The sequence below is a fragment of the Paraplanobispora siamensis genome, from assembly GCF_016863175.1.
Lineage (GTDB): Bacteria > Actinomycetota > Actinomycetes > Streptosporangiales > Streptosporangiaceae > Planobispora > Planobispora siamensis.
Genome location: NZ_BOOJ01000023.1, coordinates 56,377 through 111,570, shown reverse-complemented (window position 1 = coordinate 111,570; position 55,194 = coordinate 56,377). Strand labels below are relative to the sequence as shown.

Annotated in this window: 61 protein-coding genes and 1 pseudogene (2 of these 62 cut by a window edge); 24 read left to right on the top strand and 38 right to left on the bottom strand. The window is 72.4% G+C overall.

Annotation, left to right across the window (positions count from 1 at the left end):
• The 10 genes from Psi01_RS12660 to Psi01_RS12615 all read right to left on the bottom strand — a co-directional run.
• A protein-coding gene (locus Psi01_RS12660) for a hypothetical protein (RefSeq protein WP_204064165.1) crosses the window boundary here: on the bottom strand, positions 1-665 show its start. It extends 1,225 nt beyond the left edge of the window; the window shows 665 of its 1,890 coding nt (coding positions 1-665); its start codon is at positions 663-665; its stop codon lies beyond the left edge, outside the window.
• Between the two features lie 126 nt (positions 666-791).
• Entirely contained in the window at positions 792-1,052 is a 261-nt protein-coding gene (locus tag Psi01_RS12655) for a hypothetical protein (protein WP_204064164.1), read from the bottom strand.
• A complete protein-coding gene (locus Psi01_RS12650; RefSeq protein WP_204064163.1) occupies positions 1,049-1,516 on the bottom strand; it encodes a hypothetical protein in 468 nt (155 codons plus the stop codon). Before Psi01_RS12650 ends, Psi01_RS12655 begins: the two co-directional genes overlap by 4 nt.
• Positions 1,506-1,697 carry a hypothetical protein gene (locus Psi01_RS12645; RefSeq protein WP_204064162.1) on the bottom strand — a complete coding sequence of 64 codons (192 nt, stop codon included), beginning with the start codon at positions 1,695-1,697 and terminating at the stop codon, positions 1,506-1,508. Before Psi01_RS12645 ends, Psi01_RS12650 begins: the two co-directional genes overlap by 11 nt.
• Complete coding sequence (locus tag Psi01_RS12640; protein ID WP_204064161.1) at positions 1,694-2,725, bottom strand: hypothetical protein; 1,032 nt, start codon at positions 2,723-2,725, stop codon at positions 1,694-1,696. The genes Psi01_RS12645 and Psi01_RS12640 overlap by 4 nt, the downstream gene beginning before the upstream one ends.
• A gap of 159 nt (positions 2,726-2,884) precedes the next feature.
• Complete coding sequence (locus Psi01_RS12635; protein WP_204064160.1) at positions 2,885-3,127, bottom strand: hypothetical protein; 243 nt, start codon at positions 3,125-3,127, stop codon at positions 2,885-2,887.
• A gap of 88 nt (positions 3,128-3,215) precedes the next feature.
• Positions 3,216-3,617: an ATP-binding protein gene (locus tag Psi01_RS12630; protein WP_204064159.1), complete on the bottom strand. Its 402-nt coding sequence runs from the start codon at positions 3,615-3,617 to the stop codon at positions 3,216-3,218.
• Entirely contained in the window at positions 3,614-4,054 is a 441-nt protein-coding gene (locus tag Psi01_RS12625; protein ID WP_204064158.1) for an SsgA family sporulation/cell division regulator, read from the bottom strand. The genes Psi01_RS12630 and Psi01_RS12625 overlap by 4 nt, the downstream gene beginning before the upstream one ends.
• Positions 4,051-4,290: a hypothetical protein gene (locus Psi01_RS12620; RefSeq protein WP_204064157.1), complete on the bottom strand. Its 240-nt coding sequence runs from the start codon at positions 4,288-4,290 to the stop codon at positions 4,051-4,053. Before Psi01_RS12620 ends, Psi01_RS12625 begins: the two co-directional genes overlap by 4 nt.
• A 74-nt stretch (positions 4,291-4,364) precedes the next feature.
• Entirely contained in the window at positions 4,365-4,568 is a 204-nt protein-coding gene (locus tag Psi01_RS12615) for a helix-turn-helix domain-containing protein (protein WP_204064156.1), read from the bottom strand.
• 203 nt (positions 4,569-4,771) lie between these two features.
• On the opposite strand from Psi01_RS12615, the gene Psi01_RS12610 reads away from it, so the two are divergent.
• Together Psi01_RS12610 and Psi01_RS12605 are read left to right on the top strand one after the other, a co-directional pair.
• Entirely contained in the window at positions 4,772-5,335 is a 564-nt protein-coding gene (locus tag Psi01_RS12610) for a GntR family transcriptional regulator (protein WP_239127572.1), read from the top strand.
• 24 nt (positions 5,336-5,359) lie between these two features.
• Entirely contained in the window at positions 5,360-6,088 is a 729-nt protein-coding gene (locus Psi01_RS12605; protein ID WP_239127570.1) for a GntR family transcriptional regulator, read from the top strand.
• A 59-nt stretch (positions 6,089-6,147) separates the two neighbouring features.
• Here the strand turns inward: Psi01_RS12605 and Psi01_RS12600 are convergent, their stop codons facing one another.
• Positions 6,148-6,297 carry a hypothetical protein gene (locus Psi01_RS12600; protein ID WP_204064155.1) on the bottom strand — a complete coding sequence of 50 codons (150 nt, stop codon included), beginning with the start codon at positions 6,295-6,297 and terminating at the stop codon, positions 6,148-6,150.
• The gene (locus Psi01_RS12595) at positions 6,294-6,500 is read right to left on the bottom strand and encodes a hypothetical protein (protein WP_204064154.1); all 207 of its coding nucleotides are present in this window, start codon (positions 6,498-6,500) and stop codon (positions 6,294-6,296) included. Before Psi01_RS12595 ends, Psi01_RS12600 begins: the two co-directional genes overlap by 4 nt.
• 131 nt (positions 6,501-6,631) lie before the next feature.
• On the opposite strand from Psi01_RS12595, the gene Psi01_RS12590 reads away from it, so the two are divergent.
• Positions 6,632-7,027, top strand: a complete 396-nt coding sequence (locus Psi01_RS12590) for a GntR family transcriptional regulator (RefSeq protein ID WP_204064153.1) — start codon at positions 6,632-6,634, stop codon at positions 7,025-7,027.
• Between the two features lie 117 nt (positions 7,028-7,144).
• Here the strand turns inward: Psi01_RS12590 and Psi01_RS12585 are convergent, their stop codons facing one another.
• Positions 7,145-7,525: a hypothetical protein gene (locus Psi01_RS12585; RefSeq protein ID WP_204064152.1), complete on the bottom strand. Its 381-nt coding sequence runs from the start codon at positions 7,523-7,525 to the stop codon at positions 7,145-7,147.
• Positions 7,526-7,690: 165 nt separating this feature from the next.
• On the opposite strand from Psi01_RS12585, the gene Psi01_RS12580 reads away from it, so the two are divergent.
• Positions 7,691-8,101 (top strand): GntR family transcriptional regulator, encoded by a 411-nt coding sequence (locus Psi01_RS12580; protein ID WP_239127568.1) that lies wholly within the window; start codon positions 7,691-7,693, stop codon positions 8,099-8,101.
• 289 nt (positions 8,102-8,390) lie between these two features.
• Here the strand turns inward: Psi01_RS12580 and Psi01_RS12575 are convergent, their stop codons facing one another.
• Both Psi01_RS12575 and Psi01_RS12570 read right to left on the bottom strand, forming a co-directional pair.
• Positions 8,391-9,413 (bottom strand): hypothetical protein, encoded by a 1,023-nt coding sequence (locus tag Psi01_RS12575; protein WP_204064151.1) that lies wholly within the window; start codon positions 9,411-9,413, stop codon positions 8,391-8,393.
• Positions 9,414-9,469: 56 nt separating this feature from the next.
• Positions 9,470-10,381, bottom strand: a complete 912-nt coding sequence (locus Psi01_RS12570) for a DMT family transporter (protein WP_275424521.1) — start codon at positions 10,379-10,381, stop codon at positions 9,470-9,472.
• Between the two features lie 40 nt (positions 10,382-10,421).
• Between Psi01_RS12570 and Psi01_RS12565 the strand changes: the two genes are divergently transcribed.
• From Psi01_RS12565 to Psi01_RS12550, 4 genes are all read left to right on the top strand, one after another.
• Entirely contained in the window at positions 10,422-11,828 is a 1,407-nt protein-coding gene (locus Psi01_RS12565; protein WP_239127576.1) for an aminotransferase-like domain-containing protein, read from the top strand.
• Between the two features lie 170 nt (positions 11,829-11,998).
• Positions 11,999-12,571 (top strand): CGNR zinc finger domain-containing protein, encoded by a 573-nt coding sequence (locus Psi01_RS12560; protein ID WP_204064148.1) that lies wholly within the window; start codon positions 11,999-12,001, stop codon positions 12,569-12,571.
• 127 nt (positions 12,572-12,698) lie between these two features.
• A complete protein-coding gene (locus Psi01_RS12555) occupies positions 12,699-13,310 on the top strand; it encodes a GNAT family N-acetyltransferase (protein ID WP_204064147.1) in 612 nt (203 codons plus the stop codon).
• 70 nt (positions 13,311-13,380) lie between these two features.
• Positions 13,381-14,250: a 1,4-dihydroxy-2-naphthoate polyprenyltransferase gene (locus Psi01_RS12550; protein WP_204064146.1), complete on the top strand. Its 870-nt coding sequence runs from the start codon at positions 13,381-13,383 to the stop codon at positions 14,248-14,250.
• A 50-nt stretch (positions 14,251-14,300) separates the two neighbouring features.
• Here the strand turns inward: Psi01_RS12550 and Psi01_RS12545 are convergent, their stop codons facing one another.
• The 15 genes and pseudogenes from Psi01_RS12545 to rimP all read right to left on the bottom strand — a co-directional run bounded on the left by Psi01_RS12545 (position 14,301) and on the right by rimP (position 29,391).
• Positions 14,301-14,810 carry a GNAT family N-acetyltransferase gene (locus Psi01_RS12545; protein WP_204064145.1) on the bottom strand — a complete coding sequence of 170 codons (510 nt, stop codon included), beginning with the start codon at positions 14,808-14,810 and terminating at the stop codon, positions 14,301-14,303.
• Entirely contained in the window at positions 14,779-14,955 is a 177-nt protein-coding gene (locus Psi01_RS12540) for a hypothetical protein (protein ID WP_204064144.1), read from the bottom strand. The genes Psi01_RS12545 and Psi01_RS12540 overlap by 32 nt, the downstream gene beginning before the upstream one ends.
• Positions 14,956-15,019: 64 nt before the next feature.
• Entirely contained in the window at positions 15,020-15,757 is a 738-nt protein-coding gene (gene dapB, locus Psi01_RS12535; protein ID WP_204064143.1) for a 4-hydroxy-tetrahydrodipicolinate reductase, read from the bottom strand.
• 143 nt (positions 15,758-15,900) lie between these two features.
• A complete protein-coding gene (locus tag Psi01_RS12530; RefSeq protein WP_204064259.1) occupies positions 15,901-17,211 on the bottom strand; it encodes a M16 family metallopeptidase in 1,311 nt (436 codons plus the stop codon).
• Positions 17,211-19,556, bottom strand: coding sequence for a polyribonucleotide nucleotidyltransferase (locus Psi01_RS12525; protein WP_204064142.1), 2,346 nt, complete (start codon positions 19,554-19,556; stop codon positions 17,211-17,213). The genes Psi01_RS12530 and Psi01_RS12525 overlap by 1 nt, the downstream gene beginning before the upstream one ends.
• Before the next feature lie 323 nt (positions 19,557-19,879).
• Complete coding sequence (gene rpsO / locus Psi01_RS12520) at positions 19,880-20,149, bottom strand: 30S ribosomal protein S15 (RefSeq protein ID WP_204064141.1); 270 nt, start codon at positions 20,147-20,149, stop codon at positions 19,880-19,882.
• 198 nt (positions 20,150-20,347) lie between these two features.
• On the bottom strand, positions 20,348-21,301 hold the full coding sequence (locus Psi01_RS12515; protein ID WP_204064140.1) for a bifunctional riboflavin kinase/FAD synthetase: 954 nt from the start codon (positions 21,299-21,301) through the stop codon (positions 20,348-20,350).
• Positions 21,302-21,454: 153 nt separating this feature from the next.
• Positions 21,455-22,354: a tRNA pseudouridine(55) synthase TruB gene (gene truB, locus Psi01_RS12510; protein ID WP_204064258.1), complete on the bottom strand. Its 900-nt coding sequence runs from the start codon at positions 22,352-22,354 to the stop codon at positions 21,455-21,457.
• 33 nt (positions 22,355-22,387) lie between these two features.
• Positions 22,388-23,335: pseudogene (locus Psi01_RS12505) on the bottom strand (DHH family phosphoesterase); the annotation flags it as partial.
• 26 nt (positions 23,336-23,361) lie between these two features.
• Positions 23,362-23,844 carry a 30S ribosome-binding factor RbfA gene (rbfA, locus tag Psi01_RS12500; protein WP_204064139.1) on the bottom strand — a complete coding sequence of 161 codons (483 nt, stop codon included), beginning with the start codon at positions 23,842-23,844 and terminating at the stop codon, positions 23,362-23,364.
• Positions 23,845-23,911: 67 nt separating this feature from the next.
• On the bottom strand, positions 23,912-24,211 hold the full coding sequence (locus Psi01_RS12495; protein WP_203873188.1) for a DUF503 domain-containing protein: 300 nt from the start codon (positions 24,209-24,211) through the stop codon (positions 23,912-23,914).
• A gap of 75 nt (positions 24,212-24,286) precedes the next feature.
• Positions 24,287-27,424: a translation initiation factor IF-2 gene (gene infB / locus Psi01_RS12490; protein WP_204064138.1), complete on the bottom strand. Its 3,138-nt coding sequence runs from the start codon at positions 27,422-27,424 to the stop codon at positions 24,287-24,289.
• 143 nt (positions 27,425-27,567) lie between these two features.
• Positions 27,568-27,870: a YlxR family protein gene (locus Psi01_RS12485; RefSeq protein ID WP_204064137.1), complete on the bottom strand. Its 303-nt coding sequence runs from the start codon at positions 27,868-27,870 to the stop codon at positions 27,568-27,570.
• Positions 27,854-28,858 (bottom strand): transcription termination factor NusA, encoded by a 1,005-nt coding sequence (nusA, locus tag Psi01_RS12480; protein WP_239127564.1) that lies wholly within the window; start codon positions 28,856-28,858, stop codon positions 27,854-27,856. The genes Psi01_RS12485 and nusA overlap by 17 nt, the downstream gene beginning before the upstream one ends.
• Positions 28,859-28,869: 11 nt before the next feature.
• Positions 28,870-29,391 (bottom strand): ribosome maturation factor RimP, encoded by a 522-nt coding sequence (gene rimP / locus Psi01_RS12475; protein ID WP_204064136.1) that lies wholly within the window; start codon positions 29,389-29,391, stop codon positions 28,870-28,872.
• Between the two features lie 187 nt (positions 29,392-29,578).
• On the opposite strand from rimP, the gene Psi01_RS12470 reads away from it, so the two are divergent.
• From Psi01_RS12470 to Psi01_RS12450, 5 genes are all read left to right on the top strand, one after another.
• Entirely contained in the window at positions 29,579-30,082 is a 504-nt protein-coding gene (locus tag Psi01_RS12470) for a hypothetical protein (protein ID WP_204064135.1), read from the top strand.
• On the top strand, positions 30,079-30,546 hold the full coding sequence (locus tag Psi01_RS12465; protein ID WP_204064134.1) for a ferritin-like domain-containing protein: 468 nt from the start codon (positions 30,079-30,081) through the stop codon (positions 30,544-30,546). The genes Psi01_RS12470 and Psi01_RS12465 overlap by 4 nt, the downstream gene beginning before the upstream one ends.
• Before the next feature lie 43 nt (positions 30,547-30,589).
• Positions 30,590-31,288: a hypothetical protein gene (locus tag Psi01_RS12460; RefSeq protein ID WP_204064133.1), complete on the top strand. Its 699-nt coding sequence runs from the start codon at positions 30,590-30,592 to the stop codon at positions 31,286-31,288.
• A 107-nt stretch (positions 31,289-31,395) separates the two neighbouring features.
• Positions 31,396-31,587 (top strand): DUF4236 domain-containing protein, encoded by a 192-nt coding sequence (locus tag Psi01_RS12455; protein WP_203873194.1) that lies wholly within the window; start codon positions 31,396-31,398, stop codon positions 31,585-31,587.
• A 128-nt stretch (positions 31,588-31,715) separates the two neighbouring features.
• Complete coding sequence (locus Psi01_RS12450; protein WP_204064132.1) at positions 31,716-31,925, top strand: DUF4236 domain-containing protein; 210 nt, start codon at positions 31,716-31,718, stop codon at positions 31,923-31,925.
• A gap of 250 nt (positions 31,926-32,175) precedes the next feature.
• On the opposite strand, the gene Psi01_RS12445 is transcribed toward Psi01_RS12450, so the two are convergent.
• The 3 genes from Psi01_RS12445 to Psi01_RS12435 form a co-directional block, all read right to left on the bottom strand.
• Positions 32,176-33,774, bottom strand: coding sequence for a methyl-accepting chemotaxis protein (locus tag Psi01_RS12445; protein ID WP_204064131.1), 1,599 nt, complete (start codon positions 33,772-33,774; stop codon positions 32,176-32,178).
• 216 nt (positions 33,775-33,990) lie between these two features.
• Complete coding sequence (locus Psi01_RS12440) at positions 33,991-35,733, bottom strand: proline--tRNA ligase (protein ID WP_204064130.1); 1,743 nt, start codon at positions 35,731-35,733, stop codon at positions 33,991-33,993.
• A 91-nt stretch (positions 35,734-35,824) separates the two neighbouring features.
• Positions 35,825-36,442, bottom strand: a complete 618-nt coding sequence (locus Psi01_RS12435) for a hypothetical protein (RefSeq protein ID WP_204064129.1) — start codon at positions 36,440-36,442, stop codon at positions 35,825-35,827.
• Positions 36,443-36,561: 119 nt separating this feature from the next.
• Between Psi01_RS12435 and Psi01_RS12430 the strand changes: the two genes are divergently transcribed.
• Entirely contained in the window at positions 36,562-37,548 is a 987-nt protein-coding gene (locus Psi01_RS12430; RefSeq protein ID WP_307819231.1) for an acyl-CoA dehydrogenase family protein, read from the top strand.
• Positions 37,549-37,593: 45 nt separating this feature from the next.
• On the opposite strand, the gene Psi01_RS12425 is transcribed toward Psi01_RS12430, so the two are convergent.
• Both Psi01_RS12425 and Psi01_RS12420 read right to left on the bottom strand, forming a co-directional pair.
• The gene (locus Psi01_RS12425; protein WP_204064128.1) at positions 37,594-38,055 is read right to left on the bottom strand and encodes a sensor histidine kinase; all 462 of its coding nucleotides are present in this window, start codon (positions 38,053-38,055) and stop codon (positions 37,594-37,596) included.
• Between the two features lie 76 nt (positions 38,056-38,131).
• Complete coding sequence (locus tag Psi01_RS12420) at positions 38,132-38,590, bottom strand: hypothetical protein (RefSeq protein WP_239127562.1); 459 nt, start codon at positions 38,588-38,590, stop codon at positions 38,132-38,134.
• Positions 38,591-38,822: 232 nt separating this feature from the next.
• Between Psi01_RS12420 and Psi01_RS12415 the strand changes: the two genes are divergently transcribed.
• The 7 genes from Psi01_RS12415 to Psi01_RS12385 all read left to right on the top strand — a co-directional run bounded on the left by Psi01_RS12415 (position 38,823) and on the right by Psi01_RS12385 (position 48,532).
• A complete protein-coding gene (locus tag Psi01_RS12415) occupies positions 38,823-39,890 on the top strand; it encodes an LLM class flavin-dependent oxidoreductase (RefSeq protein WP_204064127.1) in 1,068 nt (355 codons plus the stop codon).
• A complete protein-coding gene (locus Psi01_RS12410; protein ID WP_204064126.1) occupies positions 39,887-40,990 on the top strand; it encodes a phenylacetate--CoA ligase family protein in 1,104 nt (367 codons plus the stop codon). The genes Psi01_RS12415 and Psi01_RS12410 overlap by 4 nt, the downstream gene beginning before the upstream one ends.
• A 56-nt stretch (positions 40,991-41,046) precedes the next feature.
• The gene (locus Psi01_RS12405) at positions 41,047-42,603 is read left to right on the top strand and encodes an AMP-binding protein (protein ID WP_239127560.1); all 1,557 of its coding nucleotides are present in this window, start codon (positions 41,047-41,049) and stop codon (positions 42,601-42,603) included.
• A gap of 127 nt (positions 42,604-42,730) precedes the next feature.
• A complete protein-coding gene (locus Psi01_RS12400; protein WP_204064124.1) occupies positions 42,731-43,984 on the top strand; it encodes a class I adenylate-forming enzyme family protein in 1,254 nt (417 codons plus the stop codon).
• A gap of 31 nt (positions 43,985-44,015) precedes the next feature.
• Positions 44,016-45,347, top strand: a complete 1,332-nt coding sequence (locus tag Psi01_RS12395) for an FAD-dependent oxidoreductase (protein ID WP_204064123.1) — start codon at positions 44,016-44,018, stop codon at positions 45,345-45,347.
• A 162-nt stretch (positions 45,348-45,509) separates the two neighbouring features.
• Positions 45,510-47,279: a tetratricopeptide repeat-containing diguanylate cyclase gene (locus Psi01_RS12390; RefSeq protein ID WP_204064122.1), complete on the top strand. Its 1,770-nt coding sequence runs from the start codon at positions 45,510-45,512 to the stop codon at positions 47,277-47,279.
• Between the two features lie 77 nt (positions 47,280-47,356).
• Complete coding sequence (locus Psi01_RS12385; RefSeq protein WP_204064121.1) at positions 47,357-48,532, top strand: DUF6986 family protein; 1,176 nt, start codon at positions 47,357-47,359, stop codon at positions 48,530-48,532.
• 21 nt (positions 48,533-48,553) lie between these two features.
• Here the strand turns inward: Psi01_RS12385 and Psi01_RS12380 are convergent, their stop codons facing one another.
• The 3 genes from Psi01_RS12380 to Psi01_RS12370 form a co-directional block, all read right to left on the bottom strand.
• Positions 48,554-49,228 carry a copper homeostasis protein CutC gene (locus Psi01_RS12380; protein WP_204064120.1) on the bottom strand — a complete coding sequence of 225 codons (675 nt, stop codon included), beginning with the start codon at positions 49,226-49,228 and terminating at the stop codon, positions 48,554-48,556.
• A 43-nt stretch (positions 49,229-49,271) separates the two neighbouring features.
• Positions 49,272-49,886 (bottom strand): GNAT family N-acetyltransferase, encoded by a 615-nt coding sequence (locus tag Psi01_RS12375; RefSeq protein ID WP_204064119.1) that lies wholly within the window; start codon positions 49,884-49,886, stop codon positions 49,272-49,274.
• Between the two features lie 214 nt (positions 49,887-50,100).
• The gene (locus Psi01_RS12370) at positions 50,101-50,847 is read right to left on the bottom strand and encodes a GntR family transcriptional regulator (protein ID WP_204064118.1); all 747 of its coding nucleotides are present in this window, start codon (positions 50,845-50,847) and stop codon (positions 50,101-50,103) included.
• Positions 50,848-50,982: 135 nt separating this feature from the next.
• On the opposite strand from Psi01_RS12370, the gene Psi01_RS12365 reads away from it, so the two are divergent.
• From Psi01_RS12365 to Psi01_RS12355, 3 genes are all read left to right on the top strand, one after another.
• Positions 50,983-51,315 carry a hypothetical protein gene (locus Psi01_RS12365; protein WP_204064117.1) on the top strand — a complete coding sequence of 111 codons (333 nt, stop codon included), beginning with the start codon at positions 50,983-50,985 and terminating at the stop codon, positions 51,313-51,315.
• A 212-nt stretch (positions 51,316-51,527) separates the two neighbouring features.
• Positions 51,528-53,525, top strand: coding sequence for a serine/threonine-protein kinase (locus tag Psi01_RS12360; protein WP_204064116.1), 1,998 nt, complete (start codon positions 51,528-51,530; stop codon positions 53,523-53,525).
• Positions 53,525-55,194, top strand: partial view of a serine/threonine-protein kinase gene (locus tag Psi01_RS12355; RefSeq protein ID WP_204064115.1) — the 5' portion only. Its footprint extends 367 nt past the window's final position; only the first 1,670 of its 2,037 coding nucleotides appear in the window; its start codon is at positions 53,525-53,527; its stop codon lies off the right edge, out of view. The genes Psi01_RS12360 and Psi01_RS12355 overlap by 1 nt, the downstream gene beginning before the upstream one ends.

The following is a 55,194-nucleotide window of genomic DNA, read 5'->3' as shown; positions in this document are numbered from 1 at the left end:
GGGTCCTTGCCCCGGGGCGCCTTGGGCGACCTGTTCTTCGGGCCCTTGGGGTCCTTCCTGCCCTTGTCCGGCCGGCTGCCCCCGCCGCCGGTACGGCCAGCAGAGCGCGAGGACTTCCCCGAAGGCCCGCCGGGGGAGCGCAGCAGGGACGGGCTCTTAGAGCCTCCCGAGCCACCCGCCCCCTTGCTCCCGCGCGAGCTCGACCCGCTGCCCGTCCCCGCAGCCGAGGACCTTCCCGACGCCTTCCCTTCCGCCTTGTCGGCAGCTGCCCGGGCCCGGTCCGCCAGCGCCTGCCGGTACCGGGCCCGATGCCACAGCCCCTGGGCGGCGGCCACGCCGAGGGCGGTCATCACGGCCATCGCCGCCGCCAGCACCTCGCGGGGGGTGGGGTTCTCCGGGTCGATCGGCGCGGGCACGGCGAACGCCCCCGGCTCCTCATCGGCGGAGCCGGGGGTCGGAACGCCCGGCACGGTCAGGTGCAGCGGCGGGCTCATCGGCGCCACCTCCGGCAGCCGCGGCCAGGCCCGAGGCGAGGCGGGCGCCTCACCCTCCTGCTCGCCGGCGGAGTCGTTACCGGAGGGCGGTCCGGGAGCGTCGAAGGAGCCCGGCAGGAACACCCGGGGGAACCGCAGCAGCTCGCCGTCCTTCTCGTCGTTGTCGCTCATCTCCGCCTCCTTCCTGGGGTTGACGCTCTGTGACCAATTCGGCGATACTCGCGCGTCGCGCGTACGCGCGACGCGCATTGGGCCCCGGACAGGCCAGGGCGCAGCGGATGAACATGAACATGCGCGTCACGGTGCGTGACGCGCGATCTCGGCCTTCTCCTTCTGCTCAGCCCACCGGGCGAGCAATTCCGCCAGCTCGTGCATCGCCCCCCGCTCGCCTCCGCGCTGCGCTCGGCGGGCCGCGGCCCGAGCCCGGTCCCAGCACAGCCGGGCCAGCTCCGCGTCACTCCCGACGGCGCGGGTCCGCTCGTTCCAGAGCTGCGCGACGTTCTGCATCCGCCGCTTCGCCTTCGCCTCGGGGGTCAGCTTGGCCGTCGCGCCGCTCACGCCGACCTCTCCCGGCGCTCCCGAAGCATCTCCAGGAAGGGCTTCTCGGGCGGGCCCGCCTGAGCCCTGGCAGGCGCCGGTTGGGCGTCCCGGGCGGCGGCGCTCAGGCCAGCCGGGAGCGCCCGCGCCTGGCGGGCCTCGGCGGCGGCCTGACGGCGGGCGGGAATCTCGTGGCGGCCACGCCGGTAGCGGGCCTCCAGGCGGAAGGTCAGCTTCGCCGCCTCCTCCAGGTGCGCCTGGATTTCCCCGAACGGGCCGCTCAGCCAGCGGTGTCGCCACCAGGCCTCGAACGAGCCGTAGCCCTCGGGCGGGTTCTCCTTCCACATGGCCTCGGCGTCGCGCCGGATGTGGGCCACGTAGTTGGCCTGCTCTGCCAGGCGCCGGCGGAGCTGGGTGGCGAACGCCTCCATCATGGCCGGGTCGTCCAGCATGTCGCCGGACCACGTCTCGTACTCAGCACCCATGCTTCTTCTCCTTCGGGCTGATGATGTCGTCGCCGTTGCAGTCCGCGGTGAGGTCGGGCAGCGGGAGCTTGACGGCCGGGGCGGATTCGGCAGACCCGCCGCACGCGCTGGCGGTGAACAGCACGGCGGCCAGGGCGAGCAGGAGGCCGGCCACGAGAGCGGCCCAGCGGGTGCGGGTCATCGGTACTCCTCGTCAACGGTGAGATTCCAGCCGCCGCCCTCGGCGAGACGGTCGCGGACGGCCTGCGCGGTGGACATGCGACAGCCGAGGGCGTCGCGGATCTTCTTCACGCCGGCCCCTTCGGGGAGATTTCCGGCGGCGATCATGGCGCGGATCTGAGCGGCCTTGGCTTCGATGTCGTCGACCTCGGAGGGGTTACCCGAGGGGTTACCCGCCAGGTGTCCGGCGGCGGCATTTCCCCAGTACCTTGCGGTGGTAAGGGGGTTACCGGGCAGGCCGACGTCGAGGCGCGTGAAGGCCGCCAGGATGATCGGCAGAGCGGTGACGATGGCGACTGCGACGATCGGGCCGAGGATGTGCAGCACCAGCCGGGAGAGGCTGAAGGTGTCGACGACGAACGGCAGGTACGGCCAGGCGTTCATGCCGAGAGTCAGGCCGAGGAACAGCCACTCGATCCGAACGAGCGTTCGGGATTCGATGGGCTGGCCGAGCGTCGACAGGTAGGCGCGAGCGCCCACCACCACGAGCAGGGCCAGGGACATGAACGGCTCGACCAGCCAGGCGAAGACCCAGCCAGGTGACCAGACCAGGGCGTCTTCGGCGGCGAAGGTCTGCACGCCGGCGGTAGACCAGCCGAGCGCCAGTGTCAGCGAGAGCATGGCGACCGCGACGAGCAGCCGCCGCATCCGGGTGGCTCGCCAGGCGCGCATGGTGGGGTCCTGGGCGAGGGCATGGAGCCGGGCCGCTTCGCCGGCCTTCTTGCGCCGCTTGCGCACCTTGGCCGTGTCGAGCAGGAGCGGAGTCTCGTCGTCCTGGAGTTGCGCGAGCAGGTGCGCCTCAGCGACCTCGGCGCGCAGCTGCTGGACCCGCTTGGTCTCGCCCTGGGCGGGGTCGTACAGCGGGGCCGGCTCGGGCGGAGCGGGCGGGGCGTGCGCGGCGACGTAGCGCTCCGTCTCGTCGAGCGCGCGGGCGATCTCCTGCGACGTCGGCTCGCGGGGCTCGCCGGGCGGCGGGCTGGCGGTCATCACGAGGCTTTCTCCTGATCTGTTCGGTAGGAGGTGTCTGGTCCTCCTCGGGCCGTCCCGCCCGGGTGGGGTCGGGCGGGACGACTCGAGGCCGACCAGGCGGCTGGTAGGTCCCGGGCCGGGCGGGTGGGATGGGTGTGGGTCGCCCGGCCCGTGACCGGCTCAGTGGGTGTGGACGGCACCGCGCTGGCAGCCGACGCAGTCGGCCCGGACCTCGTTCGGCGAGTCCGGGGTCCGGCGCAGCTCCTCGGGGATGGTGCCGTCGCACATGCAGCAGCGGGTGCCGGTTCCACGTCCGATGCATCCGGGGCAGGTGGCCATGTCGATCTCTCCTCTGTGTGCGGTTCGGCTGGCGAGCAGCTCGGCCAGGCGCTCGACGGACTGCTCGTGGACGGTGGGGCTCATCGGGCACCCCCGAAGCGCCGATGGACGATCACGACCAGGAGCACGACGGCGGCCACGTTGATCGCGAACGGGATCAAAAACTGGACGGTCACCGGACACCTCCGTTGCGGTCCAGCCGGACGCGGACGGTACGGCCGTTCCGCCCGTCGTGCTCCTGGTAGTCGTCGGCCAGCGCGGCGACGAGGATCAGGCCGCGGCCGAACTCCTCCTCCTCGGCCCCGCGTGGGGCCGAGCTCGCGGCGGCGCCCTCGTCGGTGACGGTCACCGTGACGGCGGCCTCGGTGACGTGGATCTGGATGGCGAACTCGCCGGACCGGGTGTGCAGGACGGCATTGGCGGCCAGCTCGCCGACGATGAGCGCCAGGTCGTCGCGGCGCGGGTGGCCGGTGGGCAGGAGGGCGGTCGCCCAGGTACGGGCGGCGGGGACCTGCGCGGGCAGGCCGGGGAACGTGTGGTGCGCGTCGGTCAAGGCGATCTCGGTGATGGTCATCGGGCCGCCTCCGACAGGATCGCGGCCAGCGCGGTGTCGAGCTGGGCGGTGAGGAGCTCCCGCTCGGCGCCCATGGGCACGAGCGCGTAGATCTGCTGCACGATCTCCTCGATGCGCTTCTGGCTGACGAGCAGTTCCCACCACTCGCCCCCGCCGGTGCCGTCGTCCTGCCACAGCCGCAGGACGAGGTAGTCCAGGGGCTCGCCCTGCCGGGCCTGGACGGTGCCGACGCCGACGATCTGGTCGGCGTCGGCGATGAGCGCGTCGGCGAGCAGGTCGCGGTCGAAGGAGTAGTCGAAGGTCTCGCGCAGCCCGGCGTTCATGAACGCGAGCTTGATCTCGCACGGCGAGGTGGTGCTGTAGGCGAGAACCGCCGGGAGGGGGGTGGTGGGCTCGGCCACGGGCCAGAGAGTGAGGCCTTCGGTGACGGTGCTCATGCGCTCACTCCCGTCCGGGCGGCGGCGACCAGGTCGAGGCCGGCGGAGAAGTACGCCTCGGCCTCGGCGAGCGGGAGCTCGTCGCGGACGACGGCGTAGGAGAAGACCATCGGGCCGTCGGGGGTGGCGCTGAGGAAGGTGTCGGCGAAGCCGTCGGCGGGGCGCCGGCAGTATCCGTCGGTGTGGTCGGTGCACCACGGTGCGCACCCGGCGGGGGCGGCGGTAGCGTGGAGCATGTTCTCCTCCTGGGGTTGCAGGGCGGGGATCGTGGGCCTGTCCGGTGCGTCATCACCGGGCGGGCCCAAAGCGTTCAAGAGGCACAGAAGGCGGCGGCGTAGTCCTCGACGACGACGGACATGCCGCCCTCGGCGTCCTGGACGATGCGGTCGATGAAGGCACGGGGCACCCGGTAGGTGCGGCCGATCCGCACGCCGGGCATCTCGCCCGACCTGACGGCCCGGTACACCGTGATCGGCGCGACGCGCAGCTTCTTCGCGGCCTCGGGGACGGTCATGAAGCGGTGAGGCTCCTCCGCCGTCTCTTGCACCTGTGTCTCGTGCTGCACGAGAGGACCTCCGTGTCTGGATCAGCTCAACGCTCTGTAGGATCTACTCGCACTGTACTGCCATATCCATAAGGCTGCAAGGTTCCTTGTACGATGAAGGGACGACACGCCGCACAGAGCCTTACTGCCGAGGCCAGTAAGGTGCTAAATGGATGAAGATTCCGAAGCGGGAGGTCACCATGTCCGACACCTGGACGAGCATCTCCGCGCCCTACGTCCGCCCCCGAGCCGCCGGACAGCAAGACGCCTGGGCCGAGGAAGCCGCCCAGCACGGCGGCACCGGCCGGCAGGCGCTCCGCGAGGTCGCCGAGATCCCGGCGCCGGCCGACGTCGCCGAGGCGCTCGACGTCCCGGCCGGGCAACCCGTCGTCGTCCGTCGCCGGACCATCCTGTTCGACGAGCAGCCCGTCGAGCTCGCCGACTCCTACTACCCGGCCGCCATCGCCCGCGGCACTGGCCTCGCCGAGTCAGGGAAGATCCGCGGCGGCGCCGTCACCCTGCTGGCCGACCTCGGCTACCAGTCCCGCCGCGTCATCGAGGACGTCTGCGCGCGGCCGGCCACCGAGAGCGAGCGTGAGCTGCTGCGCCTGGACGAGGGCGAGTGGGTGCTCGTGCTGACGCGCGTCTCAGCCACGGCCGAGGGCGTGCCGTTCGAGGCCGCGACGATGACGATGATCGCGCGAGGCCGTCACATGCGCTACGAGATGTCGGTCTGACGAACCCCCGAAGAAGGAGAAGCCTTGGCGAGAACACCGGACGATAGGCATCCGTACCTGAAGGTCGCCGCCGAGCTGCGCGCACAGATCATGTCCGGCACTCTCGCACCAGGAGCTCAGCTCCCGTCCACACGGCAGCTGGCGGAAACCTACGGGGTTCCGCCGGCGACCATTCAGAACGCCGTCGGCATGCTCAAGACGGAGGGCTACCTCGAGGGGCACGCCGGCAAGGGCGTATACGTACGACCCCGGCGCGCCAGAAGCGTGGACGTCTCGGCGTACTTCGCGCCGTCCCCGGGCGGCTACAGCTACCAGCTGCTCGAGGTGGACGCCGCGGCGGCAGCGCCGGTCGACGTCGCCCAGGCGCTCGAGCTCGAGGACGGCCAGACGGCGATCCTGCGCCGCCGGCTCCTGCTGCTCGACGGCGAGCCGGTCGAGCTGTCGTGGTCGTACTATCCGGCGTCGATCGCGGCCGGGAGCGCGCTCGCCGCGCCGGGGAAGATCCGGGGCGGGGCGCCGCGCGTGCTGGCCGAACTCGGGTACCCCGAGCGCAGGATGGTTGACCGGCTGTCGGTCCGGCCGCCGACCACGCTGGAGGCCGAAGAGCTGGAGATCCCGCAGGGGGTGTCGGTGATCAGGCAGTTCCGGGTGATCTACTCCGATGACGAGCGGCCGGTGGAGGCTTCCGTCCTCGTCAAGCCGGGCCACCTGTACGAGCTGGTGTACGAGCAGGACGTCCCCGCCAGCGAGTGACGGCCGAGACGCGAAGACGGCCCGCGCCCCCTCCGGTGCGGGCCGTCTGGCGTGTGGGCTCAGTGCACGTGCGGGGTCGCGGTCCCCGGGCAGCAGTAGCGACGCGGATCCGGGATGCGGATCTGCAGCGCCACCCACTGCCAGCCGTTCACCGTCAGCGTGCGCTGGACCGGCAGTCCGCAGGCGCTGCACGTCGGCTCGGCGGTCACGATGGACTCACCGGCTCGACCTCGGCCTGCTGCAGGAGGGCGGTCAGCTCGGTGACGCTGCCGGCGGCGAGAGTGCGCGGCTCGGGGGTGAAGCCGCCCCGGGTGGCGTAGTAGTCGCCGAGCCGCCCCTCGGCGGAGCGCGAGCGCCAGAACGTCCAGCCGGGGTAGTCACGGGCGAGGGCGGAGAGGTCACCATCCGTCATAGCGGGAGGCTACGCCCCTACTCGTCAGTAGACTATGTGATGGCTTAGGTGACGTCAGGTAACGACTTAGGTATCACCACGTGAGTCGAGTGGGATCGTGACCTGACGATCCCTACACCTAGCGTCGAACCATGATCGACGCAGAGTCGGAGCTGCCGGTGTATCAGCAGATCGCCGCCGCCATCCGGGAGCGCATCGAGGACGGCACCTACCGCCGGCGCCTGCCGACCGTCACGCACCTCGAGCAGGAGTACGGCGTCGCCCGCAACACCGTGCTGCAGGCCATGAGCCACCTGCGCGACCTCGGGATCGTCTACACCGTGCGCAACCGCGGCAGCTTCGTCCGGCAGGTCACCGTCACGACCGTCGCCCCGGAGTCCGGCATGCGGATCATCGCCCGGATGCCGACCGACGTCGAGCGCGCCGAGCTCGAGCTCGCCGACGACGTGCCCGTCCTGGTCGTCGAGCACCCGGGCGGCCGGGTGGAGGTCCTGCCGGCGGACGCGACCGAGGTGCACATCCCCTGATACATGCGAAGGACCCGCCGCTCAGGGGAAGACGGCGGGCCCTTCGATATGACATGTCCGGACGAGCGTCACCATTCTGGCAGAGCGGCCGCCCCGCGGCGGGCCGATCGCCGATCTTCAGTCGGCGGTGCCGCTACAGGAGGCGATGGCATACCCGCCGACCCCACTGTTCTCGCTGATTACGGTGCCGTCCACGCTGATCGAGCAGGTGACGTCACCGGAGGAGTCGTTGTTCTGCGCCGAGACGGCGACGAACCCGCCCGCCGGCACCTCGTAAGCCAGCTCGATGGGCAGGGTCGCGGCGGTGTCCTGTTCGGTGCCGGTGGCCGACTGCACGGTGAGACTGGCGGTGGGGGCCGAGCCGGTGACGCGATAGACGACGGTGCGCACGCCGTCGTCGACGGGCGGCGCGGACGACGGTACGGCGGGGCCGGCCACCGGGGAGGAGCACGCCGCGGCGGCCAGCAGGGCGGTCAGGGCGAGGGCAGCTCGGCGCATGGTGACTCCTGGCGATGAGGTCGGGACCGTCAGTGGACGCCTCGGGTGCTCACCCGGTTGCCCTGACACGGCGTGGTGCACACCTGTCTATGCACCTGTCCGCAGTAGACCGCGCCCCGGTAGGTGCCGGTAGGGGCGGACGTTGATCACCATACGGTGTCGGGCGTGCGCGAGATTGATCATCATTCCGAGACGCCGGTCTACCGCCAGGTCGCCGACGCGCTGCGCGAGGAGATCGACGCCGGGCGCCTCGCACCGCGCCGGCCGCTCCCCTCGGAGACCCACCTGCAGCAGGAGTTCGGCGTGGCCCGCGACACCGTACGGCGGGCGATCGCACTCCTGGCCGATCTGGGCCTGGTGCGCACCGTGCCGGGGCGCGGGACCTACGTACGGGCCCGCGCGGTCACGAGCGTGGCCCTGGAGCCCGGGATGCGGGTCATCACGCGGCCGGCGACCGAGGCCGAGCGCACCACGATGGAGATCGGCGAGGGCGTGTGGGTGCTCGTGGTCGAGTGGCCCGATGGGCAGACGGAGGTTCTGCCGGGGGACGAGGCGGAGATCCGGGTCGCGGAATGACGAACGGCCCCCGCTCTGGAGAGGCGAGGGCCGGTTCGTCTCCGGCCGCGGAGGCGAGGGCGACTCCCCGTCCGCGGCCGGAGTGGAACGATCCTAGGTGATCCCCATTTTGCGGTCTACCCCTTCGTCGGTTCCGGTCGGGTCACCTGTCTAGGTGATCGCTATGGCGTGCGTCAGGCGTCGTGCGTCAGGCATGCGTCATGATCGGGCGACAACATGCGACACGGTGAGACACCATGAGGCATCTTTTTCCAGTTCAGAGCCTCTGTCGATCTCCCTGCCAGGGCGCCTAGAACACCGGGATGATGTCCTCGGGGTCGAGGATGTCGACGTCCACGCCCTCGATGTCGAGCTCGGGGATCGCCGGGAACTCGATGCCCCAGCGTTCCACGATCGTGCGGATGCGGGCCATGGCGACCCGCCAGTTCTCGGCCTGCTCCTCATAGGAGAGCACGCCGAGGCCGCCTTCGCGGGCGTGGTCCATCAGGACGCGGTGGTTGTTCATGAAGTACGGCGGAAGCTCCCAGAAGCCGCCCGGCGGCTCCCAGAGGATCATGGACAGGAAGACGAACCCGGCGCGGAGCTGGCGGGTGATGAGCGAGCGGGTATCGTCGGTGAGGCCGGGCCACTCGTTCTCCAGGATGGTCATGCAGATCTGCAGGTGACGCGACTCGTCGCGGCCGATGCGCTGGAACATCTCGCCGAAGACCGGGTGCCGCGTGCCGGTGGCCATGCCGCGGAAGAGGGTCGAGGCCGCCATCTCGCCCATCATGAAACTGGTGAACAGCACCGGGAGGGTGTACTTGCCGACCGCGGTGTTGTAGCCCGTCCAGTAGCGGCCGCCGTTGTGGTACAGCCAGCCGATGTTGTTGTGCGCCGCCTTCTCCAGGTCGGTGCGCGGGGTCCAGTCGAGCGGCCCGCCCGGCCAGAGCCTGGCGATGGCGCGCTGGCAGCACTCCTCGTGGTTCATCTCGTCCCGGGTGATCGAGAAGAAGCACTTCCTGACCGGGTCCTCCTCGTGCTTCTCGAACGCCTGGATGGTGGCCCGGGCGAAGACCGCCGGGCCGGAGGCGTCGAAGTTGGCCAGCACGGAGAACCAGTACATGATCCCCAGACGCTGCTCGACGGTGAAGTCGGCGGGGTCGAGGCCGTCCCAGGGCAGGTCGGCGGGGTTCCAGAGCATGCGCTTGGACTTCTCGTAGATCGCCGCGAGCTTGGCGGTCTCGACCCGCCACTCCATCGGATAGATGTTGGGCTGCGGGATCTCCGGAGCCGGCCAGAAACCGCCGTCGGGAATCGTCAGGTCCGCCATGTCCCACCCCTTTGTGACACCGTTAGCTCACACACTGCCTCCGGATGTCACATCTTTCAAGAGCGTGCCCGCTGCGTCATGGCCACACATGCCAGTACGGCCAGCGCCGCCCCGATCGTCACCGGCCCGACGCTCTCGCCGAGCAGGAGCCAGGCCCACAGCAGTGTCAGCGGCGGCTGGGCCAGCTGGGTCTGCCCCGCGCGGGCGATGCCGCCCACGGCCAGCCCGGCGTACCAGGGGATGAAACCCAGGAACATGGAGATCAGGCTCACGTAGGCGAACCCGGCCATCGATGCCACACCGGGCCGCAGGTCGGTGCTCAGTGCCAGCACCGCGGTCACCGGGACGGTCAGCGGCAGGGCGACCACCAGCGCGTAGGAGATCACCCGCCAGCCCGGCGTCTCACGGGCCAGGCGCCCGCCCTCGGTGTAACCGGCCGCGGCCGACAGCAGCGCCCCGACCATGAGCAGATCGGCCCCGGTGACGTGCCCGCCGCCCCGGGTGAGGGTGAAGACCGTGACGGAGGCGGCCCCGAGCGCGCAGGCCACCCAGAACAGCGGCCTCGGTCGCTCCCCGGTCCGCAGCACCGCGCAGGCCGCGGTCGCGGCGGGCAGCAGCCCGACGACCACGGCGGCGTGCGAGGTGCTCGTCCCGGAGTCGAGCGCGAGCCCGCTGAAGACGGGGAACCCGAAGACCACCCCGGCCACGATGACGAGATAGGACCTCAGATGGGCCCGGGGCGGCAGGATCGGCGCCCCGGCCGCCACGAGGACCACCAGCGCCGCCACCGCGGCCACCACCGCCCGCCCGATCGCCACCAGGTAGGGGTCGAACCCCTCCATCGCGAAGGCCGTCGCCGGAAGCGACCCCGAGAACGCCAGCACCCCGAGACTCGCCAGCCCCGTCCCCCGCCACGCCGCACCCCCCGGTGCTTGGGAGGGGGCGGAAGCCGCTACTGCGGTCGGCATAGTAGCGCTACTGTTGTATCTCATGGATGACGATAGCAGTATCATCCGGTTGGCGGCCATCCTCCGGAAGGAGGCCGAGCGGCTCAGGCCCGGGGACAGGCTGACGTCGAGCCGGGAGCTGATGCGCTTGCACGGCGTCAGCCCGGTCACCGTGTCGCGGGCCATCGGGCGGCTGGCCGCCGAGGGGCGGGTGGTCACCCGGCCGGGGAGCGGCACCTACGTCGCCCACCGGCCCGCCGGGAGCGGCACCGTCAACGGCTCCGCCGACCTCTCCTGGCAGACGGTCGCGCTCGGCGACCGGGTGGTGGACGACACCGGGATCACCGGCCTGCTCACTCCCCCGCCCGACGGGGTCGTCCCGCTCACGGGCGGCTATCTCAACCCGGACCTGCGCCCGTCGAAGGCGCTCACCACGGCCGCCGCCAGGGCGATGCGCCGTCCCGACGCCTGGGCGCTCCCGCCGCTCACCGGCCTGCCCGAGCTGCGCAGGTGGTTCGCCGGGGAGGCGGGGGGCGAGGTCACCTCCTCCGACGTCCTGGTGGTCAGCGGCGGCCAGTCGGCCCTCACCCACGCCTTCCGCGCCCTGGCCGCCCCGGGCACGCCCGTGCTCGTCGAGACCCCCACCTACCCGGGCGCCCTGGCCGCCGCGCGGGCCGCCGGCCTGCGGGCGACCGCCGTACCGATGGATTCCGACGGAGTACGGCCCGACCACCTCGCCGAGGCCTTCGCCGTCACCGGGGCCCGGGTCTTCTTCTGCCAGCCGACCCTGCACAACCCCACCGGGGCGACGCTCACGCTGGAGCGCCGCGAGCAGGTGCTGGCGGTGGCGAGGGCGGCGGGGGCGTTCGTGATCGAGGACGACTACGCGCGTTACTTCACGACCGCGCCCGTCCCGCCGCCGCTCGTCGCGCTCGACGCCCACGGCACCGTCGTCCACGTCAACTCGCTAACCAAGATCCTGGCCCCGAGCATGCGGGTGGCGGGCGTGGTCGCCCGGGGACCGGCGGCGCACCGGCTGCGGGCGAGCCAGATCGTGGAGTCCTTCTTCGTCGCCCGGCCGCTGCAGGAGACGGCCCTGGAGTTCGTCAGCTCACCCGCCTGGCCCCGGCACCTGTCGGCCGTCACCGCGGAGCTGGCGAGCCGCAGGGACGCGCTCCTGGCGGCGCTGGCCGCCCACCTGCCCGCCGCCGAGCCCCACCTCGTCCCCCGCGGCGGCCTGCACCTGTGGGTGCGGCTCCCGCCCGGCCTCGACGAGGACGCCGTGGTGGAGACGGCCGCGAGGACGGGCGTGCTGGTGAGCCCGGGACGCATCTACTATCCGGCCGAGCCTCCGGGCCCCCGCATCCGGCTGACCCACTCGGCGGCCGTCCACCTGCCGGAGCTGGCCGAGGGGGTCAGGCGGCTGGCCCTGGCCGTCGGGCGCGTGACGGCCGCTCAGACTCCGTGACGGCCCGGGCCCGCGGGTGCCGTTCGCTCCTGCGGGCCTCCCGGAACGCCAGATAGGCCAGATACCACATGGCGATCTCCTTCCAGACACCACCTAAGAAGTTATGACGGTGTCTCAACGAGAGCAACCCCCTATTGCCGTACAGTGGTGGCGAAGAGGTGATCCGCCCCATGCCCAGCCCCGCCGACCTGGTGTGCGACTTCGTCAACACCTATGACGTCGAAAGCGACGCCGACGCCCTGCCCTCCCCCGCCGCGCTCGCCGCGTGGCTCGCCAAGCGCGGCCTGGCGGCCCCCGGCGACGCCGCGGGCGAGGAGGACCTGGAGGTCGCCGTCCACCTGCGCGAGACGCTGCGCGCGGCGCTGCGGCACCACCACGCCCCCGGCGAGTCCTCCGACGGCGCCTCCGACGACGGGGACGAGCGCGACCCCGCCCTCTCCCACGCCCTGGACCGGCTGCCCGTCGTGATCGTCCTGACCTCCGGCGATCCCGTGCTGGAACCGGTGGCGGACGGGGTGCTCGGCGCTCTGGCCAGGATCGCCGCCGCCGTGATGGCGGTCCACGCCCAGGGGATGTGGCCCCGGCTGAAGGTGTGCACCGAGAGCACCTGCCAGTGGGCGTTCGTCGACTCCTCCAAGAACCGCTCCCGGTCCTGGTGTTCGATGAAAGTGTGCGGCAACCGCACGAAGACACGGGCGTACCGGGCGCGCCGCCAGTCGGAGACCGGTTCGCGTCATCCGTGAGGCGGATTCCCCGATACGGTGTAACTGCCTGTCTCACGGGTCGACCCGCCTGACGCCCGCTCGTGCGGCACGAGACCCCCGAGGCAGCGCGTCATGGCGGCGTACGGCAGATAAGGAGCGGGCCGAGATGGCAGACGTAGGCGTGCGGGTGGCTCGGCACGATGATGTCGACGCGGTGACGGGCACCCAGATCCGCGCCTGGCGGTACGGCTACCGCGAGTTCCTGCCCGAGGGACCGCTGGAGCAGATGACCGGTCCGGCCGCCGAACAGATGTGGCGCCGGCAGTGGGACGAGGCGATCGTCAGCCCGCCGACCTCCCGGCACCGCGTGCTGGTCGCCGTGGAGCAGGTCGTCCTCGACACCGACGCGTTCCCCGCCCTCGGGCCCGGCGGGATCGAGGCGCTGGCGGCGATGCAGGGCGCCGAGCGCGTGGTCGGCCTGGCCTCCCACGCCCCGGCCGAGGATCCCGACCTCGACCCCACCACCACCTCCGAGCTGCTCACCTTCCTGGTGGACCCCGACTACGTCCGGCGCGGCCACGGCAGTCGCCTGCTCAACGCCACGGTCGACTACCTGCGCGAGGACGGCTACCGCACGATCGTGACCTGGGTGTTCGCCGACAACCACCCCGTGCTCGGGTTCCTGGAGTCGGCGGGCTGGGGCGAGGACGGCGCCGAGCGGGTCCTGAACATGGGCCGGCCGGTGCGGATGATCCGCCTGGCCACCGACATCAGCTAGCGTCCCCTCCCGGCTCCCGAGAGGCCGGGAGGGCCGCCCGGACATCTCCGAGAGGAAGATCCGCAGCACCATGGCCTCTGTCAGCCAGTGGATCGCCGGCGCCCGGCCGCGCACCCTTCCCGCCGCCGTCGTGCCCGTCGCGGTCGGCACCGGCGTCGCCGCCGGATACGACGGGGCGGTGTGGTGGCGGGCCCTGCTCGCCCTGTTCGTGGCGCTCGCCCTGCAGGTGGGCGTGAACTACGCCAACGACTACAGCGACGGCGTGCGCGGCACCGACGACGACAGGGTCGGCCCCATGCGGCTGGTCGGCTCGGGCGCCGCCTCCCCGCGCGCGGTCCTGACGGCCGCCGTGGCCTGCTTCCTGGCCGCCGCCGTGGCCGGTCTGGTCCTGGTCGTGGTGACCAGGGCCTGGTGGATGCTGCTGGTCGGCGCGGCGTCGATCGCCGCCGCCTGGTTCTACACCGGCGGCTCGCGCCCGTACGGTTACCGCGCGCTCGGCGAGGTCTCGGTCTTCGTCTTCTTCGGCCTGGTGGCCGTGGCCGGCACCACGTTCGTCCAGCTGGAGTGGCTGCCCTGGATCGCGGTGGCCGCGGCGGTCCCCGTCGGGCTCCTGGCCTGCGCGATGCTGGTGATCAACAATCTGCGCGACATCGTGACCGACGGCCCGGCGGGCAAGCGCACCATGGCCGTCGTGCTCGGCGACGCCCGCACCCGCACGCTCTACGCCCTGTGCCTGATCCTGCCGCTGGTCATCTCGCTGGTGCTCGCCGTCTGGCAGCCCTTCGCGGCGCTGGGCGTGCTCGCCGCACCGCTGGCGATCGGCCCGGTCAGGGCGGTCAGGCAGGGGGCCGTCGGCCCGGCGCTGATCGCGACGCTCCAGCAGACCGGCCGCCTCCAGCTCGTCTTCGGCCTGCTGTTCACCGTCGGCCTGGCGATCTGAGCGATCTGAGCCGCCCGCGTCCCGGCCGTGCCCTTCCCTGAGGGCCGCGGTCAGAGGACCCGGCGCATCGCCACGCGGGGGGCGAGCTCGATGCCCAGCTCCCTCTCATGGGCCACCAGCGCGTCCAGCTCCGGCCCCCATTCCGCCGGGTCCAGCACGGCGAAGCCGTGCCGTCCGTACCACGGCGCGTTCCAGGGGACGTCACGGAAGGTGGTGAGCGTGACGGCCGGCACCCCCAGGGAGGCCGCGTGCGCGCACAGCGCCCCCACCAGGCGCCCGCCGACGCCCCGCCGCCCGTGGTCGGGATGGACCGCGAGCTGGTCGAGGTGGACGTTCCCGTCGACCCAGCCGAACATCGCGAACCCGATCGGGGGCTCGCCCGCGACGAGCACCCGCGAGGGGTCGTCGGTCTCCTCGATCATCGTCGTGCCCGCCGGGAAGACGATCCCCACCTGGGCGAACACCCCGTCGGCGGCGCGCTCGACGGCCGCCAGCCCCGGCAGCTCCCCCGCCTTCGCCCAGCGGACCTCAGTCGAAGTCGAAGATGGAGTGCTTGTCATAGAAGTGGAGGATATAGCGGCAGCGCGTGCAGATCATCAGAGTTACCCGGTGGGAGGTGATCCCCCACCGGCTGTCGAGCCGCCCCTCCTCCTGCTGGAACTTCGTGTTGTCACAGAGCGGGCAGGCGAGCTCAGGTCGCGTCATATCCGTATGACGAGCGGCCGGGCGCCGGGAGTTCCGGCTCCGACGGGACCGGCGCGCACGGCCCTCAGAGGTCGAGCAGGTTCTCCAGCCCGACGGTCAGGCCCGGGATCTCGCGGACCCGGCGCACGCCCAGCAGGACGCCCGGGGTGAACGACGAGCGGTTCATGGTGTCGTGCCGGATGGTGAGGATCTCCCCGTCGCCGCCCAGGATCACCTCCTGGTGCGCGATCAGCCCGGCCAGCCGTACCGCGTGGACGTGCACGCCGTCCACGTCCGCCCCGCGCGCGCCGTCCAGCTCCTGGCTGGTCGCGTCGGGCATCGGGCCCATCCCGGCCTTGCGCCGGGCCTCGGCGACCAGCTCGGCGGTACGGCGGGCGGTGCCGGAGGGCGCGTCGGCCTTGTTCGGGTGGTGCAGCTCGACGATCTCGACGGAGTCGAAGTAGCGGGCGGCCTGCTGGGCGAAGTGCATCATCAGCACCGCGGCGATGCCGAAGTTGGGCGCGATCAGCGCGTTGACCCCGGGGTTGGCGTCCAGCCAGCCGCGCACCGTGGCCAGCCGGCCGGCGTCGAAGCCGGTGGTGCCGACCACCGGGTGGACGCCGTGCTCGATGCACCAGCGCATGTTGTCCATGACCACGTCGGGGTGGGTGAAGTCGACCACCACCTCGGCGCCCTTCAGCCCCTCGACCGGGTCGTCCTTGTCGACCGTCGCGACCAGCTCCAGGTCGTCGGCCGCCTCGACGGCCTTGCACACTTCGATACCGACGCGCCCGCGGGCGCCGAGAACTCCTACCCTGATCACGGCCCCAAGGCTATACCGTCCGCCCTCACGGCATCCCCCGGCGGGTGCACGATCCAGGCCGGCGGAGCCGGGGCCCCGGGACGCGTACGGCCCCGGCGCGGGTGCGCCGGGGCCGTGCCGCAGGAGGACAGCGGGAAGATCCGTCAGGTGGACAGCGCCCCGCTGAAGTCCTTGTCCTCGTAGGGGCCGATGACCGCCAGGGTCATCGGGCGGGTGAAGACGTCGCGGGCGATCCCCACGACCTCCTCCGGGGTGACCGCGTCGATCCGCGCCAGGACCTCCTCGACCGAGAGCAGCTCGTCGTAGACGAGCTCACCCTTGCCGATCCGGGACATCCGGGAGCCGGTGTCCTCCAGGCCGAGCACGAGGCCTCCGCGCATCTGGCCCTTGCCGCGGTCGATCTCCTCCTCGGTGATGCCGCCGTCGAGCACCCGGTGGAGCTCCTCCCGGCAGATCTCCAGCACATCGTCGATCTTGGAGGGCAGGCAGCCGGCGTAGATGCCGAACTGGCCGGTGTCGGCGTACTGGGAGGTGTAGCTGTACGTTGAGTAGGCCAGGCCGCGCTTCTCCCGGATCTCCTGGAACAGGCGCGAGGACATGCCGCCGCCGAGCGCCGCGTTGAGCACGCCCAGGGCGAAGCGGCGATCGTCGGTGCGGGTCAGTCCGGTCGTGCCGAGCACGAGGTTGGCCTGCTCGGTGGGCCGGTGCAGCACCCGGATGCCCGAGCGCGGCTCGACGCCCTCGCCGGACACCCTGGGCGGGATCGGCGCGGCGTCGCCGCCCAGGGCGCCGGCCCGCTCGTAGGCGGCGGCGACCAGGGAGACGACCTGCTCGTGGGTGACGTTGCCCGCCACCGACACCACGGTGTGCGTGGGCAGGTAGTAGCGCCGGTAGTACTCCACGATCCGGTCGCGGTCGATCGCGTTGATCGACTCGACCGTGCCGAGGATCGGCCTGCCGATGGGCGTGTCGCCGTACAGCTCCGCGGAGAACTGCTCGTGCACCATGTCCGACGGGTCGTCGTCGTGCATGGCGATCTCCTCGAGGATCACGCCGCGCTCGGCCTCGACGTCCTCGGCGGTGATGAGCGAGGAGGTCACCACGTCGGCGAGCACGTCGATCGCCACCTGCAGGTCCTCGTCGAGGACCCGCGCGTAGTAGCAGGTGTACTCCTTGGCGGTGAAGGCGTTGATCTCACCGCCGATGCCCTCGATCGCCGCGGAGATCTCCAGCGCGTCCCGTGTGGGGGTCCCCTTGAACAGCAGGTGCTCAAGGAAGTGGGAGGCCCCCATGTGCTCGGGGGCCTCGTCCCTGGAGCCGATGCCGACCCACATGCCGACCGCGACGGATCGCACGGTCGGCATGGACTCGGTCACCACCCGGAGCCCACCGGGGAGGACGGTGCGCTGCACGACCCCGGCGCCGTCCCGGCCGGGGTTCAGAGTGGTGGTGATCACGAGTTGCGGTCTTCTCCCCCGCGGTTGCCGCCGCTGCGGGTCCGCACGCGGGTGCGGCGGGGCTTGTCGTCGGCGGACTTGTCGGCGGCGGGCCGGTCCGCGGCCGGGGCGGCGGGAGCGGCGTCCGAGTCGCCCGACTCGGGCGTGCCGGCCTCGCCCTTGGCCTCGGCCTCCTTCTCGACGACCTCGACCGGGACCAGGGAGAGCTTGCCGCGAGAGTCGATCTCGGCGATCTCCACCTGGATCTTCTCGCCGACGTTCATGACGTCCTCGACGTTCTCGATGCGCTTGCCGCCGTGCAGCTTGCGGATCTGGGAGACGTGCAGCAGGCCGTCCTTGCCCGGCATGAGGGAGATGAACGCGCCGAAGGCGGCGATCTTGACGACCGTGCCCAGGTAGCGCTCGCCGACCTCCGGCATGTGCGGGTTGGCGATGGCGTTGATCGCCGAACGGGCCGCCTCGGCGGACGGGCCGTCGGTGGCGCCGATGTAGATGGTGCCGTCGTCCTCGATCGTGATCTCGGCGCCGGTGTCGTCCTGGATCTGGTTGATCATCTTGCCCTTCGGGCCGATGACCTCGCCGATCTTGTCGACCGGGACCTTGATCGTGATGATGCGCGGAGCCGTGGCGTTCATCTCCGCCGGGGAGTCGATGGCCTCCTGCATCACGTCGATGATGGCCAGGCGGGCGCCCTTGGCCTGCTTCAGCGCGGCGGCCAGGACCGAGGCGGGGATGCCGTCGAGCTTGGTGTCGAGCTGGAGCGCGGTGATGATCTCCTTGGTGCCGGCGACCTTGAAGTCCATGTCGCCCATGGCGTCCTCGGCACCGAGGATGTCGGTCAGCGTGACGTACTGGTCGCCCTCGTTGATCAGGCCCATCGCGATGCCCGCGACGATGCCCTTGAGCGGGACGCCCGCGTCGAGCAGCGCCATGGTCGAGGCGCAGACCGAGCCCATCGAGGTGGAGCCGTTGGAGCCCAGCGCCTCCGACACCTGGCGGATCGCGTAGGGGAACTCCTCGCGGGCCGGCAGGACCGGGATGAGCGCCCGCTCGGCGAGGGCGCCGTGGCCGATCTCGCGGCGCTTGGGCGAGCCCACGCGGCCGGTCTCACCGGTGGAGTACGGCGGGAAGTTGTAGTTGTGCATGTAGCGCTTGGTGCGCTCGGGGTTGAGCGTGTCGATCATCTGCTCCATGCGGAGCATGTTCAGCGTGGTGATGCCCAGGATCTGGGTCTCGCCGCGCTCGAACAGGGCCGAGCCGTGGACCCGGGGCACGACGTGGACCTCGGCGTTGAGCTGGCGGATGTCCTTGACGCCGCGGCCGTCGATGCGCACGCCCTCGTTGATCACGCGCTCGCGCATGAGCTTCTTGGTGAGCGTCCGGAAGGCGGCGCCGATCTCCTTCTCGCGGCCCTCGAAGTCGGGGGCGACCTTCTCGGCGGCCAGGGCCTTGACCCGGTCGAGCTCGGTCTCGCGCTCCTGCTTGCCGGCGATGGTCAGCGCCGCGGCGAGCTCGCTCTTCACCGCGCCGGTCACGGCCTCCAGGACGTCGTCCTGGTAGTCGAGGAACAGGGGGTACTCGGCGGTCTCCTTGGCGGCGACCTTGGCCACCTTGGCCTGCGCCTCGCAAAGCACCTTGATGAACGGCTTGGAGGCCTCCAGGCCCTGCGCCACGGTCTCCTCGGTCGGCGCGACGGCGCCGTCGGCGATGAGCTTGAGCGTGTCGCGGGTGGACTCGGCCTCGACCATCATGATCGCGACGTCGCCGTCCTCCAGGACGCGGCCGGCCACGACCATGTCGAAGGTGGCGTTCTCCAGCTCCGAGTGGGTCGGGAAGGCGATCCACTGGCCCTCGATCAGCGCGACGCGCACGCCGCCGATCGGACCGGAGAAGGGCAGCCCGGCCAGCTGGGTCGACAGGGACGCGGCGTTGATCGCGACCACGTCGTAGAGGTGGTCGGGGTGCAGGGCCATGACCGTGGCGACGACCTGGATCTCGTTGCGCAGGCCCTTGACGAACGACGGGCGCAGCGGCCGGTCGATCAGGCGGCAGGTGAGGATGGCGTCCTCGGAGGGACGGCCCTCACGCCGGAAGAACGAGCCGGGGATGCGGCCCGCGGCGTACATCCGCTCCTCGACGTCCACCGTGAGGGGGAAGAAGTCGAGGTTCTCCTTGGGAGCTTTGGACGCGGTGGTCGCGGACAGGACCATCGTCTCGTCGTCCAGGTAGACGACGGCGGAACCCGCCGCCTGACGCGCGAGCCGCCCGGTCTCGAACCGGATGGTACGCGTGCCGAAAGAGCCGTTGTCGATGACGGCTTCACTGCTGTGGACACCCTCCACGGGGGACCTCCTTGTGGTCGGTCACCCGCGTCCGCCCGGGCACGCGTGTCGTGCCAGGGTCGTCTTTGTTGCCGCTTCCCCGTAGGTGCAGCGCCGGTCTTCGATCGAAGCGCCCGGTTCCAGTGGTACGGCATGTGCCGTGATGACCGGGGGCCACTACCGAGGACCGGCCCTCCGACGCCGTGGGGCGCGTTTGCTTGCGGACGCGGGGGCACTTTCTCGGCTATTCAGTTTGCTCGCAGGGACACGTTCCCACGGCGCGACGCGCCGGAACATCCCCCACGAAAGTGGGGGAGCGGCGTGGACGCCACTCCCCCCTCATGCTATCGGCGCAGGCCGAGCCGCTCGATAAGCGAACGGTAACGCTGGATGTCCTTGCTCTGCAGGTACTTGAGCAGACGACGGCGACGGCCGACCAGCAGCAGCAGACCGCGCTGGCTGTGGAAGTCGTGCTTGTTGCGCTTCATGTGCTCGGTGAGCTCGCTGATGCGCTTGCTGAGCAGCGCGATCTGCACCTCGGGCGAGCCGGTGTCGGCCTCGCTCTTGGCGTACTCACTGATGATCTGCTTCTTGGTGGTGGTGTCGAGCGACACGTCTCTCCTTGAACATCTACGGGCACACGTGATTTCGGAAAGCCCGAGCGACCGTGCGTGCCTACAGTCGCCGTGGCGGATCAGCTGCCGGGGGCTACGACACCACCGGTTACAGAGCTGACACGCCAGACTACCATCGGCCCGACTCCCCCGCACACGCCGGAGCCCGCGCACCCCCCGGGCCCGCCGATCGCACGGTCAGGCGGTCAGGCGGCGGGCCTCGGCGACGTCGGCGTTCATCTGCTCGATCAGCGCCTCGATCGAGTCGAACTTGGTGTTGCCGCGCAGCCGGTGGCCGAAGTCGACGGCCACGTGCGCGCCGTACAGATCGAGGTCGTCGCGGTCGAGGGCGTAGGCCTCGACGGTGCGGTCCACGCCCTCGAAGGTCGGGTTGGTCCCCACGGAGATCGCGGCGGGCCAGCGCGCGCCGTCGTAGACGGCCGGCAGGTTGCCGGTCGGGATGCACTGGAGCCAGCCGGCGTAGACGCCGTCGGCGGGGATCGCGGTGAACTCCGGCGACTCGACGTTGGCGGTCGGGAAGCCGAGCTGACGGCCGCGCTGGTAGCCGCGGACCACCACGCCCTCCACCCGGTGCGGGCGGCCGAGGGCGGCGGTGACGCCCTCGATGTCGCCGGCGGCCAGGCGCTCGCGGATCAGCGTCGAGGAGATGGTCTCCCCGTTGCTCACCAGCGGCACGCCCTCGGCCTCGAAGTCGTACTTCTCGCCGAGGTTGCGCAGCGTCTCGACGTCGCCGGCGGCCTTGTGGCCGAAGCGGAAGTTCTCCCCCACCACGACCCCCGCCGCGTGCAGCCGGTCCACCAGCACGGTCTGCACGAACTCGTCGGGGGTCATCCGGGAGAACTCCAGCGTGAACGGCAGCACGCACACGGCGTCGACGCCCAGGGCGGCCAACAGCTCGGTGCGGTGCCTGGCGGTCGTCAGCCGGGGCGGATGCGTGCCCGGCCGGACCACCTCCTCCGGATGGGGGTCGAACGTCACCACCACCGACGGCACCCCGAGCCGGCCGGCCATCGCGACGGCCCTGGCCACCATCTGCTGATGTCCGGTGTGCACGCCGTCGAAGACGCCGATCGTGATGACGGACCTGCCCCAGTCCTCGGGCACGTCGTCCAATCCGTGCCAGCCTCGCACCGCAGCCTCTTCCCTTGTGACGGATCGACCCCTAAAGCCTGCCATGCTCCACCGGCCTTTCCCCAATCGGGGAGTCCCTTGACCGTCGGCGCCCCCTCCGGCCTGGCCGGGAACCGGTCGCCCGCCTCCCGCCGGGCCGCGGCCCGGGCGCCCTCAGCCCACGAACACGGCCAGGGATTTGGCAATCTTGCCCTGCTCCTCGACCAGGGCGATGAGCGTGCCGTCCGGGCCGAAGACCCCGATCGGGCCCTCGCCCAGCCCCGCGGCGGGCAGCCGCCCGCCGTGCGCCACCGTGGCGGCCTCCTGCTCGGTCACGTCGCGGCGCGGGAAGGCCGCGGCGACCGCCTCGGCCATGGGCAGGATGACGCACTCCCGGCCGAGATCCTCGATCGTGCGCGCCATCGACAGGTCGTAGGGGCCGACGCGGGTGCGGCGCAGGGCGGTCAGGTGGCCGCCGGTGCCCAGGGCCGCGCCGAGGTCGCGGGCCAGCGCCCGGATGTAGGTCCCGCTGGAGCAGGTCACCGAGACGTCCACGTCGACCAGGTCGCCCTCGCGGCGCACGGCGACGACCTCGAAACCGGAGACCGTGACCGGACGCGCCTGGAGCTCGACCTCCTCCCCGGCCCTGGCCCGCTTGTAGGCCCGCTCGCCATTGACCTTGATGGCGCTCACCTGCGGCGGGATCTGCATGATCCGGCCGGTCAGCGCCTCGACGCCCTTGCGGACGCCCTCCTCGGTGACCGCCGCCGCGGACGCCGTCGCGACGATCTCGCCCTCGGCGTCGTCGGTGTTGGTGGACTGCCCGAGCCGGATCGTGCCGTCGTAGCCCTTCTCGGTGAGGGCCAGGTGGCCCAGCAGCCGGGTCGCCTTCTCCACGCCGACCACCAGCACTCCGGTGGCCATCGGGTCCAGCGTCCCGGCGTGGCCGACCCGGCGGGTGCCGGCGATGCCGCGCAGCTTGCCCACGACGTCGTGCGAGGTCCACTCGGCGGGCTTGTCGACGATGATCAGCCCGCTCGGCGGCGGGGTTCGCTTGGCGCGAGCCGTACTCATGGGGGAATCCTTCTGCAGAAGCGCGCGCAGCCGCGCCATCGTCTCTTCGACGGGCAGGTGGGAGGTGAAACCGGCGGCCCTGGCGTGCCCGCCGCCGCCCAGCGCGGCGCACAGGCGCGCGACGTCCACCCCGCCCTTGGAGCGGGTGGAGACCTGCCAGGCCCCGTCGTCGTCCTCCTTGAGGATCACGGCGACCTCCGCCTCGTCGACGCGCCGGACCACGTCGATGATCCCCTCCACCGCGTCGTACGGCAGGCCGTGGGCGGCCCGGTCGTCGCGGGTGACGAACGTCCAGACCAGGCCCGCGCCCACCTCGGCCTCCAGCGTCACCCGCGCGAGGACGGCGCTGAGCGCCTTCAGGTAGCCGAACGGCGAGCGGTCCCACAGCCGCCGGGAGATCTCCTCGGGATCCAGGCCCGCACCCACCAGCCGGGCGGCCATGAGGTGCGCCGCAGGGGTGGTGGAGGAGTGCCTGAACGAGCCGGTGTCGGTCACCAGGCCGGTGTACAGGCAGGTGGCGACGGCCTCGTCGACCGGCAGGCCGAGCCTGCGCAGCAGTTCCTCGACCAGTGTGGTGGTGGAGGGCGCCGCGGGGTCGACGAGGTTGACCGTGCCGAAGCCGGGGTTGGACGGATGGTGGTCCACCACGATCAGCTCGCGGGCCTTGCCGGCGTTCTCGGCGAGCACGCCGAGCCGGTCGGCCATGGCCACGTCGAAGGTGATCATCAGGTCGGGCGCGGCCGGGTAGTCGGCGGGCTCGACCAGGAGGTCCTGGCCGGGCAGGAAGCCCAGCAGCCGGGGCACCTCGAAACGGCGGTCGCCGAAGGAGGCCGTCACGCGCCTGCCCGCCGCCCGCAACGCCATGCCGGCCGCGAGCATCGAGCCGAGCGCGTCGCCGTCCGGTGAGACGTGACAGGCGAGGGCGATCTCGTCGGCGGACGAGATCAGTTCGACGGCCCGGTCCCAGTCACGCCCGGGCACCGGACCGTCGTCGCGCAGGTGGGGCGTCACGTTGCCGAGTGTCCCGCGCGGTCTGACGAGTCGTCCGCGTTTTCGGCGGATTCGCCGTCCTCGTCGGGCCGCTTGTAGGGGTCGGCCTCCCCGGCGTACTGGGCGCTCTGCGCCTTCCTGGCGATCTCGGCGTCCTTGGCCCTGGCCTCGGCGAGCAGGTCGTCGAGGTGGCGGGCGTTGTCCGGGAGCGGGTCGTGGGTGAACGTCAGGCTCGGCGTGTGGCGCAGGCCGGTCTGACGGCCGACCTCGGAGCGGATGAGCCCCTTGGCGCTCTCCAGGGCCGCGGCGGAGTCGGCCCGCTCGGCCTCGGAGCCGAACACGGTGTAGAACACCGTCGCGTCGCTGAGGTCGGCGGTGATCCGGGCGTCGGTTATGGTGACGAAGCCCAGCCGCGGATCCTTGATGCGGCGCTCCAGCAGCTCGGCCACGATCTGCTGGATACGGTCAGCGATCTTGCGTGCGCGTGCGGCGTCCACCATCTTCGCTTCCCCCCTTCTCGCGGGCGGCCGGTCACGGAGCCGCTGCCCCGTCTCCGGCCGTCCGTAACTAGTCCTCGTCCTCGTTGTAGAGCCGCTGCCTGGCCGACAGCAGCTCGATCTCCGGGCGACCGGCGACCAGGCGCTCGCAGTCGTCCAGCACACCGGTGCAGTTGGCCGCGGTGGCGGAGACGACCGCGATGCCGATCTCGGTACGGCGGTGCAGGTCCAGATGGCCGGTCTCGGCGACCGCCACCCCCGGGAACCGGCGCTGCACCTCGGCGATGATGGGACGCACCGCGGAGCGCTTCTGCTTCAGCGAACGGACGTCGCCGAGCAGGATGTCCAGTGTCAAGGCACCTACGTACATGGCTGGTTCACCACACGTGCCTTCCCGCGCCCGCGCCGGTGCGGCGGACCGCACCGGCGCGGGCGGGGACGGGCGTCACACGCGCGGCTTCTCCCGCATCTCGAAGGTCTCGATGACGTCGTCGACCTTGATGTCGTTGTAGCCGACACCGATACCGCACTCGTAGCCCTCGCGGACCTCGGTCGCGTCGTCCTTGAAGCGACGCAGCGACGACACGGTGAGGTTGTCGGAGATGACGACACCGCCGCGGATGATGCGAGCCTTGCTGTTGCGGACGATGACACCCGAGCGGACCAGCGCACCGGCGATGTTGCCGATCTTCGGCACCTTGAAGACCTCGCGGACTTCGGCGGTGCCCATCTGGACCTCTTCGAACTCGGGCTTGAGCATGCCCTTCAGGGCCGCCTCGATCTCCTCGATCGCCTGGTAGATGACCGAGTAGTAGCGGATGTCGACGCCCTCGCGCTCGGCCAGGTCGCGCGCCCGGACCTCGGGACGCACGTTGAAACCGATGATGACGGCGTTGTCGTCGGCCATGGCCAGGTTGACGTCGTACTCGGTGATGGCGCCGACCGCGCGGTGGAGCACCCGCAGGCGCACCTCCTCACCGACGTCGATCTTGAGCAGCGCGTCCTCCAGAGCCTCGACGGAACCGGAGACGTCACCCTTGATGATGAGCTTGAGCTCGTCGGCCTGACCCTTCTCCATCTCGCTGAAGATCTCTTCGAGGGTGCGACGCCGGCCGGACTTGGCCATGTCGGCGATGCGCTTGCGGGCCGCCCGCTGCTGGGCGATCTGGCGCGCCATCCGGTCGTCGGTGACGACGATGAAGTTGTCACCGGCGCCGGGCACCGCGGTCAGACCGAGCACCAGGACCGGACGCGACGGGTCGGCCTCCTCGATGGAGTCGCCGTTCTCGTCCAGCATCGCCCGGACGCGGCCGAAGGCCTCGCCACAGACGATCGAGTCGCCGACGCGGAGCGTGCCGCGCTGGACCAGCACGGTCGCCACCGGGCCGCGGCCCTTGTCGAGGTGGGCCTCGATGGCGACGCCCTGGGCGTCCATCGTCGGGTTCGCCCGCAGGTCGAGCTCGGCGTCCGCGGTGAGCAGGACCGCCTCGAGCAGGCCCTCGATGCCGATGTCGTTCTTGGCGGAGATGTCGACGAACAGCGTGCTGCCGCCGTACTCCTCGGCGACGAGGCCGTACTCGGTGAGCTGGGCCCGGACCTTGTTCGGGTCCGCACCCTCCTTGTCGATCTTGTTGACCGCGACCACGATCGGCACGTCGGCCGCCTGGGCGTGGTTCAGCGCCTCGATGGTCTGCGGCTTCACACCGTCGTCGGCCGCGACCACCAGGATGGCGATGTCGGTGACCTTGGCACCGCGGGCACGCATGGCGGTGAACGCCTCGTGACCCGGGGTGTCGATGAAGGTGATCCGCCGCTGCTCGCCCTCGTGCTCGGTGGTGATCTGGTAGGCACCGATGTGCTGGGTGATGCCACCGGCCTCGCGGGCCACCACGTTGGTCTTGCGGATGGCGTCCAGCAGCCTGGTCTTACCGTGGTCGACGTGACCCATGACGGTCACCACCGGCGGACGCGCGACCAGGTCGGCCTCGTCGCCCTCGTCCTCACCGAACTCGATGTCGAAGGACTCGAGCAGCTCGCGGTCCTCCTCCTCCGGGCTGACGACCAGGAGGTTGTAGTCGAGCTCGGCGGCCAGCAGCTGCAGCGTCTCCTCGTTGACCGACTGCGTGGCGGTCACCATCTCGCCGAGGTGCAGCATGATCTGCACCAGCGACGCGGGGTTCGCACCGATCTTGTCGGCGAAGTCCGCCAGGGAGGCGCCGCGCGACAGGCGGATCGTCTGACCGCCGCCGCGGGGAGCCTGCACGCCGCCGATCGCCGGGGCCTGCATGTTGTCGAACTCCTGGCGCCTCTGGCGCTTGGACTTGCGACCGCGGGCCGGGCGTCCGCCCGGACGGCCGAAGGCACCCGCCGTGCCGCCACCGCGGCCACGGCCGCCGCCACCGGGACGACCGGCGAAACCGCCGCCGCCACCGCCACCGGGACCACCGGTTCCGGTGCCGGGACGACCGGCGCCGCCACCGCCGCCGGGACGGCCGGCGAAGCCGCCGCCACCGCCCGGACGGCCACCGCCGCCGGGACGACCGGCACCGCCGCCGGGACGGCCACCGCCGCCACCGGGACGACCGGCGCCGCCGCCGCCCGGACCCGCCGGACGGCCCTGGGGCATCATCATCGGGCTGGGACGCGGACCACCCGGACGCGGACCGGCGACACCGCCGCCACCGCCCGGACGCGGGCCACCGGCGCCGGGACCCGGACGCGGACCGGCCGCACCGGGCGGGCCGGGACGCGGACCGGCCGGACGCGGACCGGCGCCGTCACGCGGAGCGCGGTCCTCACGCGGGCCGCGGTCCTCGCGGGGACCCGGGCGCGGGCCGCGGTCGCCGGGACCGCCGTCACGGCCGCCGGGGCCACCCGGGCCGCCCGGACGCGGCGGACGGGCCTGACCCATGCCGCTGGCGTTCGAGGAGAACGGGTTGTTGCCCGGACGCGGGCCGCGCGGACCCGGACGCGGACCGGGCTTGGCACCGCCGGCACCGGGACGGGGAGCGGAAGGCGCTCCGCCGGGACCGCCCGTGGGACGGCCCTCCGGACGCCCGGCCTCGGGACGACCGCCCTGAGCCGGCCGAGGAGCCGGACCGGGCCGCGGGCCCGGCTTGGGGCCGGGGCCGGCCGGACGCGGAGCGTCGGGACGGGGAGCCTCGAAGCGCGGCGGCTGCACCGGGGACGGCTGCTGCGGCGGCACCGGAGGCTGCTGCTGGATCTGGGGCTGCTGGGCCTGCGGCGCGGGGGCCGCCGGCCGAGGAGCCGGACCGGGGCGCGGACCCGGCTTGGGAGCCGGTCCCGGCCGCGGGACTGAGGTGGGCGCCGGAGCGCCGTTGCCGGCCTGGCTGTCTGCCGGCCGGGGGGCCGCCTGCGGCGGCCTGGGCGTCCTGTTGCCGCCCCTGTCGGACGAGCCCTTGCTCGGCCCGCCCAAAGCTTCCGTGAGCCTGCGGACTACCGGTGCTTCGATAGTCGAGGACGCCGAACGCACGAACTCGCCCATCTCCTGGAGCTTGGCCATGACGACCTTGCTCTCAACACCGAACTCCTTGGCGAGCTCGTATACCCGGACCTTCGCCACTGCACTCCCTTACTCGGCCCGGGAGGCAGTGCCGCCGGACCGTCGTTACGTGAACGTACTCATCGCCGCATGCTCATCAGGCGCTCATAGCTATCTGACCAGCCCATCAACTCGGCGTCCTACATGACAGTTGGCAACCATCTTCACCCGATCCTTTCGGTCTGCAGCCCTTCCAGGTGGCGTCTCACCGGCGACGGATCGAGCGCTCCCGCGGCGCGGAACGCGCGCGGAAACGCCCGACGACGCTCGGCGAGTTCGAGACAGCTCAGGTCGGGATGCAGCGAAGCACCTCTCCCCGGGAGCCGTCGTCGCAGGTCGGGGACGATGACGCCCTCGACCACCACCAGGCGGAGCAGCTCGGAGTAAACCGTGCGAACCCGGCAGCCCACGCATGTTCTCTGCGGGGCAACCTGGTCACCATATTCCAGCTTACCGTGTGGACGCATCTGTGGAACCGGCCGCGTCCCCCGCCTGGGCGTCGGAGCGGATGTCGATGCGCCAGCCGGTGAGCCGGGCGGCCAGCCGGGCGTTCTGCCCCTCCTTGCCGATGGCGAGGGAGAGCTGGTAGTCCGGCACGACCACGCGCGCGGCACGGCCCGCGGGATCGATCACCTCGACACTGGAAACACGGGCGGGCGAGAGGGCATTCCCCACGAACTCCGCCGGGTCCTCCGACCAGTCGATGATGTCGATCTTCTCGCCGTGCAGCTCGGTCATCACGTTGCGCACCCGCGAGCCCATCGGGCCGATGCAGGCGCCCTTGGCGTTGACGCCGGGGCGGCGGGAGCGCACAGCGATCTTCGTACGGTGGCCCGCCTCCCGGGCGACGGCGGCGATCTCGACCGTGCCGTCGCCGATCTCCGGGACCTCCAGCGCGAAGAGCTTCTTGACCAGGCCGGGGTGGGTGCGCGACAGCGTCACCGACGGCCCCTTGTGGCCCTTCTTGACCTGGACCACGTAGCAGCGGATGCGCTCTCCGTGGACGTACTCCTCGCCGGGGACCTGCTCGTTGTGCGGGAGCACGGCCTCGATCTTGCCCAGGTCCACCAGGACCACCCGGGGGTCCTTGCCCTGCTGGATGACGCCGGCCACGAGCTCGCCCTCACGGCTGGCGAACTCGCCGAAATTGATCTCGTCCTCGGCGTCCCTGAGCTGCTGCAGGATGACCTGCTTGGCCGTGGTCGCGGCGATGCGGCTGAAGTTGCCCGGGGTGTCGTCGAACTCCCTGAGCACCTCCCCGCCCTCGCCGATCTCGGCGGCGTAGATGGTCACGTGCCCGGTGTGCCGGTCGAGCTCGGCGCGCGCCTTGGCGGCCGCTCCCTCGGTCCGGAAATATGCGATCAGCAGTGCGTCCTCGATCGCCTTGACGACCAGGTCGAAGGAGATGTCCTTCTCCCGCTCCAGGCTGCGCAGGACGCTCATGTCGATGTCCACGAGGCTTCCCCTTAGCCCTCGTCGCCGTCGTCGCCGTCGTCTCCGGCGTCGTCGCCGTCGTCGTCGGTCTCGTCGAACCGGCGGAACTCCACCTGCACCCGGCCTCGGGTCAGGTCCTGATGGTCGAGGCGGTGCGACACGCCGTCGACGTCCAGATCCACGCCCGTCTCGTCGGCGGCGAGGATCCGTCCCTCCAGGGAGGTGCCGTCCCTCAGGTCGGCCTTGACCAGCCGCTTCACCGCGCGCCGCCAGTGGCGCGGTTCGGTGAGGGGGCGGTCGACCCCGGGAGAGGAGACCTCCAGCACGTACGGCGCCGAGCCCATCGCGTCATCGGCGTCCAGCGCGGCGGAGACGGCTTGGCTGACCTCCGCGACGTCGTCCAGGCTCACGCCGCCGTCACGGTCGACGACGACGCGCAGCAGCCGCCGCTTACCCGCCGGAGTGACCGTGACGTCCTCCAGGTCGAGCCCTTCGGCTTCGACGACGGGCTCTAGAAGCTTCATCAGGCGGTCGCGGGATGTGGCGCTGCCCATGTCGACCTCCCATTGTCACGATCTGCGCGGGCGTCCCTCGCCCGCGCGGTCCACCAGCCTATCCACACCAGGGCGTAGAAAGAGCGCCACTCGGTGTGGCGGGGCCGACCAAGAAGCGCGATGACTGCCATTGTGAACCCGTACGATGCTAGATGCGTCAGCAACCACCCTAGACCGGAGGTCGTCCGTGCGTTCCCTCTCCCGGCGCACCCTGCTGGGGGGCGGCGCTCTCGGCGTGGCCGCCGCGATGGTCGCGGGATGCTCCGCCGAGCAGCCCGAACCGGCCGCGTCCGCGCCTCCCGACCCGGAGACCGTGCTGCTGCGGCAGCTCATCGCGGACAAGGAGCAGACGATCGCGCTCTACGCCTCGGCGTCGTCGAGTAAGCTCGTCCCCTTCCGGCAGCGGCACGAGGCCCACCTCGCCGAGCTGCGCAGGCGTCTGCCCGCCGACGGCCCGGCGTCCTCTCCGGCGCCCTCCTCGCCGGTCCCGTCGTCGGGGGGTCCCGCCTCCTCGCCGACCCCGGCGCCGGAACCGGCGGTCTCCGTGCGCGAGCTGCGCGACCTCGAACGCAAGGCGGCGGCCCTGCGCTCCCGGCAGGTCGCCGACGTCTCTCCCGCGCTGGCCCAGCTGGTGGCCTCCATCGGCGCCTGCGAGGCCGCCCACGCCACGGCTCTGTCGAGGGCCCTGTGAGGTCCGAGCAGGGACTCGGCACGGCCCTGGCCGCCGAGCACGCCGCCGTCTACGCCTACGGGGTCATCGCCGCCAGGACCACGGGCAGGCTGCGGGCCACCGCGACGAACGCCTTCAACGCCCACCGCGCCCGCCGCGACCGGCTCCGCGCGCTGATCACCACGCGCGGCGGCACCCCGGCCGAGCCGGGCGTGTCCTACACGCTGCCCGTCACCCCCTCCACCGCGGACCAGGCCGTCGAGCTGGCCGTGCTGGTCGAGGAGAGGGTGACGACGGCCTATCTGGAGCTGGCCGCCTCCGAGGACATGTCCCTGCGGCGGATGGCCGCGCTGGCCATGCAGGAGTGCGCCACCCGGTCGTACGGCCTGCGCCCGTCGATCGACGCCTTCCCCGGCATGCCCGAGACCGCCGTCCCCGCGCCGGGCACGCCCGCGCCGACGCCGACGCCGGCGTCCTCCTCCTGACCGCGGGTCGCGAGGGCGCGAGAGCTGGGGCAGAATCTCCCGGATGCAGATGGGATTGACCGCGGTGGCGGATGTCGACTGGTCCCGGTTGTTCCACGCCTACGGCATGGCCTCGGACACCCCCGGCCACCTGCGGGCGCTGGTCGGCGACGACGAGGACGCCCGGCGGGCCGCGGTGCTCCACCTGGGCGGCGCGGTGATCCACCAGGGGACGCCCTGGACGGTCACCCCTCCGGCGGCCCTGGTGGTGGCGGGCCTGCTGGCCGATCCGCGGACGGCCAGGCCGGTCGCCGACCCGTTCTCCGGGAGGGACTCCGGCGGAGAGTCCGCCGTCAAGCCGCTCCGCGTGATCCTGCTCGGCTTCCTCCGCGAGGTGGCCGAGGCGGCCCGGCCCGGCGTCCCCGAGGACGAACTGCGGGCCGCGGCCTACCCGGCCGGGCGCGAGCCGGACATCCCCGCGCTCGCGCGGCGGATGTTCGCCGTGGACGGCTGGGGCGACGAGGACGCCGACGCTGAAGACGAAGACGAAGAGGACGCCGACGAAGAGGACGCCGACGAGGACGAGGAGGAGTGGGACGAGGAGGTCGCCGACGCGGCCGTCGCCCGGGCCACGTTGGATCTGCGCGCGATGCTCCCCGGCCTCGCCGCTCCGGTGGCCGCCTGCCTCGGCGACGACGACCCACGGGTGCGCGACGGCGCCGCCGAAGCCCTCGCCGCCATCGAGGCGGTCACCGCCGGATAGGACCGCTCCCGGCCCGCGCCCTCTCCTCCCGCGTTCCTTTGCCCGTGTTTGGCGGCGCGCTGACGGGTAGAGGAGATTCCCCGAATTCACCAAGGGAGGAAAGAGCAATGGGCTGGGGATTCCGGAAATCCGTCAAGATGGGGCCGTTCCGCCTCAACCTGTCCCGCAGCGGGGTCGGGCACAGCTGGGGCAACCGTGCCTTCCGCGTGACCAAGACGGCCGACGGCCGACGGACGCTCAGCGTCAACCTGCCCGGCGGCTTCCACTGGCGCAAGACCCTCAGCGGCTCCCGGCGCTAGCCGGCCGCGGTCGGCGGCGACGCCGGCGCGTCGCGGTCCGCAGACGGCCGGGTCCGGCTCCCGCGCAGGAACCATCCGCGGGCACCGGCCGTTGTCCTCGATGACGCACGAGGTTCCGGGGAGATGACATGGGCTGGCACTACAGGAAGTCGATCAAGCTGGGTCCGTTCCGTCTGGACCTGTCCCCCCACGGGGTGGGTCAGAGCTTCGGCACCCGCAGGTTCCACGTCAGCAGGACCCCCGACGGCCGCAAGTACGTGACGCTGAACCTGCCCGGCGGCTTCCACGTCGGCAAGGCGATCGGCAAGCGCTCCGGCTACCGACGCCACCGCTACTGACACCGTCGACTGCGGGCAGTGCTCCCGCTGACAGCATCACCGGCCGCGGACGCCGCAGCCCGCCCTGACCCCCGCGGGCCGCGCGGCCGGTGACCGGGCCGCCCGGAGACTCCGGCGGCCCGCGTGAGACGGCGTACGAGACGGGATCAGACCCGGCAGGCGGATCCGCGGCGGGAGCGAGACCCGACGCCGGAAGGCGGATCCGCGGCGGGAGCGGGTCCCGGCACCGGGAGCCGGACCCGGATCGGATTCAGAAGCGGAACCCGGCGACCAGGGAGCGCAGCCGCTCCGAGACCTCCGCCAGTTCACCCGCGGCCCGCCGCGACTCCTCGACCGACTCGGTCGTGGCCCTGGCGACGGAGGCGACCCCGGTGATGTTCTCCGCGATCTGCCCCGACCCGGCGGCCGCCTCGGCGACGCTGCGGTTCATCTCGTTCACTGTCGCGGTCTGCTCCTCGACGGCGGCGGCGATGGTCGTCTGGTAGTCGTTGATCTGGGCGATGACCCCCGCCACGTCCGCGATAGCCTGGACGGCTCCGGCGGTGTCGGCCTGGATCGCCTCGACCCGGCGCGCGATGTCCTCGGTCGCCCGCGCGGTCTCCTGGGCCAGGTCCTTGACCTCGCCGGCGACCACCGCGAAGCCCTTGCCGGACTCCCCGGCCCGGGCCGCCTCGATGGTGGCGTTCAGGGCCAGCAGGTTGGTCTGCTCGGCGATCGAGGTGATCACCTTCACCACGTCACCGATCATCCGGCTGGACTCGCCCAGCCGCGTCACGCTCGCGGTGGTCGTCTCCACCGCGGTCACCGCGTGACCGGCGACCGTCGCCGCCTCGCTGGCGCTGTGCGCGATCTCCCGGATCGCCGACCCCATCTCCTCCGAACCCGTCGCCACGGTCTGGACGTTGCGGGAGACCTCGTTCGCCGCGGACGCGACGACGTCGGTCTGGGCCGCGGACTCCACCGCCCCGCCGGCGATCCGGCCCGACAGCGCGCCGATCCGCTCGCTGGTCCCGGTCAGGTCGTCGGCGCTGCGCGTGAAGGCGGACATGACCTCGCCGATCTTCGTCAGGGCGGCGTTCATCGCCTGTCCCATCCGGCCGACCTCGTCTCCGGAGGTGACGTTCACCCTCCGGGTCAGGTCGCCCTCCGCGACGGCGTTCATCACCGTGACCGCCTCGGCCAGGGGCCGCGTGATGCTCCGGGTGATCCTCCAGGCCACGGCGACCGCGATGGCGATCGCCAGGGCGCACACCAGCATCATGACGGCCAGGAAGCCGTCGGCGGTGCTGCGGGCGTGCGCGGTCTCGGCCCGGTTCATCGACTCCTCGAGGTCGATCAGGCGGTTGATCGCCGCGAGCCAGTCGATGAACAGCGGCTTGGCCTGCTCGACCAGGATCTCCATCGCCCTGTCGGTGTCACCGGCCCTGCGCAGGGTGATCACCTCGTCGATCAGCGGCAGGGTCTCCCGCTCGATCCGCTCGATCTCCGCGTGCGCGTCCTTCTCCGCCTGGCCGACCTTGCTCTCGTCAGCGAAGATCGCGGTCATCTTCTCGGCCGAGGCGGCGTAGTCGGCCGCGAGCTTCTCGATGGTCGCGACCTCCGGCTCCGCCTCGGCGGGCGTCTTGGCCATCACGACGTCCCGCAGGCTGATGGCACGGTCGTGCACACTCCCGCGGAAGTTGATCGCATAACGCTGTTTCACGGCGTTGAGGTCGTTGATGGTGGTCAGCCGGTCATTGATCTCCTCGACCCGCGCCACTCCGAAAACCGTCGACAGCACCATGGTCAGCACGACCACGAAGAAGCCGACGCCCAGCTTGCGGCTGATCGTGAAGTTCGATGTCCTCATTGACAGTCCTGTTCCGATAGTGATCCGTACGGGGACAGGACCCGGAAGACCTCCTTCCTGCCCGCCTCGACTCTCCGTATCGGGAAACTTTCCGGAAAGCTGAGCCGGAACAGCCGCCGGGTTCCGCACGCCGTCCCGCGTCCGGGCACGCCGATGAGCGGCCCGCCGTCCCGGCGGGCCGCTCATCGGTCGTTCAGACGGTGACCGTACGGACGGTCAGGCGCGGCAGGCGGCCTCGACGCGGTCGGCGGCCTCGGCGATCGGGATCTCCTCCTTGACGCCGGTGGCCCGGTCGCGCAGCTCGGCGACGCCCTGGGCCAGGCCCCGGCCGATGACCACGATGGTCGGCATGCCGAGCAGCTCGGCGTCCTTGAACTTCACGCCCGGCGAGACCCCGGCGCGGTCGTCCACCAGGACGCGCAGGCCGCGGGCACGGAGCTCCTCGGCGAGCTGGACGGCCACCTCGATCTGGTTCTCCTTGCCGGTGCCCACGATGTGCACGTCGGCGGGGGCGACCTCGCGGGGCCAGACCAGGCCGAGCTCGTCGTGCTTCTGCTCGACCAGCACCGCCACCGCCCGCGAGACGCCGATGCCGTACGAGCCCATGGTGATGCGCACGGGCTTGCCGTCAGGGCCGAGGGCGTCGAGCTTGGCGGCGTCGGCGTACTTGCGGCCGAGCTGGAAGATGTGGCCGATCTCAATGCCGCGGTCGATGGAGAGCGGCGAGCCGCACACGGGGCAGTCGTCCCCGGCGCGGACCTCGGCCGCCTCGATGGTCCCGTCGGGGGCGAAGTCGCGCCCGGCCACCACGTTCACGGCGTGCTTGCCGGGCTCGTTGGCGCCGGTCACCCAGGCCGTGCCGGCGACGACCCGGGGGTCGACGAGGTAGCGGATGCCCAGGTCCTTGAGCACCTGCGGGCCGATGTAGCCGCGCACCAGGCCGGGGTGCCTGGCGAAGTCCTCGGCCTCGAAGATGGCGGGCTCGCCGGGGGCCAGGGAGGCCTCGAGCCGCTTGAAGTCGACCTCGCGGTCGCCGGGCACGCCGATGACGAGGGTCTCGGTCTTGTCGGAGCCGGGAGTGGCGACCTTGACCACGACGTTCTTGAGCGTGTCGGCGGCGGTGACGTTCAGGCCGTGGTGCTCGTTGAGGTGGGCGACCAGCGACTCGATGGTCGGGGTGTCGGGGGTGTCCAGCACCTGCGGGGCCGGGTGCCCGGCTTCGGGCGCGGCGGGGGCGGGGGTGGTGACCGCCTCGGCGTTGGCCGCGTAACCGCAGTGGTGACAGGCCACGAAGGTGTCCTCGCCGGTCTCGGCCGGGGCGAGGAACTCCTCCGAGGCCGAGCCGCCCATCGCGCCGGAGGTGGCGAAGCAGATCTTGTAGGTGAGCCCGAGCCGGTCGAAGGTCCGGATGTAGGCCTCGCGGTGCTGCTCGTAGGAGCGCTTGAGACCGTCGTCGTCGAGGTCGAAGGAGTAGGAGTCCTTCATGACGAACTCGCGCCCGCGCAGGATGCCGGCCCGGGGGCGGGCCTCGTCGCGGTACTTCGTCTGGATCTGGTACAGCGTCACCGGGTAGTCCTTGTAGGAGGAGTACTCCCCCTTGACCATGTCGGTGAACATCTCCTCGTGCGTGGGCCCGAGGAGATAGTCGGCGCCCTTGCGGTCCTTGAGGCGGAAGAGCGTGTCGCCGTACTCCGTCCAGCGGCCGGTGCCCTCGTAGTACTCCTTGGGCAGGAGGGCGGGGAAGAGCACTTCCTGGCCGCCCATCCGGTCCATCTCCTCGCGGACGATGCGCGTGACGTTCTCCAGCACCATCTTGCCGAGGGGCAGCCAGGAGTAGACGCCGGGCGCGACGCGGCGGACGTAGCCGGCGCGGACGAGCAGCTTGTGGCTCGGGACCTCCGCGTCTGCCGGGTCGTCCCTCAGGGTTCGGAGAAACAACGACGACATGCGCAGCAGCACGGCTACTCCTCGCTAGCAGGGATCACAGGATTGTCGTCCTACAGCGTATCGACTCGGGCAACCGGACCGCTTGCCGTTATCCCACCGCCGTTCACCCGAGGCTCCCCCCGGCCGCGTACACGAAGTGCGCGGCCCCCAGCGCCAGCGCCACCACGGCGGCGCGGACGCGCCCCACGCCTGCGCGCATGCAGAGCAGCACCACGGCCACGAGGATGGCCGCCGCGAAGACCGTCCAGGTCCCGTCCTGCAGCGCCCGGACCGCCTGGATCGCCATGAACCCGGCGGGCAGGCCCGTGGCCAGGTCGCCCCGCAGTCCCTCGTACCTGGCGAAGTGGGCCAGCGTCCCGAAGGCCGCCAGACTCAGGAACACGAAGTTCAGCGTCAGGCCGTCGCCGTCCAGCCGCAGCAGATGGGCGTCCGGCAGCAGGGCCGTCGCCGCCAGCATGGCGATGACGGGTCCCAGCGCGGCCAGCGCGCTGCCCAGCAGCGCCCAGCCGAACCCGGCGGCGGTCCGCCCCACCACGGCCGCCAGGAGGAGGTAGACGTAGGGGTCGAAGGCGTCGTGCAACGACTCCGGTCCGCTCGCGAGCGCCTCTCCCAGGGCACCGAAGGCCAGTCCCGCGGTGAGGGAGAACACCATGTGACGCAGAATCGCCCGCTCCCTCCGCTCCCCCGCGAGGAAGTCGAGCGTGTCGTTCTGTCCAACCAAAGCCGCTGATCCCCCGATCTGCATCCGACTGTGGCTATAGGGAGCATATCTGACCTGCAAATATCGACAAAAACGTTCAAGCTATACCAAACGAGCTAGCGCTTGCTTATGCTCCGCCTGTGGACGCTGCCGACATGACTCTCACCGAGGAACAGGCCGATCTGCGCGACGCCGTGCGCGCCTTCCTCTCCGCGCGCCCGGACGCGCCGTGGCACCGCCTCGCCGCCGAGCTCGGCGTCGCGGGCCTGGCCGTACCCGAGGAGTACGGCGGGGCGGGGTGCGGACCGGCGGAGACCGCCGTCGTCTGCGAGGAGCTCGGCGGCGCGCTGAGCCCCCATCCCTATCTGGCCACCGCCGTCCTCGCCGTCGGGGCTCTCGTGGCCGGCGGGGACCGCGCGGCGATGGCCCGGCTGCTGCCCGGCATCGCCGACGGCTCGCGCACCGCGACCGTCCTGCTGCCCGGCGACGCCGATCTGACGCTGTCCGGCGGGCGGCTCACCGGCACCGCCCCCTACGCGCTGGAGGGCGAGGTGGTACTGGCCTTCGCCGACGGCGAGCTGGTGGAGGCCGTGCCCTCGGCCCGGACGCCCCACACCACCCTGGACCCCACCCGCCCGCTGACCGCGCTGGCCTTCGACGCCGTCCCGGTCCTGCCCGCCGGCGACGGCACGGGCTGGGAGCGGGTCCGCGACCTGGGCGTCACCGGTCTGGCCGCCGAGCAGGTGGGCGGCGCCGCACGCTGCCTGGAGTCGGCCGTGGCCCACGCCGGGCAGCGCCACCAGTTCGGCCGCCCCATCGGCTCCTTCCAGGCCGTCAAGCACAAGCTCGCCGACCTGCTCCTGCTGGTCGAGTCCGCCAGGTCGGCCGCCCTGGCCGCCGCCCGGTCCCCCGCCGGCGAGCTGTCCGTCGCCGCCGCGGTGGCCGGTTCCTACTGCACCGAGGCCTACCTGGCCGCCGCCGGCGAGAACATCCAGATCCACGGCGGCACCGGGATCACCTGGGAGCACCCGGCCCACCGCTACTTCAAGCGCGCCACCTCCGACGCCCAGCTCTTCGGCCCGCCCCAGGCCCACCGCGCCCGCCTGGCCGCGGCGGCCGGTCTGTGAGGAGGCCGCAGAAGTTCACAGAGGGTCACAGATGGCCACAGAGGATCACAGGGCTACGGCTCCGGAGACCGTCGTGCCCTCCCCGGGCACGCTCCTGACCGCGAGCCGGCCGCCGACGGCGGCGAAGGAGGCCTCGACGGCCGCCAGGCCGGGCCCGCGCGCAGGGCCGGCGAAGCCCCGGCCGTCGTCGCTCACCGTCAGCCGCAGCTCCCCCGGCGTCGCGGTGACCGCGACCGAGACGGTGCGCGCCCCGCTGTGCCGGGCGACGTTCGACAGCGCCCCGCTCACCACGACGAGGACGCTGCCGGCGATCTGGGCGGGCATCCTGCCCCGGGGCAGCGCCCAGACCTCCACCGCGATCCCCGTGCACTCCGACCATCCGGTCAGCAGATCCCGCAGGGCCTCCCCGAGCATGCCGTCCCGGACTTCACGGGCGGACGCGTCCTCCATCCGGTGGACGGCGGCGAGGACCGGCGCGATGCGACCGCCCCTGGTCCGAATGGCCATACGGCCCCTCTCTCTACCGGTCATCACTATGACCGGTAGAACTGGGAACCGACTGGTGAGCCACTGGTGAACGGCCTCAGCCGCCCAGGAGCTCCTCCCAGGGGTGGCGCGAGGCCGTACGGCGGGTGGTGTCGAGCGCGTCGGCCAGGCGCCAGGGGCCGGGGCGGGCGCGGAGCCGGTCGCGGCCCAGGGGGTCGACGGCCAGCAGCAGGAAGCGCACGCCCATCACGTCGAGGGCGGCGGACCCGGAGGTGGCCAGCCCGGCGGGGGTGACCAGAGCGGTGGGATGGTCCGGGTCGCGGACGCGCTCGGCGAGCGTGGCGGCGACCTCGGTGGCGTACAGGCCGTCACGCCACTCGATGTGCCAGCTGTGGTCGGTCCCCCGCCACCACGTCAGGTCGCGGCAGCCCTCCATCAGCTCGGCGTCGCAGGCGAGTGCGGCCATCACCCGGCCGAACGCCTCGAAGCGGCGCGCGCCGGCCAGCTGGATCTCGTCGGGCGCGCTCGTGGAGCGCCCTCCGCGCAGTCCCCTCATGACTGGGAGCGTGCCACCTTCCGGATGTCGCGTCTCCCGCTTTGCCGCTTCTTCGCCCCCGCCAAACGCGAACCCGCCACAGGAGACCGGCTTGTCATCGCCCGTCCCGTTTCCCGCCGGGCGCACGAACTCGGCTTGTTGCCGTTCCACCCGGCTGGTAATCTCGCCAAGCGAGCGCTTGGTTAAATCTCGATCCGCGGCAGTGGACTGACATGACACAACGGAGGCGTGGATGACGTCCCTACGGATCAGCCTGGGATACGAGCTGGAGGTCCGCGGGCGTTCCCGCGAGGTCGAGCAGCGCGCGTTCCGGAACGTCGTCGACCAGGTGGTCCTCGGCGACCGGCTGGGCTTCGACACCGCGTGGTTCGTCGAGCACCACTTCACCCGGGGCTTCTCCCACTCGTCCGCCCCCGATCTCGTCCTGGCGGCCGCCTCCCAGCTGACCGAGCGGATCCACCTGGGTCTCGGCGTGGTGCTGCTGCCCTTCCAGTCCCCGATCCGCACGGCCGAGCGGGTCGCGACCCTCGACGTCCTGTCCGGCGGCCGGGTGGAGTTCGGCACCGGCCGGGGCGCCTCGCCGCTGGAGTACCAGGCGTTCCAGCGGCCGTTCGAGAAGTCGCGGCAGATCTGGGAGGACTCCCTGGAGGCGACGCTGGCGATCTGGAACGCCGACGGCGAACCGGTCAGCCGCTCCAACGAGTTCTTCGAGATCCCCGACGTCGCCGTCTATCCCCGCCCCGCCCAGGTCCCGCACCCGCCGGTGTGGGTGGCGTCCACCTCGCTGGAGGGCTATCTCGCCGCGGCCCGGCACGGCTACCACCTGCTCGGCATGACGATGCTCAAAGGCCTCGACGACGTCGCCGAGGACATCGCCGCCTACAAGCAGTGCCTGGCCGACAACGGCTTCGACCCCGCGACGCGGCGGATCGCGCTGATGATCCCCTGGTTCGTCGGGCGGACCCGCGAGGAGGCGATCGGGATCGCCGCCGACCCCGTCCTGTGGTACATCCGACGCCAGGTCAACCTGGTCACCCCGCCCGACTACTACGACGCCCGGCACGCCACCCACAAGGTCCTCGGCCAGCTCGCCGCCGGGCTGCCGCCGGATGAGGCCATGGCCACGCTCCGCGAGCACCACATGGTCGTGGTCGACGACGTGGAGGGCTCCCGCAAGGCCGCCGCCCGCGTGGCCGAGGCCGGGGCCACCGACCTGATCCTCCAGGCCCAGGTGGGCGGCCTGGCCCACGAGCACGTCTGCGAGTCGATGCGGCTGTTCATGACCGAGGTGATGAAGTGACCCCGGAGAGCACGACGTCCCTTCCCGGCGCCGGCGGCGGCGCCCCGGCGGTCTGGCGGACCCGCGGCGGCCCCGCCTCCTCCGGGCGCGCCCTGACCGGGCTCCTGCTGGTCTCCCCCGACGGCGACACCGTCGTGCGCGGCGCCCCGGCCGCGGCGGCCGGGGCCTTCACCGCCGCCCTGGAGGCGGCCGGCGTCGGGCCGTCGGACCGGGTCGTGGTGGCCCTGTCGAACGACGGCGAGCTGGCCGGACCGCAGTGGGCGCACGCCGCGGCCGAGCGGGCGCAGGCGGCGGCCTCGGTCGGCCCGCGGGGGCGGCTGCGGCTGCACCACGCACTGGAGTCCCTGGGCGCGACGGGCCTGGTCATCACACCGACCGGGGCGATGGACCTGCTGGCCAGGCTGCACCTGGAGTTCCTGCTCGACCCGCTGGACCTGGGGCTGCGGCACATCATCCTGACCGGCGAGATCGCCTCCCGGCGGACCATGGAGCACCTGGCCTCCGAGTTCGAGGCGGACGTCACCGAGGTCTACGGCTCCCCCTTCACCGGGGTGCCGCTGGGCTGGCGGTCCTCCGAGGCCGACCCGCTCACGCCGATCGCCCCGGACGCCCTCCGCCTGGCCTCGCTGGAGAAGGACGAGCTGCTCGCCCCGCCGTACGCCGAGGGACTGGCCGAGCTGGCCGTCGTCGACGGCGACACCGTGCTGCGCACCGGGCAGGTCGCCCGGGTGCCCGCCGGGGACGCGATCCCCGCCCCCGCGCACACGGTGGGCGATCACGTGCTGGTGCGCGGGGTCTGGCTGTCGCTGGAACGGCTGCGCCGGGCGCTCGGCAGGATCGACGGGGTGTCGGGCTGGGAGCTGGGCCTCTCCCGGCAGGGCACGCTCGACGTCGCGACCCTGACGGTGACCTTCAACCGGGAGAGCCTCGTCGGCAACCCCATGTGGCGCTCCCGCATCCAGCAGTCGCTCAAGGCGGTCACCCCGATCACGATCGCCGTCGAGGTCGCCGAGCGGGCCGCCGAGACGGGCGCGCCGGGCACGGTGAACGACGCGCGCGGTCACCACCTGGGCCGCGACCGCACGGCCCTGGCTCCCTGAACCGTCCTTCCGAAAGGCGCGAGATGGACGTTCCGGACTGGGGGACCATCCCCCGGATGCTGCGTGATCAGGCCGCCGGCCATCCCTCCGACATCGTGGTGGCCGACGGGGAGGTCCGGATGTCGCTGGCCGAGCTGCGCACCCGGGCCGGCGCCGTCGCCCGGGGGCTGATCGGCCTGGGCGTCGAGGCGGGCGACCGGGTGGCGATCTGGGGCGTGAACGACCTGCAGTGGGTCCTGGCGGCCTTCGGCGTCTGGGACGCCGGGGCGGTGGTGGTCCCGCTGTCGTCGCGTTACAAGGGCATCGAGGCGGTCGAGCTGCTGCGCAAGACCTCCGCGAGCGTGCTGATCACGGGCGCGGGCCCCGACGGGACGGTCCTCGCCGACCTGCTCGCCGGGGCGGCCGGCGGGCCCGCGCGGGGACGGCCGGTGGCCGGGCTGCCCGCCCTGGGGCACGTGGTCGTCCCCGAGGACGTGCGGCGGCCGGGATGCCTGCCGGCGTCGGGGCTGCTCTCGGTGGGCGCGCGGGTCTCCCGGGCGGAGGCCGAGGAGCGGGCGCTGACCGTACGGCCCGACGACCTGTGCGAGATCATGTCCACCTCCGGGACGACCGGCACGCCCAAGGGCGTGATGCTGGATCACGCCCAGGTCCTGCGCGGCTACTGGGACTGGTCGGAGATCGTCACACTGGGGCCCGGCGACCGCTATCCGATCATCGCGCCCTTCGCCCACGGGTTCGGGCTCAACGCCGGGATGCTCGCCTGCGTGCTGCGCCGCGCCATGATGATGCCGATCAGGGCGTTCAGCCCGGACCTGCTCACGGAGCTGGTGCAGAGGCGGAGGATCACGATCCTGGCCGGCCCGCCGACGTTGTTCCACCGCGTGCTGGAGGAGGTCGACACCACCGGCCACGCGCTGCGGGTGGCGATCTGCGGCGCGGCCTCCGTCCCGGCCGAGCTCGTCCGCCGGGCGCTGGACCGGCTGGGGCTGGAACGCATGATCAACGCCTACGGGCTGATGGAGGGCACGGTCGTCTCCATGACCAGGGCGGAGGACCCGGTCGAGGTCATCGCCTCCAGCACCGGCCGTCCCGTGCCGGGCATCGAGGTCAGGATCGTCGACGACGCGGGCGGGGACGTCCCCGCCGGCGAGCGCGGCGAGATCATCATGCGGGGGTACGGCGTCATGCGCGGCTACTGGGACGAGCCGGACAAGACCGCCGAGGTGGTCCGTGACGGCTGGCTCCACACCGGTGACGTCGGCACCCTCGACGCCGCCGGGAACCTGGCCGTCGTGGACCGCAAGAAGGAGCTGTTCATCGTCAACGGGTTCAACGTCTCCCCCGCCGAGGTCGAGGGCCTGCTGCTGCGGGAGGGCTCGCTGGCCCAGGCGGCGGTGGTCGGGGTGCCGGACGAGCGGCTGGGCGAGGCGGGCTGGGCGTTCGTGGTGCCCCGCCCCGGCCACACCGCCGACCCCGACAAGATCATCGCTTGGGCCCGGGACAACATGTCCAACTACAAGGTGCCCCGGCGGGTGATCGTGGTGGACGCCCTCCCGGTGAACGCCAACGGCAAGGTCGACAAGCGGATCCTGCGGGAGCGGACCTCCGGATAGCGGGCGGGGGAACGGCGCGGATCACGGGAGCCCGGAAAAGCCGATCACCCAAGCGCCGGGGAGAGAGGCGGCGGGGCGATCGCGGGGGTACGTTGGATGGGCGCCTTCTCACCAGGGGAGCCCCGCGATGCTGCGACTGCTCGCCGGGGAGGCCGCGCGCCGGTTCGGGGCGCGCGCGGCGGTCGACTCCGGATCCCTCGTCCTGTCCTTCGCCGATCTCGACCGGCTCTCCGACGGGGTCGCCGCCGGCCTCGCCCATCAGGGTGTGCGGATGGGGGACCTGGTGGCGCTCGCGCTCCCCGACGGGCCGGAGTTCCCGATCTGCTACCTGGCCGCGGCCAAGATCGGAGCGATCACCGCCGGGCTCCGCCCGGACCGTCCCGTCCCGCTGAGCCGATTCGATCCGGCGCTGGTGATCACCGCCCCCGGGCTGCTCCCCCCGCTTCCCGGTCTCGACGTGCTCACTCTCCCCCTCGGGGAGCGCCCGGCCCGGGGCGAGCCGTACGGCGCCCCGCAGGAGGACCCGTCCCGGCACGAGCCGTACGACATCGGCCGACTCAGGGGGCTGCACCGGGCCGAACGGCCGCCGCCCCCGCTGCCGCCGGATCCGTGGCGCCCGGTGGCCGTGGTGTTCACCGCGACCTCCTCGGGAGCTCCCAAGGGGGCCGTGTTCTCCAACCGGCAACTGGAGGCGGTCCGCGCGCACGGGGCCGGGGTGCGCTGGGGCACCGGTGACGCGCGGCTGCTGTCCCGCCCCCTGGGACACCTGACGTTCATGACGAGGCTGCCGGTCTTCCTGCAGACGGGCAGGACCGCGCACGTCCTGCTCCGCTGGGAGCCCGCGGCGGCCCTGAGGGTCCTGGCCGAGCACCGGCTCAGCGTGCTGCAGGGCACCCCGGCGCAGCTGGCGGGGCTGCTGGACCATGAGAACAGCCGGCCGGGCGGGCGGGTGGAGCTGCCGCACCTGCGCCTGGTCCTGTCCGGCGGCGGCCCGCCGGCCGACGGGCTGATCCGGACGCTGCGGGAGCGGTTCGGCGTGCCGGTGTGCAACCGCTACCTGTGCACCGAGGCGGGGCTGGGCCTGGGGACCCGCCCCGAGGACCCGCCCGAGGACGCCGAGCACACGGTGGGCCGGCCGCGCGACGGGGTGAACCTCGCGCTGCGCGACCCCGACGGGCGGGCGCTGCCGCCGGGTGAGATCGGCGAGGTGCTGCTGCGGTCGGGAGCGGTGACCGACGGTTACTACCGCGACCCCGGGGCGAGCGCCGGGATCTTCACCAAGGACGGCTTCGTGCGCACCGGGGACACCGGCTACCTCGACCACGCCGGCCGGTTGAGTCTGGTCGGGCGTAGTTCGGTTGATACACAATCGCGGGCATAACGTCTACAGGGCGACATGCCAGGGAGGCGATGTGCCGCTGCGAGTCGCGATCGTGGGATCCGGGCCCGCCGGGGTCTACACGGCCGAAGCACTGACGAAACAGGCCGCCGCTCCCGTCGAAGTGGACGTGATCGAGCGCCTGCCCACCCCCTACGGGCTGGTCCGCTACGGCGTGGCCCCCGACCACACCTCGATCAAGTCGATCGCCGGTTACCTCCGCCGGGTCCTGGAGCTGCCGGGCGTGCGCTTCCTGGGCGGGATCGAGTTCGGCCGGGACGTCGGCGTCGAGGACCTGCTGGCCTGCTACGACGCGGTCGTCTACTGCACCGGGGCGATGGTCGACCGGCGGATGGGCATCCCCGGCGAGGACCTGCCCGGGAGCGTGGCGGCCACCGACTTCGTCAACTGGTACTGCGGGCACCCCGACGTACCCGCCGACCGCTTCGTCCTCGACAGCCCCGAGGTCGCGGTGATCGGCGTGGGGAACGTGGCGGTGGACGTGGTGCGCGTCCTGGCCAAGACCGCGCAGGAGCTGCGCGCCACCGACGTGCCCGAGGAGGTCCTGGCCCGGCTGGCCGACAGCCAGGTGAAGGCCATCCACATGATCGGCCGCCGCGGGCCGGAGCACGCCAAGTTCACCCTCAAGGAACTGCGCGAGCTCGGCGAGCTGACCAACGCGGACGTGTGCGTGCGGCCCGAGGAGGCGCCGGTCTCCGGGGAGCTGTCCGCCCTGCCCCGGCAGGTCCGGGGGAACGTGGAGGTGCTGCAGGCCTGGGCCGCCCGCATCCCCGTGGGCCGGCCCCGCCGCCTGGACGTGCGCTTCTGGATGCGTCCCGTGGAGATCCTCGGCGACGGTCGGGTGGAGGCGCTGCGGCTGGAGCGCACCCGGCTGCAGGACGGCCGGGTCGTCGGCACCGGGGTGTTCGAGACCCTCCCGGTCGGCATGGTGCTGCGCTCGGTGGGCTACCAGAGCGTCCCCCTGCCCGGCGTCCCCTTCTCCGAGACCACCATGACCGTGCCCAACGAGGCCGGGCGGGTGCGCGAGCGCGAGTACGTGGCGGGCTGGCTCAAGCGCGGCCCGACGGGCGTGATCGGCACCAACAAGTCCGACGCCGCCGAGACGGTCCGCACCCTCCTGGCCGACCTGGACGGCCGTGAACCCGCCGCCCGCGCCGACCTCGTCCCCCTGCTCGCCGAGCGCGGGGTCTCCCCCGTGACCTACCGGCAGTGGCTGTCCATCGAGGCCGCCGAGGCGGAGCTGGCCCGGAGCCTGGACCGGGGCGAGCGGGTGAAGCTGCCGGGCCTGGCCGCCATGCTCGGCGCCGTGGCCGGCAGGAGGGACGGCGCCGCCCCGGAGGGGTGAGGAGGCCGTACGCGCAGGGTGAAGGCCCCCGCCCGGGGAGGGGCGCGGGGCCGGTCCGCGTGACGCGGGGCGCGGGGCCCGTCCGCGCGGCACGGTAAGTGATTTTTCCGGCTATCTCGGAAAACCGCTAATGCGTGTGGCGGGCAGGCCGATGGAGCCTGCGTGAATGGACCTCTGGCAGGCAAGATCCCGGGACAGGCATCGAGGGCGTCCGCCCCGGACGACGCGGCGTACCCGGCTTCCGGCGACCGCGCGGCCGACCCTGGCCCGCCCGCCACGCCCGGCGTCTCCGGTGTCTCCGGCGCGCCCTGCACGTCCACCCTGCCCGCCGACATGCTCACCGTCGAGCAGCTCCGGCTCGAACTGGAGAGGCTCGAGGGCACCAGCGGCTACAACATCGAGGCCGCCTACGACCGCGCGGGAAAGCTGGAGCGGATCGCCGAGGAGCTCGGCGAGGTCGAACTGGAGCTGCGCGCCCGGCTGATCCAGATCGACGTGCGGGTCCGAGGCGGCGAGCTGACGTCGGTGGTCTCGATCGTCTGGCAGATCAACCAGTGGGCCCTCAGCCACGGCTGCCGGCCGCTGCTGTCGCGCAGTCACCTGCTGATGGCCCGGGTCCACCGCGACCTGGGCGACCTGGCCTCCGCGCTGGAGCACACGGTGGCCTCCGTGGAGGCCCTCGACGAGGACACCCCCGCCCGCATCCGGGTCTACCACCTGATGAAGCTCGCGGACATCCTCGACGAGACCGGCTCCCTGGAGGCCTCCCGCGAGCGCTACCAGCAGGCCGAGCGGCTGGCCGCCACCATCGACGTGGAGCGCCACGTGACGGTGCTCAACAACATCGCCTACGCCGAGTACGAGGCCGAGAAGCCCGAGCTCGCCTGGGCGGTCATCGAGCGCATGCTGGCGCTGAGCACGACGCACAGGTTCGAGCTGGACGCGACCGTGCTGGACACCGTCGCCCGCGTCCAGGTCGCGCTCGGCCGATACGACGAGGCTGTGATGACCGCGCAGACGGCCATCCAGATCTACGACTCCCAGGAGATGAAGCAGGCCGACGCGCTCCCCGAGGCGCTGCTGACCCTGGCCGTCGCCCAGCGCCTGATGGGCGCGACGAAGGACGCCCAGGAGAGCCTGGACCTCAGCCGCACGATGTGCGACGAGCACGGATACCTCAGGATCCGCCTGCGGGTGCATCAGGAGCAGGCCGAGCTGCACGCCGCCACCGGCGACTACCGCAAGGCCTTCGAGGCCTACAAGGCCTACCACGCCTTCGAGAAGGAACTGGCCTCGCAGCAGCGAGAGGCCCAGGCCCGCACCCGGCAGGCGATGTTCGAGGCCACCGAGGCCCGCCAGGAGGCCGAGCTCTTCCGCGAGCAGGCCCGCCGCGACCCGCTGACCGGGCTGCGCAACCGCCGCTACGTCGACGAGCACCTGCCCGCCCTGATCGCCGAGGCCACCGCGACCGGCGGCGCGGTCACGGTCGCGATCGTCGACCTCGACCACTTCAAGCGGATCAACGACACCTGCTCCCACGACGTGGGCGACCAGGTGCTGGTCGCCGTGGCCGAGATGCTCGACGCGACGCCCTCCTGCAACGGCTTCGCCGCGCGGATGGGCGGCGAGGAGTTCCTCCTCGTCCTGACCGGCATGACCCCCACCGAGGCCGTGGTCCGCCTGGAGGATCTGCGCGCCTCCGTCGCCGCGCGCTCCTGGCGGTCGCTGACCGGGGACCTGCCCGTCACGGTGAGCATCGGCGTCACCGCCTCCCAGCCGCACAGCACCCAGGCCGAGCTGCTCGCCCTGGCCGACGCGAACCTGTACACGGCCAAGCACAAGGGCCGCAACCGGGTCTGCGCCACCTCCGGCACCGCCCTGACCGAACGCCGCCGCCACCGCGACATCCCGCTCCCGCCGCACGTCCGCTGAGGGACCGGTGCGGGACGGGCACCGCAGGTGACCCGTTAGTGTGCCTCTGACCCGGTCCGCCCGCGAGGAGCACCACCATGCGCGTCACGCTCTCCGACCCTCTGACCCTGATCCCGGGCTTCGAGCGAGCCCATCGGGAGCAGTCGGAGCTCTATCCGGCCACGGCCCCCGCCTGGCAGCCGGTGCACACCGTCTACGTGCCGGCCGACCGGTTCGGCGCCGACACCGTGGCGCGCTGGGGCGGTGAGGCGCTCGACCTGTTCGCCCGGCACCTGGCCGCTCCCGGGGACCTGGCCGGGCTCCTCGGGCTGGAGGACGACCTGGCCGCCGAGGTGCACCGCAGGGTGGCCGCCAAGCTGGGCCGGGACCCGGTCGAGGACCTGCGGGTGGACTTCGAGGACGGGTACGGCGTGCGCCCCGCCGAGGAGGACGGCCACGCCGCCGGGGCCGCCGAGGCGGTCGCCGCCATGCACGCGGCCGGGACGCTCCCGCGCCGCTGGGGGCTGCGGGTCAAGTCGTTCGCCGACGGCGACCCCGGCCGGAGCCTGCGGACGCTGGACGGGTTCCTGACCGGCGTCGCCGAGCGGGCCGGGGGCCTGCCCGAGGGGTTCACGGTCACCTTCCCCAAGGTGCTGATGAAGGACTACCTGTACCAGTTCGCCGACTGCCTGGGAGCCCTGGAGAAGGGGCTGGGACTGGCCGAGGGCGCGCTCCGCTTCGAGATCCAGGTCGAGGCCACCCAGACCCTGGGCTTCCTGGGCACAGGTCTGGCCGCCTCGCTCGGCGGCAGGCTGGCGGCGGCGCACTTCGGCGTCTTCGACTACACCGCGAGCTGCTCGCTCCCGCCGCACGAACAGCGGCTGGACCACCCCGCCTGCGACCACGCCCGGCACGTCATGCAGACGGCCTTCGCCGGGACCGGCGTGGAGCTGTCGGACGGCTCGCTGGCCGCCTCCCCCGCCTCCGACTCCGGACCCGACGTGCACGCGCTGTGGGCGCGCCACGCCGAGCTGGTCGGGCACTCCCTGCGCCACGGTTTCTACCAGGGCTGGGACATGCACCCCTCGCACCTCGTCAGCCGCTACGCCGCGGTCTACGCCTTCCACCTGCGTCACTACGCCGAGTTCTCCCACCGGGTGCGGGCCTGGCAGGAGCAGCGCGAGGCGGGCGGCGGGGTGATGGACGAGCCGGCGACGGTCAAGACGATGGCCGCGGCGCTGCGCCGCGCGGATCTCGCGCTCGGCGGCGGGTGAGCGCCGGCTCCCCGGGAGCCGTCAGTCGATCAGGTCACGCCACCGGCGGACCATGAGGGGGTCGACCGGGTCGGACCACGAGGTCCGTACGGCGCTGCCGACGTGGAAGGCGCGCACGCCGTACTCCAGCAGGGCGGGCACGTGACCGGGCCGCAGCCCGCCGCCCGCCAGGATCAGGGGCCCGTCACCGGCCTCGCAACGGGTCTTGAGCACCGCCTGGCCCTCGCCCACCCCGCCGGGCGCGCCCGCGGTGAGCACGGTGGCCAGGTTGGGCAGCAGGCGCACGGCCCGCCAGCCGGCCTGCACGTCGGCCGCGTGGTCCACCGCCCGGTGGAACGTCCAGGGCAGCGGGGCGACCGCGTGGATCATCGCCTCGGTGGCGGCCAGGTCCACCGCTCCCCCGTCGTCGAGGAAACCGAACACGAACCCGGCCGCCCCCGCCTCCGCCAGGGCCTTGGCGTCGCGCCGCAGGACCTCCAGCGTCTCGGGGGCGGCCAGGAACGAGGCCTCGGCGCGCAGCATCACCATCTGCGGCAGCGTGCACTCCCTGGAGATCGCCGCGACCGTCTCCACCGCCGGGGTGAGGCCGTCGGACGTCATGTCGGCGACGATCTCCAGACGGTCCGCGCCGCCCTCCTCCGCCGCGACGGCATCACGCACGTCGAGCGCTATCACCTCAAGCAGCGATCCGGTCATGAAGCGAGGCTATCCGATGACTTTGTCCTGGGATCGCCCTGGATCAGACATGCTCCACCACCGGCTCCACCGCCGTACCGCGCCGGTCGACGAACGGCAGGGGGCTTCCGGGGAGGCCGCCGCGGAGGCCTCCCGCCCGCTGGAACAGGGCTCCCGAGGCGCGGTGCGGCAGGTCCACCGTACGCAGGTGGGTGAAGCGCTGCCGCCGGTAGTAGTCCTGCAGGCCCGGATTGTCCTTGGCGCAGTCCAGCCGGAGCCACCGCCGGCCCGCGGCGAGCACGCGCAGGCCCGCCCAGTCGAGCAGCGCCTCGCCCAGTCCCCGGCCGGAGTGGCTGCGCGCCACCGCCAGCTTGTGGACGTACAGGGCCGCGTCCGGCCGGTCCGCGGGCGTCCAGAACTCGGGGTCGGCGCCGCCGTCGAGAGCCAGGGTCGCGGCCGGGCCGTCCTCGCCGTCCAGCAGGTACATGACACCCTCCCCGATCAGCGGGACGATGCGCACCGCGGGGAAGCCGCCGACGGGCCACTGACGGACCCCGCGGGCGTTCAGCCACGCGGCCGTCTCCGCCAGGAGCTCCAGCACGGCCGGGAGGTCGTCCTCCGTCGCTCTGCGCAACGTGAGCCGCCGGGGCATTACGAGATCAGCGGTGTTCGAGTGCATGATTCATCCCTTCGTTGCGTTGGGTACACGAGTTGACACGGACAGTGGCCGGTCAGTGGCGCACGGCGTCCATGCCTGGCCGCGGGGTCGCTAGGGTCCCGAGGCGAAACGGAGGAAGAGGGGACCGTGCCCGTCCGTGTCGCGGGGACGGTCCAGTGCCCGTCCGCGGCGCGGACGAGGCGGGGGCCGCCACGTCAGGGCGGCCACGGAGACCTCAACGGCTCTCCAGCTCGTACCTGATCAGGTGCTTGTCCGCCGGGAGCACGGACACCGCGACGCGCACGGGCGTGCCCTCCTCGTCGTATCCGACGCGGACGTAGACGACGACCGGCGTGCCGAGCTGGAGCTGCAGGCGCTCGCTCTCCGAACTCGTGGGCATCCGGGCCCAGATGTCGTCCACCACCCTGACCTGCGGATGGCCGAGCTCCTCCAGCACGCGGTTGGCCCCGCGCCCGATGTCGCCGGGCCGGGCGATCTCCGAGCCGGAGACCAGCGCGAGCGGGAAGTAGGAGTCGTTCGTGTTGTACGGCTGGCCGTCCACGTACCGCAGCCGGCGGCGGACCACGGCCAGTTCGTCGTCGGGCAGTTCCAGCCTGCTGGCGATCTCCTCGGGCGGGTGCACGATGGAGACCTCGATGTCCTGGCTGGGCGCGCGACCCTCCTGGGAGACCGCCCAGGCGAAGGCCTCCCTGGTCTCCCCCGGCTGGGGCTGGAGCTCGCGCTGCGGGTGGATGAGCAGCGGGCGGCGCTCCCTGACCACGGTGCCCCGGCGCGGGGTGCGGGTCACCAGGCCCTCGTTGACCAGCTCACCGAGGGCGAGCCGGACGGTGTTGCGGCTCACCTGGTGGGCCGACATGAGCTCCGCCTCGGTCGGCAGCTGATCCCCCGGCCCGAGCACGCCGGAGTAGATGGTCCTCCGAAGTTCTGAGGCCACCAATTGGTACAGCGTCGACCGTGCCATTAAGTCCCCTTTATTCCAACAAAACTAGACGATCTGGTTCTAGTGGGGAACAGCCCCTTGACCCAGCCTCCCAGGAGCCGCATCATCCAATCGTTGGTACAAATCCATCGAAAGGTCGGCAGGGGGTGAGTGCCAGTGCTGTCGGTCCCGACGGGCATGCCGTACCTGCCCTGGCGAGATCCCTGCGAGGCGACTCGTTTACTGCGCTACGCGTTGCATCGCCAGGGATTCACCCACACCTACCAGAGCAACGGGACGGGAATGTCCGTGCTTTCGGTGCTGACCGATCTGACCGTGTGGTGCAAGAACGGATTGTTCGTATGGCATGAAGACGGGCACGAGGTCTCACATCCGGCGGACGATCCGGTCGGAGCCGCACGTCTGATCTCGCGGCACTACCGGCGGCCGGCCCCGGAGGACGACCCGGAGACCACGGCCTTCATCCCCACCGACTCCCTGCGCGACTAGCCGGTTCGAGGACCCCATCCCTCGCCGGGGTCCTCGTCCCGCCGCGCGGGGACGGAACGCGTCCTGGCGGGTCCCCCACGCCCGCCAGGGCGCGTTTCCGCGTTCAGCCCCCGCCCGCGTACGGGACCGTACGGCGGGCTTCTCTCCCCGGTGCCGCGCGCCCATAATGGATGATCGACCGGCTGCCTCATCGGGAGACGGGGGCATTCCCCATGCCGCACGCCGTACCACCGAACCCGGCCGACCCCCATGAGTTCGCGGAATACCGGATCACCGGCGGCGCCGGCGGCGCCCGGTCGCAGGAGGCCTACCTCGCCGAGGACCCCTCCGGGAAGCGGGTGGTGATCAGGCTGCTGCCGCCCGGCGCGGACCCCGGGCGCTTCCTGCGGACCGTGGACCCGCTGCGCGGGGTCTCGGCGTTCGGTGTGGCACAGGTGATGGGCGGCGGGATGTACGGCGACCGGCCGTACATGGTGAGCGAGCACGTCGAGGGACCGACGCTGGCCGAGGCGGTCGCGGCGGAGGGGACCCTGCGCGGCGCGGCCCTGGACCGGCTCGCCATCGGCACGATGGCCGCGCTGGCCGCCGTCCACCGGGCCGGCGCCGTGCACGGCGACATCCGGCCGGAGACGGTCGTCCTGGGACCCGGCGGCCCGGTCGTCGTGGACTTCGGGTTCGTCTCGGCGCTGGCGGCCGTGGAGGGCGTCCCGACCAGGCCCGTCGGGCTGCCCGCCTACCAGGCGCCCGAACAGCTGGACGGCGCCCCGCCCGCCGCGCAGGCCGACGTGTTCGCCTGGGCGGCGACGGTGGCGTTCGCCGCGGGCGGCACCACCCCGTTCGCGGGAGACACGGTGGCCGAGACGGTCAACCGGGTCCTGAACGACGAGCCGGACCTCGCCGCCGTCCCCGGGGAACTGGGCGCCGTGCTGGCGGAGTGCCTGGCCAAGGACCCGGCGGACCGGCCCACCGCAAGCACGGTGCTGCTCCGGCTGATCGGCGAGGACTCACTCCTGGAGGCCGCCACGGCCATCACCACCGGACGGGTGGCCGCGCCGCCGGCCACCCCACCGGCCACCCCACCGGCCGCCCCGCCCGCCGCGCCGTCCGGAGGCCGCGGCCGGCGCGCGCTGGTCCTGGGCGGGGCCTTCCTGGCGGTGGCCGTCGTCTCCGGCGCGGCGGTGTACCTGGTGGCGCCGCCGAGACCGGCGGAGATCCGGCGGGCCGCCGCGGCGGTCCCGTCCGCGCCCGGCGGCTCGCCGGCCCCCGGGCCCACCGCCGCCCGGCCCGTCGCGACGGCGCAGCCGACCGACGCGGTCTGGACGAAGGTCGAGAAACCGAACACGGAGGTCAAGCTCGCCGGCACCTCCGTCACCGTCCACGAGCACCCCTCCGACCCCGTCAAGATCAGCGCCTATCTGCTGGCCGGGCAGCCGTTCACGTCCTACCTGCGGGAGCGGTCCGGGAGCTTCCGCCAGATCGGCACGGCCGAGGAGGCCGTGCCGTCCCCGGACGGCAGGTGGGTGGCGCTGAACCCGTTCATCAAGTTCGTCGGCTCAGACCACGACCGGATACGGCTGAGCGACCCGTCCGGCGGGGGGCAGTTCGCGGTCGCCACGGTCAAGAAGCCCCTGCGGACGATGTTCCCGGTCTGGTCGCGCGACGGCTCCCGGCTGCTGCTGTCGATCCTCGACGCGGAGAAGAATCTGATCACCGGTTTCGTGCTCGTCGACCCGGTCGCCCGTACGGCCACCGCCGTGCAGGCCGAGTACTTCGACGATGCGGCCAGACCGTTCAGCTTCATGCCCGACGGCCGGATCGCCCGCGGGTTCTCGGACGGCAAGCGGATCGGGATCAACGTCTACGACACCTCCGGGCGGGTGGCCAGGTCCCTGCACTGGGTGGGCGGCCCGCAGGGCACCTCCTGGTTCTCCCCCTCCGGCGCGCTGTTCGCCACCTACTGCCCCAAGGGCGACGGGAGCCTCTGCGTCTGGAACACCGAGACGGGCGAGCGGCGGGCGACCGTCACCGTGCCCGCGAAGACGCAGCCGGCCGGCTGGTTCAACGAGCAGCACGTCATCGTGCGGGTCCCGCACAGGAAGGGCACCCGGTACCAGCTCGTCGCCCTCGACGGCGCCGTGGAGCGCGTGCTGGCCGAGACGCCCAGGGAGAACGAGGCCGTCCTCAGGTTCGACCCGGTCGCCCCGAGCTGATGCCCTCCGTCACGAATCCCTCCTCAGGGGATCCCGAGCTTCCGGCGGGCTACCGCGTGCTCGGCAGGCTCGGCGCGGGCGGGCAGGGCGTGGTCTACCTCGCGGAGCTCGCGGAGCCGGTGGGACCCGCGGGGTCCGCGGAGCCGGCCGGGGGCGGGCGCGTCGCGGTCAAGGTGCTCCACCGGCACGCGGCCGGCGACCTGGGCCCGTTCCTCGCCGAGGCCGAGCTGATCCGCCGGGTCCGGGCGTTCTGCACCGCCCAGGTGGTGGACTCGGGGGTCGCCGGCGGCCTGCCGTACCTCGTCACCGAGTACGTCGACGGGCCGAGCCTGGCCCAGGTGATCGAGGAGCGCGGCGCGCTGCGCGGGGCCGAGCTGGTCCGGCTGGTCTTCGGCACGCTCACCGCGCTGACCGCCGTCCATCAGGCCGGGGTGGTGCACCGGGACTTCAAACCGGCCAACGTGCTGCTCGGCCGGGACGGGCCGCGGGTGATCGACTTCGGGATCGCCCGGCTGCTGGACGCCGCCGCCGACGACGGCGAGCTGGTCGGCACGCCGCCGTACATGGCGCCGGAGCAGTTCGGCGGGGCGGAGGCCGGGCCGCCCGCGGACATGTTCGCCTGGGCCTGCACCGTCGTCTGCGCCGCCACCGGCAGGCCGCCGTTCGGGACCGGGCCGACCCCCGTGGTGATCAACCGGATCCTGAACGAGCCGCCGGACCTGGGCGGGGCGGAAGGGCTGGACGGCGAGCTGCGCGAGCTGGTGACCGCCTGCCTGGACAAGGACCCGGCCCGGCGGCCCACCGCGGCGGGCGCCCTGATGCGCCTGCTGGGCGGGCAGGTGCCCGCGCGGGAGATCCTCCCCGAGGGGAGCCGCCGGGCCGTGCCGGACGCCCCGCCCGAGGGGGGTCCCCGAACAGCGCCGGACGCCCCGCCTGAGAAGAGCGGCACCGCGCCGCCGTACGGGGAGGCGCCCGCCCGGGAACGGGCGCGGCGGCCCGGGCGGGCCGTGGCGGTGGCGGCCGCGCTGGCGGTCGCGCTGGCCGCGGGCGGCCTGGTGACCGCCCGCCTCCTGGCGGCCGACGACCCGCCGTCCTCCTCCCCGTCCACGTCTCCGCCCTCCTCGGCCGCCCTCGTCACCCCGCCGGCCATGGCGGCCGAGCCGGCCACACGGACCCCCGTCCCCGGCTCCGGGGTGACGCTGCACGAGGCCCCCTCCGACGGGATGTGGGTCTCGGCCTACCAGGACCGGCGTACGAAGGACGCGCCCTGGTTCCTGCGGGATCCCCGCTCGGGCGCCTTCCAGGCCGTCGTGGAGCCGCGGCAGGAGATGGAGGCGGCCCCGGGCGGGCGCGCGGTCGCCTCGCTCTCGGCCCTGCGCCTGTTCACGCTCGACTACGACCGCGTCCACATCGAGGACCGCGCCTCCGGCGACTCCTACGACATCCGCACCGTGGACCGGCCGCTGTTCACCGGCGGCCTCTCCTGGAACCGCGAGGGCACCCGCGTCCTGCTCACCGTCCACGCCGAGGCCAGGGACGACGCGCCGCGCGTCGGCTTCGTGGTGGTGGACCCGGCCGGGCGCACCGCGCGCGTCACCCGGATGCCCGCGACCGGCCACCCCTACATGTGGGGCCCCGAATCCGGCACCGTGATGCAGCGGGGTCCCGG

Excerpts from the sequence above, each read along its gene's own strand:
- Psi01_RS12650 (WP_204064163.1), bottom strand. The coding sequence starts at position 1,516 with ATGGGTGCTGAGTACGAGACGTGGTCCGGCGACATGCTGGACGACCCG.
- Psi01_RS12645 (WP_204064162.1), bottom strand. The coding sequence starts at position 1,697 with ATGACCCGCACCCGCTGGGCCGCTCTCGTGGCCGGCCTCCTGCTCGCC.
- Psi01_RS12635 (WP_204064160.1), bottom strand. The coding sequence starts at position 3,127 with ATGAGCCCCACCGTCCACGAGCAGTCCGTCGAGCGCCTGGCCGAGCTG.
- Psi01_RS12630 (WP_204064159.1), bottom strand. The coding sequence starts at position 3,617 with ATGACCATCACCGAGATCGCCTTGACCGACGCGCACCACACGTTCCCC.
- Psi01_RS12625 (WP_204064158.1), bottom strand. The coding sequence starts at position 4,054 with ATGAGCACCGTCACCGAAGGCCTCACTCTCTGGCCCGTGGCCGAGCCC.
- Psi01_RS12620 (WP_204064157.1), bottom strand. The coding sequence starts at position 4,290 with ATGCTCCACGCTACCGCCGCCCCCGCCGGGTGCGCACCGTGGTGCACC.
- Psi01_RS12615 (WP_204064156.1), bottom strand. The coding sequence starts at position 4,568 with ATGACCGTCCCCGAGGCCGCGAAGAAGCTGCGCGTCGCGCCGATCACG.
- Psi01_RS12610 (WP_239127572.1), top strand. The coding sequence starts at position 4,772 with ATGAAGATTCCGAAGCGGGAGGTCACCATGTCCGACACCTGGACGAGC.
- Psi01_RS12595 (WP_204064154.1), bottom strand. The coding sequence starts at position 6,500 with ATGACGGATGGTGACCTCTCCGCCCTCGCCCGTGACTACCCCGGCTGG.
- Psi01_RS12590 (WP_204064153.1), top strand. The coding sequence starts at position 6,632 with ATGATCGACGCAGAGTCGGAGCTGCCGGTGTATCAGCAGATCGCCGCC.
- Psi01_RS12585 (WP_204064152.1), bottom strand. The coding sequence starts at position 7,525 with ATGCGCCGAGCTGCCCTCGCCCTGACCGCCCTGCTGGCCGCCGCGGCG.
- Psi01_RS12575 (WP_204064151.1), bottom strand. The coding sequence starts at position 9,413 with ATGGCGGACCTGACGATTCCCGACGGCGGTTTCTGGCCGGCTCCGGAG.
- Psi01_RS12570 (WP_275424521.1), bottom strand. The coding sequence starts at position 10,381 with ATGCCGACCGCAGTAGCGGCTTCCGCCCCCTCCCAAGCACCGGGGGGT.
- Psi01_RS12560 (WP_204064148.1), top strand. The coding sequence starts at position 11,999 with ATGCCCAGCCCCGCCGACCTGGTGTGCGACTTCGTCAACACCTATGAC.
- Psi01_RS12555 (WP_204064147.1), top strand. The coding sequence starts at position 12,699 with ATGGCAGACGTAGGCGTGCGGGTGGCTCGGCACGATGATGTCGACGCG.
- Psi01_RS12550 (WP_204064146.1), top strand. The coding sequence starts at position 13,381 with ATGGCCTCTGTCAGCCAGTGGATCGCCGGCGCCCGGCCGCGCACCCTT.
- Psi01_RS12545 (WP_204064145.1), bottom strand. The coding sequence starts at position 14,810 with ATGACAAGCACTCCATCTTCGACTTCGACTGAGGTCCGCTGGGCGAAG.
- Psi01_RS12540 (WP_204064144.1), bottom strand. The coding sequence starts at position 14,955 with ATGACGCGACCTGAGCTCGCCTGCCCGCTCTGTGACAACACGAAGTTC.
- truB (WP_204064258.1), bottom strand. The coding sequence starts at position 22,354 with ATGAGTACGGCTCGCGCCAAGCGAACCCCGCCGCCGAGCGGGCTGATC.
- rbfA (WP_204064139.1), bottom strand. The coding sequence starts at position 23,844 with ATGGTGGACGCCGCACGCGCACGCAAGATCGCTGACCGTATCCAGCAG.
- Psi01_RS12495 (WP_203873188.1), bottom strand. The coding sequence starts at position 24,211 with ATGTACGTAGGTGCCTTGACACTGGACATCCTGCTCGGCGACGTCCGT.
- Psi01_RS12485 (WP_204064137.1), bottom strand. The coding sequence starts at position 27,870 with ATGCGTCCACACGGTAAGCTGGAATATGGTGACCAGGTTGCCCCGCAG.
- rimP (WP_204064136.1), bottom strand. The coding sequence starts at position 29,391 with ATGGGCAGCGCCACATCCCGCGACCGCCTGATGAAGCTTCTAGAGCCC.
- Psi01_RS12460 (WP_204064133.1), top strand. The coding sequence starts at position 30,590 with ATGCAGATGGGATTGACCGCGGTGGCGGATGTCGACTGGTCCCGGTTG.
- Psi01_RS12455 (WP_203873194.1), top strand. The coding sequence starts at position 31,396 with ATGGGCTGGGGATTCCGGAAATCCGTCAAGATGGGGCCGTTCCGCCTC.
- Psi01_RS12450 (WP_204064132.1), top strand. The coding sequence starts at position 31,716 with ATGGGCTGGCACTACAGGAAGTCGATCAAGCTGGGTCCGTTCCGTCTG.
- Psi01_RS12445 (WP_204064131.1), bottom strand. The coding sequence starts at position 33,774 with ATGAGGACATCGAACTTCACGATCAGCCGCAAGCTGGGCGTCGGCTTC.
- Psi01_RS12425 (WP_204064128.1), bottom strand. The coding sequence starts at position 38,055 with ATGGCCATTCGGACCAGGGGCGGTCGCATCGCGCCGGTCCTCGCCGCC.
- Psi01_RS12420 (WP_239127562.1), bottom strand. The coding sequence starts at position 38,590 with ATGAGGGGACTGCGCGGAGGGCGCTCCACGAGCGCGCCCGACGAGATC.
- Psi01_RS12415 (WP_204064127.1), top strand. The coding sequence starts at position 38,823 with ATGACGTCCCTACGGATCAGCCTGGGATACGAGCTGGAGGTCCGCGGG.
- Psi01_RS12405 (WP_239127560.1), top strand. The coding sequence starts at position 41,047 with ATGCTGCGTGATCAGGCCGCCGGCCATCCCTCCGACATCGTGGTGGCC.
- Psi01_RS12400 (WP_204064124.1), top strand. The coding sequence starts at position 42,731 with ATGCTGCGACTGCTCGCCGGGGAGGCCGCGCGCCGGTTCGGGGCGCGC.
- Psi01_RS12385 (WP_204064121.1), top strand. The coding sequence starts at position 47,357 with ATGCGCGTCACGCTCTCCGACCCTCTGACCCTGATCCCGGGCTTCGAG.
- Psi01_RS12380 (WP_204064120.1), bottom strand. The coding sequence starts at position 49,228 with ATGACCGGATCGCTGCTTGAGGTGATAGCGCTCGACGTGCGTGATGCC.
- Psi01_RS12375 (WP_204064119.1), bottom strand. The coding sequence starts at position 49,886 with ATGCACTCGAACACCGCTGATCTCGTAATGCCCCGGCGGCTCACGTTG.
- Psi01_RS12370 (WP_204064118.1), bottom strand. The coding sequence starts at position 50,847 with ATGGCACGGTCGACGCTGTACCAATTGGTGGCCTCAGAACTTCGGAGG.
- Psi01_RS12360 (WP_204064116.1), top strand. The coding sequence starts at position 51,528 with ATGCCGCACGCCGTACCACCGAACCCGGCCGACCCCCATGAGTTCGCG.